Annotated in this window: 64 protein-coding genes, 1 tRNA gene and 1 pseudogene (1 of these 66 running past the window's edge); 34 read left to right on the top strand and 32 right to left on the bottom strand. The window is 61.2% G+C overall.

All coding sequences use genetic code 11. The annotated features are described in order from the left end of the window. The 3 genes from GIB19_RS12675 to GIB19_RS12665 all read left to right on the top strand — a co-directional run. Positions 1-78, top strand: partial view of an endonuclease NucS domain-containing protein gene (locus GIB19_RS12675; protein ID WP_274886278.1) — the 3' portion only. It extends 627 nt beyond the left edge of the window; 78 of the gene's 705 nt are visible here — the last part of the coding sequence; the start codon falls outside the window, past its left edge; it ends in the stop codon at positions 76-78. Positions 79-437: 359 nt separating this feature from the next. Then, complete coding sequence (locus tag GIB19_RS12670; RefSeq protein ID WP_274886277.1) at positions 438-680, top strand: hypothetical protein; 243 nt, start codon at positions 438-440, stop codon at positions 678-680. Between the two features lie 791 nt (positions 681-1,471). Then, a complete protein-coding gene (locus GIB19_RS12665; RefSeq protein ID WP_274886276.1) occupies positions 1,472-1,939 on the top strand; it encodes a hypothetical protein in 468 nt (155 codons plus the stop codon). Between the two features lie 60 nt (positions 1,940-1,999). On the opposite strand, the gene GIB19_RS12660 is transcribed toward GIB19_RS12665, so the two are convergent. Continuing rightward, positions 2,000-2,899 (bottom strand): hypothetical protein, encoded by a 900-nt coding sequence (locus tag GIB19_RS12660; protein WP_143491529.1) that lies wholly within the window; start codon positions 2,897-2,899, stop codon positions 2,000-2,002. 206 nt (positions 2,900-3,105) lie between these two features. Between GIB19_RS12660 and GIB19_RS12655 the strand changes: the two genes are divergently transcribed. Further along, complete coding sequence (locus GIB19_RS12655) at positions 3,106-3,405, top strand: hypothetical protein (protein WP_274886274.1); 300 nt, start codon at positions 3,106-3,108, stop codon at positions 3,403-3,405. Between the two features lie 177 nt (positions 3,406-3,582). Beyond that, positions 3,583-3,813, top strand: a complete 231-nt coding sequence (locus GIB19_RS12650; protein WP_274886273.1) for a hypothetical protein — start codon at positions 3,583-3,585, stop codon at positions 3,811-3,813. A gap of 450 nt (positions 3,814-4,263) precedes the next feature. Here the strand turns inward: GIB19_RS12650 and GIB19_RS12640 are convergent, their stop codons facing one another. Beyond that, positions 4,264-4,935, bottom strand: coding sequence for a hypothetical protein (locus GIB19_RS12640; RefSeq protein WP_274886272.1), 672 nt, complete (start codon positions 4,933-4,935; stop codon positions 4,264-4,266). Between the two features lie 244 nt (positions 4,936-5,179). On the opposite strand from GIB19_RS12640, the gene GIB19_RS12635 reads away from it, so the two are divergent. Next, positions 5,180-5,485, top strand: coding sequence for a hypothetical protein (locus GIB19_RS12635; RefSeq protein ID WP_274886271.1), 306 nt, complete (start codon positions 5,180-5,182; stop codon positions 5,483-5,485). On the opposite strand, the gene GIB19_RS12630 is transcribed toward GIB19_RS12635, so the two are convergent. Together GIB19_RS12630 and GIB19_RS12625 are read right to left on the bottom strand one after the other, a co-directional pair. Next, positions 5,476-5,811, bottom strand: coding sequence for a hypothetical protein (locus GIB19_RS12630; RefSeq protein WP_274886270.1), 336 nt, complete (start codon positions 5,809-5,811; stop codon positions 5,476-5,478). The two genes, GIB19_RS12635 and GIB19_RS12630, sit on opposite strands and share 10 nt — an antisense overlap. A 214-nt stretch (positions 5,812-6,025) precedes the next feature. Beyond that, complete coding sequence (locus GIB19_RS12625) at positions 6,026-6,304, bottom strand: hypothetical protein (protein ID WP_274886269.1); 279 nt, start codon at positions 6,302-6,304, stop codon at positions 6,026-6,028. A gap of 170 nt (positions 6,305-6,474) precedes the next feature. Here GIB19_RS12625 and GIB19_RS12620 point away from each other — a divergent pair, with 170 nt between their 5' ends. Both GIB19_RS12620 and GIB19_RS12615 read left to right on the top strand, forming a co-directional pair. Beyond that, positions 6,475-6,720 carry a hypothetical protein gene (locus GIB19_RS12620; RefSeq protein WP_274886268.1) on the top strand — a complete coding sequence of 82 codons (246 nt, stop codon included), beginning with the start codon at positions 6,475-6,477 and terminating at the stop codon, positions 6,718-6,720. Further along, positions 6,717-7,442: a hypothetical protein gene (locus GIB19_RS12615; RefSeq protein WP_274886267.1), complete on the top strand. Its 726-nt coding sequence runs from the start codon at positions 6,717-6,719 to the stop codon at positions 7,440-7,442. Before GIB19_RS12620 ends, GIB19_RS12615 begins: the two co-directional genes overlap by 4 nt. Before the next feature lie 48 nt (positions 7,443-7,490). Here the strand turns inward: GIB19_RS12615 and GIB19_RS12610 are convergent, their stop codons facing one another. Further along, on the bottom strand, positions 7,491-7,715 hold the full coding sequence (locus GIB19_RS12610) for a hypothetical protein (RefSeq protein ID WP_110160040.1): 225 nt from the start codon (positions 7,713-7,715) through the stop codon (positions 7,491-7,493). Positions 7,716-7,863: 148 nt separating this feature from the next. Beyond that, positions 7,864-8,121, bottom strand: a complete 258-nt coding sequence (locus tag GIB19_RS12605) for a hypothetical protein (protein ID WP_155412668.1) — start codon at positions 8,119-8,121, stop codon at positions 7,864-7,866. A 55-nt stretch (positions 8,122-8,176) separates the two neighbouring features. On the opposite strand from GIB19_RS12605, the pseudogene GIB19_RS12600 reads away from it, so the two are divergent. After that, positions 8,177-9,099: pseudogene (locus GIB19_RS12600) on the top strand (DNA cytosine methyltransferase). A 5-nt stretch (positions 9,100-9,104) separates the two neighbouring features. Here the strand turns inward: GIB19_RS12600 and GIB19_RS12595 are convergent. Further along, on the bottom strand, positions 9,105-9,491 hold the full coding sequence (locus GIB19_RS12595) for a hypothetical protein (RefSeq protein ID WP_274886266.1): 387 nt from the start codon (positions 9,489-9,491) through the stop codon (positions 9,105-9,107). Between the two features lie 52 nt (positions 9,492-9,543). Between GIB19_RS12595 and GIB19_RS12590 the strand changes: the two genes are divergently transcribed. The 9 genes from GIB19_RS12590 to GIB19_RS12550 all read left to right on the top strand — a co-directional run bounded on the left by GIB19_RS12590 (position 9,544) and on the right by GIB19_RS12550 (position 14,672). Further along, positions 9,544-10,854: a hypothetical protein gene (locus tag GIB19_RS12590; RefSeq protein WP_274886265.1), complete on the top strand. Its 1,311-nt coding sequence runs from the start codon at positions 9,544-9,546 to the stop codon at positions 10,852-10,854. After that, positions 10,851-11,102: a hypothetical protein gene (locus GIB19_RS12585; protein WP_274886263.1), complete on the top strand. Its 252-nt coding sequence runs from the start codon at positions 10,851-10,853 to the stop codon at positions 11,100-11,102. The genes GIB19_RS12590 and GIB19_RS12585 overlap by 4 nt, the downstream gene beginning before the upstream one ends. Positions 11,103-11,107: 5 nt before the next feature. After that, positions 11,108-11,479: a hypothetical protein gene (locus GIB19_RS12580; protein ID WP_274886262.1), complete on the top strand. Its 372-nt coding sequence runs from the start codon at positions 11,108-11,110 to the stop codon at positions 11,477-11,479. Beyond that, positions 11,476-11,718 carry a hypothetical protein gene (locus tag GIB19_RS12575; RefSeq protein ID WP_274886260.1) on the top strand — a complete coding sequence of 81 codons (243 nt, stop codon included), beginning with the start codon at positions 11,476-11,478 and terminating at the stop codon, positions 11,716-11,718. The genes GIB19_RS12580 and GIB19_RS12575 overlap by 4 nt, the downstream gene beginning before the upstream one ends. Next, positions 11,715-12,119 carry a phage protein NinX family protein gene (locus GIB19_RS12570; RefSeq protein WP_274886258.1) on the top strand — a complete coding sequence of 135 codons (405 nt, stop codon included), beginning with the start codon at positions 11,715-11,717 and terminating at the stop codon, positions 12,117-12,119. Before GIB19_RS12575 ends, GIB19_RS12570 begins: the two co-directional genes overlap by 4 nt. 537 nt (positions 12,120-12,656) lie before the next feature. Further along, complete coding sequence (locus tag GIB19_RS12565) at positions 12,657-12,971, top strand: hypothetical protein (protein ID WP_274886257.1); 315 nt, start codon at positions 12,657-12,659, stop codon at positions 12,969-12,971. A 38-nt stretch (positions 12,972-13,009) separates the two neighbouring features. After that, positions 13,010-13,186, top strand: coding sequence for a hypothetical protein (locus tag GIB19_RS12560; RefSeq protein ID WP_274886256.1), 177 nt, complete (start codon positions 13,010-13,012; stop codon positions 13,184-13,186). Positions 13,187-13,206: 20 nt separating this feature from the next. Next, complete coding sequence (locus GIB19_RS28405; RefSeq protein WP_274886255.1) at positions 13,207-13,623, top strand: hypothetical protein; 417 nt, start codon at positions 13,207-13,209, stop codon at positions 13,621-13,623. Next, positions 13,524-14,672 (top strand): tyrosine-type recombinase/integrase, encoded by a 1,149-nt coding sequence (locus tag GIB19_RS12550; RefSeq protein WP_274886400.1) that lies wholly within the window; start codon positions 13,524-13,526, stop codon positions 14,670-14,672. The genes GIB19_RS28405 and GIB19_RS12550 overlap by 100 nt, the downstream gene beginning before the upstream one ends. An 82-nt stretch (positions 14,673-14,754) precedes the next feature. On the opposite strand, the gene GIB19_RS12545 is transcribed toward GIB19_RS12550, so the two are convergent. The 9 genes from GIB19_RS12545 to thrS all read right to left on the bottom strand — a co-directional run bounded on the left by GIB19_RS12545 (position 14,755) and on the right by thrS (position 22,229). Beyond that, a tRNA-Pro gene (locus tag GIB19_RS12545) sits at positions 14,755-14,831 on the bottom strand. A gap of 99 nt (positions 14,832-14,930) precedes the next feature. Then, a complete protein-coding gene (locus GIB19_RS12540; protein ID WP_008100384.1) occupies positions 14,931-15,287 on the bottom strand; it encodes a MerR family transcriptional regulator in 357 nt (118 codons plus the stop codon). Further along, positions 15,268-15,570, bottom strand: coding sequence for an integration host factor subunit alpha (gene ihfA / locus GIB19_RS12535; RefSeq protein ID WP_003250679.1), 303 nt, complete (start codon positions 15,568-15,570; stop codon positions 15,268-15,270). Before ihfA ends, GIB19_RS12540 begins: the two co-directional genes overlap by 20 nt. Before the next feature lie 4 nt (positions 15,571-15,574). Beyond that, complete coding sequence (gene pheT / locus GIB19_RS12530) at positions 15,575-17,956, bottom strand: phenylalanine--tRNA ligase subunit beta (protein WP_085273105.1); 2,382 nt, start codon at positions 17,954-17,956, stop codon at positions 15,575-15,577. Between the two features lie 33 nt (positions 17,957-17,989). Continuing rightward, positions 17,990-19,006 (bottom strand): phenylalanine--tRNA ligase subunit alpha, encoded by a 1,017-nt coding sequence (gene pheS, locus GIB19_RS12525; RefSeq protein WP_027596148.1) that lies wholly within the window; start codon positions 19,004-19,006, stop codon positions 17,990-17,992. Positions 19,007-19,115: 109 nt separating this feature from the next. Continuing rightward, complete coding sequence (gene rplT / locus GIB19_RS12520) at positions 19,116-19,472, bottom strand: 50S ribosomal protein L20 (RefSeq protein ID WP_003250671.1); 357 nt, start codon at positions 19,470-19,472, stop codon at positions 19,116-19,118. A gap of 28 nt (positions 19,473-19,500) precedes the next feature. Continuing rightward, positions 19,501-19,695, bottom strand: a complete 195-nt coding sequence (gene rpmI, locus GIB19_RS12515) for a 50S ribosomal protein L35 (RefSeq protein WP_008100408.1) — start codon at positions 19,693-19,695, stop codon at positions 19,501-19,503. 60 nt (positions 19,696-19,755) lie between these two features. Continuing rightward, complete coding sequence (gene infC, locus GIB19_RS12510) at positions 19,756-20,307, bottom strand: translation initiation factor IF-3 (protein ID WP_016487884.1); 552 nt, start codon at positions 20,305-20,307, stop codon at positions 19,756-19,758. After that, positions 20,307-22,229 (bottom strand): threonine--tRNA ligase, encoded by a 1,923-nt coding sequence (gene thrS, locus GIB19_RS12505; RefSeq protein WP_027596147.1) that lies wholly within the window; start codon positions 22,227-22,229, stop codon positions 20,307-20,309. The genes infC and thrS overlap by 1 nt, the downstream gene beginning before the upstream one ends. 334 nt (positions 22,230-22,563) lie before the next feature. Here thrS and GIB19_RS12500 point away from each other — a divergent pair, with 334 nt between their 5' ends. Together GIB19_RS12500 and GIB19_RS12495 are read left to right on the top strand one after the other, a co-directional pair. Continuing rightward, on the top strand, positions 22,564-22,866 hold the full coding sequence (locus GIB19_RS12500) for a hypothetical protein (RefSeq protein WP_027596146.1): 303 nt from the start codon (positions 22,564-22,566) through the stop codon (positions 22,864-22,866). Between the two features lie 162 nt (positions 22,867-23,028). Then, positions 23,029-23,241, top strand: a complete 213-nt coding sequence (locus tag GIB19_RS12495) for a cold-shock protein (RefSeq protein ID WP_027596145.1) — start codon at positions 23,029-23,031, stop codon at positions 23,239-23,241. A gap of 61 nt (positions 23,242-23,302) precedes the next feature. Here the strand turns inward: GIB19_RS12495 and GIB19_RS12490 are convergent, their stop codons facing one another. Further along, positions 23,303-23,620 carry an I78 family peptidase inhibitor gene (locus GIB19_RS12490; protein WP_265967675.1) on the bottom strand — a complete coding sequence of 106 codons (318 nt, stop codon included), beginning with the start codon at positions 23,618-23,620 and terminating at the stop codon, positions 23,303-23,305. Positions 23,621-23,908: 288 nt separating this feature from the next. On the opposite strand from GIB19_RS12490, the gene GIB19_RS12485 reads away from it, so the two are divergent. Next, positions 23,909-24,121 (top strand): hypothetical protein, encoded by a 213-nt coding sequence (locus tag GIB19_RS12485; RefSeq protein ID WP_027596143.1) that lies wholly within the window; start codon positions 23,909-23,911, stop codon positions 24,119-24,121. On the opposite strand, the gene GIB19_RS12480 is transcribed toward GIB19_RS12485, so the two are convergent. From GIB19_RS12480 to GIB19_RS12450, 7 genes are all read right to left on the bottom strand, one after another. Continuing rightward, positions 24,093-25,100 carry a nucleoside hydrolase gene (locus tag GIB19_RS12480; protein ID WP_265967674.1) on the bottom strand — a complete coding sequence of 336 codons (1,008 nt, stop codon included), beginning with the start codon at positions 25,098-25,100 and terminating at the stop codon, positions 24,093-24,095. The genes GIB19_RS12485 and GIB19_RS12480 overlap by 29 nt on opposite strands. A gap of 200 nt (positions 25,101-25,300) precedes the next feature. After that, on the bottom strand, positions 25,301-25,699 hold the full coding sequence (gene rbsD, locus GIB19_RS12475; protein WP_099428883.1) for a D-ribose pyranase: 399 nt from the start codon (positions 25,697-25,699) through the stop codon (positions 25,301-25,303). Then, the gene (gene rbsK / locus GIB19_RS12470; RefSeq protein WP_274886204.1) at positions 25,696-26,604 is read right to left on the bottom strand and encodes a ribokinase; all 909 of its coding nucleotides are present in this window, start codon (positions 26,602-26,604) and stop codon (positions 25,696-25,698) included. Before rbsK ends, rbsD begins: the two co-directional genes overlap by 4 nt. Positions 26,605-26,613: 9 nt before the next feature. Beyond that, positions 26,614-27,636 carry a LacI family DNA-binding transcriptional regulator gene (locus GIB19_RS12465; RefSeq protein WP_265967672.1) on the bottom strand — a complete coding sequence of 341 codons (1,023 nt, stop codon included), beginning with the start codon at positions 27,634-27,636 and terminating at the stop codon, positions 26,614-26,616. 6 nt (positions 27,637-27,642) lie between these two features. Continuing rightward, positions 27,643-28,638, bottom strand: coding sequence for an ABC transporter permease (locus tag GIB19_RS12460; protein ID WP_027596138.1), 996 nt, complete (start codon positions 28,636-28,638; stop codon positions 27,643-27,645). Continuing rightward, a complete protein-coding gene (locus tag GIB19_RS12455; protein ID WP_274886203.1) occupies positions 28,635-30,188 on the bottom strand; it encodes a sugar ABC transporter ATP-binding protein in 1,554 nt (517 codons plus the stop codon). Before GIB19_RS12455 ends, GIB19_RS12460 begins: the two co-directional genes overlap by 4 nt. A gap of 21 nt (positions 30,189-30,209) precedes the next feature. Then, positions 30,210-31,166 carry a sugar ABC transporter substrate-binding protein gene (locus GIB19_RS12450; RefSeq protein ID WP_099428880.1) on the bottom strand — a complete coding sequence of 319 codons (957 nt, stop codon included), beginning with the start codon at positions 31,164-31,166 and terminating at the stop codon, positions 30,210-30,212. 345 nt (positions 31,167-31,511) lie between these two features. Between GIB19_RS12450 and GIB19_RS12445 the strand changes: the two genes are divergently transcribed. Continuing rightward, positions 31,512-32,600 (top strand): asparaginase, encoded by a 1,089-nt coding sequence (locus GIB19_RS12445; protein WP_274886201.1) that lies wholly within the window; start codon positions 31,512-31,514, stop codon positions 32,598-32,600. Positions 32,601-32,657: 57 nt separating this feature from the next. Here GIB19_RS12445 and hpaR (GIB19_RS12440) read toward each other — a convergent pair whose 3' ends face one another. Both hpaR (GIB19_RS12440) and hpaA read right to left on the bottom strand, forming a co-directional pair. After that, the gene (gene hpaR, locus GIB19_RS12440) at positions 32,658-33,080 is read right to left on the bottom strand and encodes a homoprotocatechuate degradation operon regulator HpaR (protein WP_238210920.1); all 423 of its coding nucleotides are present in this window, start codon (positions 33,078-33,080) and stop codon (positions 32,658-32,660) included. A gap of 175 nt (positions 33,081-33,255) precedes the next feature. Continuing rightward, positions 33,256-34,161 carry a 4-hydroxyphenylacetate catabolism regulatory protein HpaA gene (gene hpaA, locus GIB19_RS12435; protein WP_027596133.1) on the bottom strand — a complete coding sequence of 302 codons (906 nt, stop codon included), beginning with the start codon at positions 34,159-34,161 and terminating at the stop codon, positions 33,256-33,258. Between the two features lie 172 nt (positions 34,162-34,333). Here hpaA and GIB19_RS12430 point away from each other — a divergent pair, with 172 nt between their 5' ends. The 8 genes from GIB19_RS12430 to hpaI all read left to right on the top strand — a co-directional run bounded on the left by GIB19_RS12430 (position 34,334) and on the right by hpaI (position 41,753). Then, complete coding sequence (locus GIB19_RS12430; RefSeq protein WP_274886199.1) at positions 34,334-34,993, top strand: fumarylacetoacetate hydrolase family protein; 660 nt, start codon at positions 34,334-34,336, stop codon at positions 34,991-34,993. An 11-nt stretch (positions 34,994-35,004) separates the two neighbouring features. Then, positions 35,005-35,769 (top strand): fumarylacetoacetate hydrolase family protein, encoded by a 765-nt coding sequence (locus tag GIB19_RS12425; protein ID WP_027596131.1) that lies wholly within the window; start codon positions 35,005-35,007, stop codon positions 35,767-35,769. 5 nt (positions 35,770-35,774) lie between these two features. After that, positions 35,775-37,235, top strand: a complete 1,461-nt coding sequence (gene hpaE / locus GIB19_RS12420) for a 5-carboxymethyl-2-hydroxymuconate semialdehyde dehydrogenase (protein ID WP_027596130.1) — start codon at positions 35,775-35,777, stop codon at positions 37,233-37,235. Between the two features lie 130 nt (positions 37,236-37,365). Then, the gene (hpaD, locus tag GIB19_RS12415) at positions 37,366-38,289 is read left to right on the top strand and encodes a 3,4-dihydroxyphenylacetate 2,3-dioxygenase (protein WP_027596129.1); all 924 of its coding nucleotides are present in this window, start codon (positions 37,366-37,368) and stop codon (positions 38,287-38,289) included. Between the two features lie 59 nt (positions 38,290-38,348). Beyond that, positions 38,349-38,759 carry a 5-carboxymethyl-2-hydroxymuconate Delta-isomerase gene (locus GIB19_RS12410; RefSeq protein ID WP_027596128.1) on the top strand — a complete coding sequence of 137 codons (411 nt, stop codon included), beginning with the start codon at positions 38,349-38,351 and terminating at the stop codon, positions 38,757-38,759. Between the two features lie 51 nt (positions 38,760-38,810). Further along, the gene (locus GIB19_RS12405) at positions 38,811-40,118 is read left to right on the top strand and encodes an MFS transporter (RefSeq protein WP_099428878.1); all 1,308 of its coding nucleotides are present in this window, start codon (positions 38,811-38,813) and stop codon (positions 40,116-40,118) included. 17 nt (positions 40,119-40,135) lie between these two features. Further along, positions 40,136-40,939, top strand: coding sequence for a 2-oxo-hept-4-ene-1,7-dioate hydratase (gene hpaH, locus GIB19_RS12400; protein ID WP_274886198.1), 804 nt, complete (start codon positions 40,136-40,138; stop codon positions 40,937-40,939). A gap of 10 nt (positions 40,940-40,949) precedes the next feature. Next, positions 40,950-41,753 (top strand): 4-hydroxy-2-oxoheptanedioate aldolase, encoded by an 804-nt coding sequence (hpaI, locus tag GIB19_RS12395; protein WP_027596125.1) that lies wholly within the window; start codon positions 40,950-40,952, stop codon positions 41,751-41,753. A 107-nt stretch (positions 41,754-41,860) separates the two neighbouring features. Here the strand turns inward: hpaI and GIB19_RS12390 are convergent, their stop codons facing one another. The 3 genes from GIB19_RS12390 to hpaR (GIB19_RS12380) form a co-directional block, all read right to left on the bottom strand. Beyond that, positions 41,861-42,799, bottom strand: a complete 939-nt coding sequence (locus GIB19_RS12390; RefSeq protein ID WP_027596124.1) for a p-hydroxyphenylacetate 3-hydroxylase reductase component — start codon at positions 42,797-42,799, stop codon at positions 41,861-41,863. 75 nt (positions 42,800-42,874) lie between these two features. Beyond that, positions 42,875-44,044: a p-hydroxyphenylacetate 3-hydroxylase oxygenase component gene (locus GIB19_RS12385; protein WP_274886196.1), complete on the bottom strand. Its 1,170-nt coding sequence runs from the start codon at positions 44,042-44,044 to the stop codon at positions 42,875-42,877. Positions 44,045-44,247: 203 nt separating this feature from the next. Next, a complete protein-coding gene (gene hpaR, locus GIB19_RS12380) occupies positions 44,248-44,670 on the bottom strand; it encodes a homoprotocatechuate degradation operon regulator HpaR (RefSeq protein ID WP_085273095.1) in 423 nt (140 codons plus the stop codon). Between the two features lie 240 nt (positions 44,671-44,910). On the opposite strand from hpaR (GIB19_RS12380), the gene GIB19_RS12375 reads away from it, so the two are divergent. Both GIB19_RS12375 and GIB19_RS12370 read left to right on the top strand, forming a co-directional pair. After that, positions 44,911-46,209 carry an NAD(P)/FAD-dependent oxidoreductase gene (locus GIB19_RS12375; protein WP_274886195.1) on the top strand — a complete coding sequence of 433 codons (1,299 nt, stop codon included), beginning with the start codon at positions 44,911-44,913 and terminating at the stop codon, positions 46,207-46,209. Positions 46,210-46,239: 30 nt separating this feature from the next. Beyond that, positions 46,240-46,605: a cupin domain-containing protein gene (locus GIB19_RS12370; protein WP_027596120.1), complete on the top strand. Its 366-nt coding sequence runs from the start codon at positions 46,240-46,242 to the stop codon at positions 46,603-46,605. A 142-nt stretch (positions 46,606-46,747) separates the two neighbouring features. Here the strand turns inward: GIB19_RS12370 and feaR are convergent, their stop codons facing one another. From feaR to GIB19_RS12355, 3 genes are all read right to left on the bottom strand, one after another. Continuing rightward, positions 46,748-47,689: a transcriptional regulator FeaR gene (feaR, locus tag GIB19_RS12365; RefSeq protein WP_274886192.1), complete on the bottom strand. Its 942-nt coding sequence runs from the start codon at positions 47,687-47,689 to the stop codon at positions 46,748-46,750. A 114-nt stretch (positions 47,690-47,803) separates the two neighbouring features. Further along, positions 47,804-48,388 (bottom strand): DUF3156 family protein, encoded by a 585-nt coding sequence (locus GIB19_RS12360; protein WP_238210883.1) that lies wholly within the window; start codon positions 48,386-48,388, stop codon positions 47,804-47,806. Continuing rightward, positions 48,369-49,865 (bottom strand): APC family permease, encoded by a 1,497-nt coding sequence (locus GIB19_RS12355; RefSeq protein ID WP_027596117.1) that lies wholly within the window; start codon positions 49,863-49,865, stop codon positions 48,369-48,371. The genes GIB19_RS12360 and GIB19_RS12355 overlap by 20 nt, the downstream gene beginning before the upstream one ends. A gap of 277 nt (positions 49,866-50,142) precedes the next feature. On the opposite strand from GIB19_RS12355, the gene GIB19_RS12350 reads away from it, so the two are divergent. After that, complete coding sequence (locus tag GIB19_RS12350; protein ID WP_085273091.1) at positions 50,143-51,630, top strand: aldehyde dehydrogenase family protein; 1,488 nt, start codon at positions 50,143-50,145, stop codon at positions 51,628-51,630. A 188-nt stretch (positions 51,631-51,818) separates the two neighbouring features. Next, positions 51,819-53,129 (top strand): hypothetical protein, encoded by a 1,311-nt coding sequence (locus tag GIB19_RS12345; RefSeq protein ID WP_274886186.1) that lies wholly within the window; start codon positions 51,819-51,821, stop codon positions 53,127-53,129. The last annotated feature ends 129 nt before the right edge of the window (positions 53,130-53,258 follow it).

Genomic DNA, 53,258 nt, shown 5'->3' with positions numbered 1-53,258 from the left:
GCGGAAGCCATACCGGACTTGTCACTCGTCGAGTACAAGGTGCAATTCGCTTTCAATGCAGTTGCGGTGGAAGTTTGACGCCTCTTGGTGGAGCGAAGGACATCTGAACAACGACCACCAAAGCCACTAGAAGGTTTTGTCATGGCAAAAAAAAGCGTAGGCCCAGCGGTTAAACGGAATCTGTTAGAAGACATAAAGCGCCTGTACCCGCAATTTGCAGACAGGACACCACATTTAGAGTTTTCTAAAGTCGGAGATCTGTGCGAAGGAACCCTGACGTTTTTCGATCCAGGCGTTCGGGAATACCGAGCTCATTTTAGGTACCACCCAAGCAAATCTGAGCATCGACTAGACGTCTATAAATCTTGGTTAGACGACACGCAGCGATGAACTATGTGCATACACGGTCAGCCCTACGATAGCCACTGGAGCACAACGTGCCAGAGCCCACCCTCACCTTCAAATGCCTAGACGTGACTAGGCGAAACGACGGGTTGATCCAGAAATACCACCTGGAAGTGACCGATGACCAAAACGGTCACATCGAGGAAATTTCTGTGGATCCCAGAGTCTTCGCCTCAGCCAAGAGAATGAAGAAAATTCTGTTGGAGAAAGGAATGCTTTACGTGGCCACTAGGGAGGAACATGACCATGTGCTTCTTCAGGTGGTCCACTCCTGAAAATTACAGGTCTGACGTCGTAACCAGCGCTGGACTTTTTAGCCTCAACGATTCAGAGGGCGCCCTTATGCAGGTCACATGCTCAAAATTCGAAGCAGCGTCACGCCAGCTGGATGAGGCAATAGGCTTACTCCTAGTCGATCATGACCCACTGGCGGTTCGTACCTTAGCCGCGGCTGCTTTCGGCCTGTTTGCCGATCTCGTTGAGCATTCGAAGTCGGATGAGTCGTGACGGTCGCGCCTCATCCTAGACTCCGGCCTAGATAAAAAGCAGGCTCTGGCAGTGATACACAATGCTCAGAATTTCTTGAAACACGCGGACAGAGATCCTCACGCGCAACTCTCTTTCGACGAAAGCGAGAACGAAGAACTTCTCTTCATTGCCACCCTGGACTGCGGGGAACTGGGTGGCCCATTGACCACCGCGATGCAGGCGTTTCAGGTGTGGTACCTAGCGCTGAATCCAAGCAAGCTCGGTGAGGATCATGACTTTACACTGAGGGCGAGTTCGGCATTTCAGGATCTGCCAACCAAATCCCGCAAAGAACAGCTCTCTGCCGGTTGGGGTTTTCTCCACCTCATGTTTGAGAAACACGGTAGAGGGTCATTCAAGCCTCGAAATACTCAGCTGTAGCGGCTGATCAGCGCCATACGCAAAAAATCAGCGCAGGGCTAGCTCTACGCCGATAGCTCTAGGCCAGTCGAAATCGAAAAAGCTAGATACTCGGGCCGCAAGCAGCTTCCATTCACGCCTGGCAAATAGCCGACTTCAACAATACCGAGAAAAATAGATGAGCCACACCACAGATTTTTTTAGCGCACTAGGCTCTATGCTTTCGGGGCTAGGAGCCTTTGTAACTGCTGCCGGCGTCTGGTATGCACGTAACCAGTTAAAAACCAGCCGAGATATTGCACAACTTCAATTTGAAGATGACTTAGCAAAAGAATATCGAGAGCTAGCAGCTGAGCTACCCAAAAATGCGTTAATGGGCACAGAAATCTCAAATGGAGAATACGAGGAGTCTTTTGACGGACTGTACAGATACATCGACCTAACCAACGAACAGATATCACTACGTTCACGAGATCGAATTACAAAGGAAACATGGGAAAGCTGGCTAGAAGGGATCCAAGCCAATATGAAACTCCCGGCTTTCGCTCAAGCCTGGGCGGAGATCAAAAATAGCTCTTCGGGGTTCAAAGAGCTTCGTCGTCTCGAGCGCGAAATATACGAAAGCGACCCAAAGGACTGGTCGTAAGAGATCGCGCAGGCACGGATGTAAGGCGCAAAAAGCCCAGCCCGGTGCTGGGCTCTTAGATTACTCGACCAAGCCGGTAACCATTATTTTGACTGGAGTGAGCTTTTTAGCTTTGCCTTTGGGCTCATAGATGACGATCACGTCGGCCCTAAGCTTAAATTTTCCAGCCACATCCTTAGGGTCAATGTCTTCGGCAAGCTCGATAGGGATTCGACGGTCAACAACGCCTGGAATAAGGCCCCCCCATCCAGTGGTTTTGCTATCTAGGTTTGTAGCTCGAATGTGAAGGTCCACATCCGGAAGTCGGTCCTCAATCTGGTCCCTGACGACATCGACGCTTGAAGGCGCCACCTGAACCGTCTCCTTGGGGATGACGATCTGCTCGTTTCCATCGAAAACGACCTGAGATTCTTTGTCTGTACGGGCAGGTGCCATGAATCTCACGCTGTCCTTGGCAAGCGCTTTCTTATCCCGGATAGCTGCGTGAACAACTGCGGTGAATTGCTCCGGAGTCATGTTAACCTCGCCAGCACCGATGTTGATTACCACGTTGTTGTTAGCCTGAATCGTGGCGGCGGCTTCCGGGCTGTTTACGATCTTCGCTGCCGCGAATAGGCCGTACCCTACCATTCCCGCGATTACGGCGGTCAGAAGCGTGTTTCGCACCACGGGATGCTCCTTGAGTTTTTCCCTAATCGAGCCGAGAAATTTCTCCAGCTCCTCCTCATCCTTGAAAAACAGTTTGAGCAGATACTTCGCATCCAAGCTGCCAGAGTGCAACTCTTCGACGAAAACTTCAATGTGGTCAATTTCTGCGCCCGTGAGAGCGGAAAGGACCTGGGGGCTTTGCTTGATGATCCTCTCGAAGGCAAGCAACGAGGTAACCACATCAGCGATGGGAATCTCGTTCTTTGTTGAGAAGTAAATCTCGTGGCTTGCTTCAAGCACCAACCCAGTCATCAACCCAGCTCCATGGTAAAAGGCGGCAGCATGGTAAAGGGTTGCAGACGTCAATGCCACCATTCCGATGGCACCTGATGAGTTGATGCGGATGAATGGTCACCCTGTCCCCCATCCACCCTGGACGGAAAGGCAGTAGCACGCCCGCCCAGCATAGTAGTAGCGTTATGCCTTCAGATTGAAATTCGAGATATCCGGAGGTTCAAGTGAAGATATTCGAAAAAGCTATCCAATTAATTCGAAACGAAAACAAGCGGCCTTGGGCGGAAGTCAACAGCTGGGCACTTGTGCTCATCGGCGGTCCAAGTTTTGTGGTTGGAAGCTATTACGCCGCTGCGGCAGTTAATGTGACACCTGACCTCATACATGCGACGGATCAGGTTGGATTCACCGCTTTAGGGATTGCAGCTTACACCGTCACCGGATTGATGGCAGTAATTGGCTGGCATTTTTTGAGAGTCGCGCAACGTTGCTCCGAACTGCTTTACCAGCGGCATTACAGGTGACGTCTCGCTGCGGCCTGCTTTCTAGCCTACAAAAGCGGGCTGTCCACCCATCCAGCGTGGATGGAACACCAGTATCGCGCCAGCATTTCGCAGTAGTAGCTTTGCACCTCCAATGAACCGCCCCGGTCCGTTGCCGAAACGCCCATGGACTGGGGCACTCAAGACCTAGGAGGTCAGATGCAAACTATAGATCAACGTTTGGCGACGCTTGAGAGCGCAGTCAATACAACGTCAGCGGCGGCCCTCAATGCACTAGCAGCAGTCATCAACGCGGTCACCAAGCTGGATAACGTAGATCGTAAAGCGCTGTGGGAAGACTTGGAGTCTGCCAAGTCGGTCCAGGTGCAGGGCGGGCATCAAGGTAACTACTTAGAAATCCTTGCTATGCTGCAGTCGCGTATTTCCTGATGGTTTGGCTGGCGTAGGATTACTCTTCTGCGCCGGTTCACTTTGCGTCTCCAGTCCAAGTCCCGCCAATGCATTCAAACCATTGTTCAACACTACGGCCTCAAGCTCCATGCGCTTGCCACCTTTTGTATGGCAATTTTCGCGTCCCCGTTACACAAAACAAGGCGCGTCCGGTCGAGCCAGGGCCCGCCGAACACAATGATTTCTAATGGTCTGCCCTACTCCGAAATCTCATCGCCCTTAGCTAGCGCCAACTCGTCCAGAGCGAACATAACCTCGTCAACGAGCCGCCTTGGCAGTGGTAGTGGGTAAGCCTCAAGCCAGTCGGTGATCTCCCTGGCGGATAGACGCAGCGGCTGAACGACATCAGCGCCAACCAGGTAGCGCCGGCCGGGCGCCGCATTGCGGAACGTGTTCAGCAGGCTACCGGTTATGACGTCCAGTTCTGGCTCATCCGGTACGGCAAATGCGCAGTTTCTCGTAGATCAGGCTTCGCTTTTCGGTTCGCTGCCCCCCATTCGCATTCCCACCGGTATCGCTCAAGGGCTTTCCCTTGATCTCGTCTTGCTCCTTCTTTTGTCCGCCGCGATGGATGCGGCTCGTCTGATGCAAGAAAAAGTCGATGTCGCCACGGAGGGTGTCAGTGCAGGCGCGCTCACTTAAAGCCAATTGACTGCCTTTAACCGACCGGCCACTGCCCCAGCACAAGCACCCAGACCCAAGCAGAAGCCGGCCAAGCCTGCTGCGCGCAAGGCCGAAAGACAGCAGGTAACCAAAGCCAGGACCCGCGCAGCGAAGATCGCCGAGTTGGCCAAGACCATGAGTTGCGGTTAGGTTGCGGAGCTCCTTGGGGAAACCAAAGGCGCGCTGTGGGGCGTGGCTGCGCCGGAGGGCCTCAAGTTCTTCTCCCCGCCCAGAGCGGCCCGGCCAACGAAGTCCACGGCTGATCAGGAAAAGGAAGATCGAGCGCTCGCCGATCAGATCATCGCTCTCCGTGACGCCGGCGATTCTCGGACCCGGGTAACAGCGAAGCTGGGGATCGGGAATCGCAAGCTCGAGCGAATCCTGGTGGCATTCAAGATCAACTTCCCGCTTCAGCGGCACCGGGAATAGCCATGCCAAGAGTCAAGCCGGAAAAGATTCACCCTCTGCCCTACTACCACGGGCGTACCACTCGGGCTGCTGGCCGGTGTCGAGCCTACCAGCCTCACCCAGAAATGTCGGTCGATAGCGCCTGGTGGCTCGCGGGCTGGCATGACTGCGATATGGAGTTATCCCATGAACCGAAAAATCCGCCGATCGCTGCAGCTGCACAGGCGGCGTGAGCAGTTCAACCTACCGCCCAGCGGATTGAAGGAGGTGCCGTATGGCGATGACTCAGCAAGAGCGGGACGAGAAACGCCGCGCCAAGGCCGAGCGCCTGCAGGAAGAAGACCTGCGCTTGAAGGTTCGACCAGGGACTAAGCAGGCCCTGCTGGAACTGATGGAGTGGGCCGGGATCGAGGAACAGGGCGAGGCGATGACGCTGATGATTCATCACCTGCATGGCCTGGGCCCGGGCGGCGCGTTGCCGCTACTGGAACCTCCGCGCCACGAAATCACGGTGTCACCGGACGTGGCGCGGAAATTACAACATTTCTGCAATAGGCAGGCCCTTCTTACTCAGGAATGAGTAAGACCTTCGAGAAAGCTGGTATCTAGGCCAGTCCCATGCTCGATTACCCCATCCCATTCAAATTGACTGATGGTGTGAAGAGCGACAGTTTTCAGGATCCGGTCAACGTCATCGTAGCCAGGTACAGGTGGCTTTAACCTGATCCGGCAACAGCAGTCATTTGAGTCGTAAAAGAGGCTTTCAACACGGCGCTGCAGTCCAGCGCCCACTGCGACCACGCAGAAGTTGATCATCTCGGCAAGCTCGTATGCTTTTCCGTGGCGTGTATCTATGACGATCCCGAAGACCGTCATCGAGTCTACTGAAACTTCGCCTTCGTACATCCTTAGCACTCCGTATCGGCCCCATGCCGGTCACCCGTAATACCCCATCCCAACCCAAATTGCCACCATGCCGCCACCAGCACGGAGGGCGGCGCATGCATGGAGAAAGCTATGTTATCAACTGGGGAAGTCGAGCCTCCCCAGGTGAGCGCACAGAGAGAGATTACTTCCAAGCGATCGATGGAATGCAACGCTACGCGTTGCCATCTGGAAATCAGAGTGGTAAGGGCTTGACGCCGGATTTTATGAGCAATACATACGCGATGGGGAGCTGCCCGGTGGTGTTCTGGACCTTCATAAGGGCCAATGCATCGGCCTTTTCTGGCTTTTCAAACATTTCCGCCCATGCCTCCTGCACGATCCGCCAATCGGCTACCGTGACGCGCTCCTTGCCAAACATGCTAACCATTTCCCAGCGCTCGATCCTCGTGATCCCTTCGTGCCATAGCTGATCCAGCTTGTCTTTCAAACGATTCCGGTGACGCTGCTGCATTGCGAAGCCCCTTTATTTATTGGATTCGATCGCAATTATCGAGCTAAAACACCTAATACTCAATATGAACTTAATCTCGCTTATATTTATTTCAGCAGTTTCGGCCCTCCCCAGAAGCCATGCTCTAAAAAAAATCACAACAAATCACGCCTCCCCGGCGAGGATCGCCCATGAACATCTACCGCCACACCTTTACCGCCGCTTGCCCAAGCGATGCGGAGGTGATCGTCTACAACCTGGAGGTTCGCAGCCAGAAGATGATCCGCGTCGAGCACATCAAGACGGCTACCGCGCTGATCAAACAGGGCTGGCACGAGCAGATCGCGGATCATCTGGCCGAGCGCTTTGGCGGCGAACAGGGGATCAAGGCGGTGCACCAGGGCGTCGAGATCGAAACGGTGAGGCTGAGCGGATGATCCATTACCACGGCACGCCCATTGGCGGCACTCGTCAGGATGCAGCGCGGCTGCTGACCGGCCGGCACGCCTTGGTGCCGTTCCCGCGCCAAGACGACATGGGCATAGTCGCCGAGGCCTGTCAGTCTTTCGTCTTCGACAACGGCGCGTTCACCGTCTGGAAGAAAGGAGGCCAGGTCGATGTGCATGGGTACACCCGTTGGGTGGATGACTGGCACCGCCACCCCGGGTTCGACTGGGCCCTGATCCCTGACGTGATCGATGGGGACGAGGACGCCAACGATCGCTTGCTCGATCAATGGCCCGGCCATCTCCCAGGCGCTCCGGTCTGGCACATGCACGAGTCGATCGAGCGCCTACAGCGCTTGGCGCAGACCTGGCGAATGGTTGCCTTGGGAAGTTCCGGACAGTGGCGATCGCCTAGCACCGCAGCGTGGTGGAAGCGTATGGGCTCAGCGATGGATGCCATCTGTGACGACCAGGGCCGGCCTCAATGCCGCCTGCACGGCCTGCGCATGCTTGACCCGGCAATATTCCAGAGCTTGCCCCTGGCCTCAGCGGACAGCACCAACGCAGCGGTAAACGGCGGCAGTGTGAGCCGATTCGGCATGTACACCCCGCCATCGGCCGGGCAGCGCGCCAGCGTGATCGCAGACCGAATCGAGGCTCACAATAGCGCGCCGATCTGGCAGCGAAATTCACAGACGGAAATGGCGTTGTAACCGACGCCTCGCGGGCATTGGTTATTCCCGCATAGCGTCGTTAAGCACTCAACGGATGTCCATCGTGGTCTTCGCAACTACCACATCAGAATCGTCGAACCAGACAACGCACCACTTCGTCTGGTCCATGAAATAGAAGCTCTTTTGTCTTTCGGGCCTACCCATGAGTCCGCGCTTTCCCCAACCTCCAAGCGCTTCTTCGCCAACGATTTCCGTAACCTCATCAAGAGTCATGCCGACCTTGATCATGCTGTCACTCAAGTTGTAACGCACCAGTGTCTCCTTAATCCGGCTCCATGCCGTGCCACACGAATACCCCACTTCAACGAATCACGCTACCCCGCGCTGCCCGCCAGCGCCTCCCCCTATTCAACGATGACACCTCCCCGGAGAGGGCGGCGCCATCGTCGCGGCGATATAGCTATCGAAGCTGCATCCAAGAGGGGTTGTTCTGAAGCGCTTCGTTGCACTCTTCCCAGAATTGAAGAAGAACATCTTTTGCTTCTTCGGGTGTATCAAACAGGCCCGACGGGATCGCGACACCCTTCACCACATGATCAACCTCGATCGAGAACTGTTTTGCGCCAACCGCGCGAATCACGCGGCCTTGAGTCCCACGACCGACGTTGATGAACCCGTCAGCCTTCAGTTCTGCAATGACTTCAACTACATGGACCATCTCTAACCCTCCGTTGGTAAGTGGTGGCACTTTAGCATGCACTTGAGATTTTCCCATGCCCACCGCAATCGACCTGTTCGCCGGCCTCGGCGGATGGAGTACCGGCGCGCGCGCCGCAGGCGTCCAGGTTCTCTGGGCGGCAAACCACTGGCCGGTGGCAGTTAAATGGCACAGCGCTAACCACCCCGATACTCAGCACGTCTGCCAGGACCTGCACCAGGCGCGCTGGGAGCAGGTACCGGCGCACGACATCCTGCTCGCCTCCCCCTGCTGCCAGGGCCACGCCAAGGCCCGCCGGAAGAAGTCGGGAAACCCTGAACACGACGCTTCGCGCTCGACGGCCTGGGCGCCGGTATCGGCCCTGGAGTTCCACCGGCCACAAGCGGCGGTGATCGAGAACGTTCCGGAGTTCACCGACTGGGTTCTCTACCCGGCCTGGCTGCAGGCCGTACAAGCGCTGGGATATCAGGCTGCGCCACACATCGTGGACTGCGCTGACCTCGGCGTGCCGCAGCACCGGGTGCGGCTGTTCATGGTGCTGACGCGCAGCAAGGCGCCACTGATGCTGCACCTGCCGCGCGATCACCACGTGCCGGCCGCCAGCTTTCTCGACTTCGACGGCGGGCGGTGGTCTCCCATCGAGAAGCCTGGACGGGCCCAGGCCACCCTCGACCGGGTGCGTAACGGTCGCCAGCGCTTCGGCGACCGTTTCATCATGCCATACTACGGCAAGGGCTCCGGCACCACCGGCCCGACATTAACCGGCCGATCGGCACTATCACCACGCTTGACCGTTGGGCCCTGGTCGATGGCGACAACATGCGGATGCTCAGCGCCAGCGAGGCCCTGGCCGCCATGTCGTTCCCAGCCGACACCCTGCGGCCGGACAACCACCGGCTGACCATGCACATGGCTGGCAACGCCGTGCCGCCGCTAGCTGGTCAGCGGGTGATCGAAGCCCTGATGAAAGCCGCCTGAGCCCTTCACATCGCCAGCAGGTTGTTGATGATCACGTCCCCATACCCCCACACAATCGTGCCGACAACGATGAGCACGAAGGACATTTTATTGGCCACATCTAGACGAACCTTGAACTGATCCAGGACTGCGCATCCATCATCGTCACCCCAAGTACCCGGGACATGCAGCCTGGCCACGAGAACCTTGATAAGGGCTGCGGCGAACATTGAGAACACGGTTGTGATGGCGCCGCTGCGCTGGAACCAGACGCCCAGTGGCTCACCGATTGGACGGGCAGCCTCGAGGAAAGACAGGGCAGGTACCGCTACAGCGATCAGCAGCAAAGCTGTCACCCCGGTGTAGTCGAGCCATGCCTGCTTTCGAAATTTTGCTTGTCGCTGCAGATCCATTTTCCCTCTCCCATCAACCGTCAGCAGAGCATAGCTTTGCAGTGGTATTCCTATGCCCACAGAAAACCGATCCAGCAACAACGACCCGCGCGACCTGTTCATCAGCCACAACCCGCTCGGCCTGGGCGAAAAGGAACTGGCCAAGGACAGAACTGGCTTCGCCGACCCGCGCACCCACAGCGACTACCTGACGTTCCTCGCTGGATACGAAGAAGCCCAGGCCGGATCATTTGCGCAGCGCCACGAAAATGATCAGCTCGAACAGCCACAGGGCGAGCCGGTCTGGTACATGACAGAGGGCCGATTAAGCGTCATGCACGCAAAGGCCAAGACCATGAGCGACCAGCAAGGTTTGGACACCAGCGCCTACAGTGTCCCGCTCTACACCCACGCCGATACTGGCGATGCGAGCAAATGGCGCAATGAGGCGCATCGATTCAATCTTGAGGTTGAGCGTCTAACCCGCAAGTGCCAGAACGCTGATTTGGCGCTGAAGGCTCAGACGCAGAACTGCGACACCCTGCGCGCCCAGCTGGCCGAGCGGGATGCGCTGCTGACTGACATCGAGAAGCGCCACTGGTCTGGCGTCGATTTCGATTTGCCTGCCGATCTCGTTACCCGGATCAAAGCGCTATCCGCCAGCGCAGAGTCGAGGGCGCCGACCTGGTCATGCCAGCCATGCCAGCTGGAGCAGCCAACTGACCGTCAGTGTGATGTCTGTGGCGCCCCAACCGAGCTGATCGTCGCAAAATCCTTACAGGAGCACATCTGTACTCCGCCCAGCTGTAACCCCTCTCCCCTCTATTCACTGCCGCGATATGGCGGCCAAGGAATCTCCGTGCCCGAAACAATTGAGTTGGACCTTGATGCGATCGAGGCAGCGGCCAAGGCTGCCACCCCGCAAAACTTCGACAGCGCCCAGGTCGCCGACACCGAAGGAGGCTGGATCGAGTGTCAGACCTGCGGCGGCGAGGGCTCCGTCGAGCTGACAGCCGACTACCTGAACTACGACGGCCAGGCCCTGGGCGTCCAGTTCTATGGGATCCGCGAGCCGCACGTCCATGCGGAGGCCTACTATCGCGCCGCCCGGCCCGCAGTGGTGCTGGCCATGGTTGAAGAGATCCGCAGCCTGCGCCAGCAGTTGGAGCAACAGAAGGACATCAGCCGCACCATCACCCTCTCCGGCTGCGAGTTCACAGAAGACGATCTACTCCGCACTGCGGTGCGCATGGTGCGGGGCACCACCAGAATGAAGCAGCCACGCTGGGTGCTCATGAAGGACGCCTTCTGCTGCGGATCAGGCGTTGCGCACGCTCTGTGCCGGCGATACGGGTTCGACCCGGACGAGGGCCTGCGCAAATGACCCGCCTCGCCCTCTGCCTCCTGCTGCTGGCCACCGGCGCCAGCGCAACCGAGAACGTCATCGACGGACAGCACGACAGCCAGCGCGGCGTCACCTGCTACCTGCTCAATGGGGTCGGCATCAGCTGCATCCCTGACAGCCAGCTGCAGGCCGGCAACCAGCGCCAGCTCTCCCCGCACGAAACCCAGCCCGAACCTACACCCACTCTGGCGCCTGGGCGCTGGACTCAATTGAGGTATTCGATGTGAGTGAAATGGCTGAAGTCAGAGCCAGGGAATTGACCGGGCATGCGCTCGACTACTGCACCCTGGTGGCGAACGGTAAACAGGCTCGGATGACTGAATCCGGGGTTCGACTGGCAATTGGCGGAAGCGTTTTCAAGCGCTTTAGCCCCACATCGGACAGCCGATTGGCCAGCGAGCAAATACTCACCCACAGAGTGCGCTTCGATGAACTGCTTCCCGGATATGCGTTCTCGGCAAGAGTCGGTGACGTGGTCTGCGGAGGCGCAACAATCGACATAGCCGCCTGCCGCGCAATCGTCGTTGCATCGCTTGGTGAGGCATTCGCTTTGCCTCGCCATGTGGCGCCTGGACGCTGGATTGATGAGAGGTATCAGCTGTGAGCGCAGTTACTGAACAAGACGTTGAGTTCGCGCAGGCCGTGGTCGCCCTAGCGCGCCAGCACGGCATGACCGGGATCACCATGGAGTTCCGGCAGAACTTTGACCTGTCCCAAGTGACAGGCTGCTATTGCGGCAAGCGGATCACCTGGTCGGAAGGTCGCCACGGCGACGGCGCGCAGATCGAGTTTCGCACCGAGGCCAAAGCATCTTTCCCCGAGCGGGCGGAGGCAAAACCATGACTGGCCTGATCGAAGTGAGGGTATCCAACCTTTCCGGTGAGGCGCTGGGCTGGGCAGTTGGCAAAGCCGAAGGTCTGGATGTGTACTTGGAACCGCCCGGCTACAACGGCATTCCTTGGCGGGTGTTCGCCCGGTACCAAGGTCAGGCCATCGAGCACACCAAGCGCTTCAACCCTTGGGGAGACTGGGCGGTAGGCGGCCCGATGATCGATAAGCACAATGGCAGCGCACAGCACATCCCCGGCCTTCCTCAGGATATTCGCTGCGCTGGTGGGCCTGCCGACGCCGGATGGTGCTACGGCCCAACAGCTCTTGCCGCGTTCTGCCGAGGCTATGTCCGATTCAAGCTCGGCGATACCGTCCAGGTGCCGAAGGAACTGGTCGCGTCCGCAACCCATTAATGCGGACGCCCAAGCTCGAACTACCTTACTTTCTTCAGAGGATTCTGAAGAAGAGCGGCATCAAGCATTGCTTGAACTTCGTCCCTCTCGTTCTTCCTGTACTGGACCTGCTCCCTATCCAAAGCCGGCCCCTTTTTTTTGCTACTAGGATCGGAATCGTCGTATTCCGGAAAATCCTCGAAAAAGTCCACCCAATCATTCACTTCAAGATCCCTCTAGTTATGGTGAGGGGTGGATTAAAAGCGCTATTGCAGCCAAAAGCAAAGCCGCATCCCCTAAAACTCAAGCCCGCCGACGCACCGCCAAGAAGTGCGTCGCAGCCAGCAACACCCCCGGTATAGCCAAGCCAAGGCCGCTGTATATGAATGCAGGCTGTTTTGACAGCAGACCGCCCATTACAGACCCGATACCAGTTGGTATCAGTGTGACCGCTACATAGCCGAACGGCTTTCTAGTTTCCTTGGCCATATCGTTCCTCCTATTGAACCCCGATTAAATCACATGAGCCCGCCGACATGCGCGGGCATGGAGAGACTCATGCTCAATTTCTTGACCCGCCTGTTCAAGCGCAAGAAGAAGCCGGCACAACGCGCTGCGCTCGGACCGACCGGGTATGCCCGTGGCCACAGCCCGGCATCCGGCCGGCAAGACCCGATGCTCGACCCGCTCAACCCCATGAGCCCGATCAGCCCCATGCATCCCATACATCTGGCGGACAGCTACGAGCAGACTCGCTCGAGCAGTTCGTGCGCCAGTCGTGACTACAGCAGCTACGACAGCAGCAGCAGCTACTCGTCGAGCGACAACAGCAGCTCCAGCGATAGCAGCTCCAGCTCCAGCAGCTGCGACTGACCACCAACCTGCCGCCACCGGCGGCGTGGAGACCATCCATGAACCTGATCGACTACTACGTCACGAAGATCCTCGGCGATCCGTACCGAAAGTTCGGCGCCTGGTGGGTCGACGTTGAGTACAACAGCTGGGGCAGCATCAGCACCACCCGGCTCATGTTCCGCACCGAGGAAGCCGCTCGCGCGGCGCAGGTCGGGCACAAATTCACGGCCTGATCTGGCCGCAGGAGAAACGTATGGCAAACGCCACTGCAGCTGCTCCAACAGCATTGCAGCCTAGATTCCTGAGCGCGAAAGATGCGCCCGGCTACCTAGGCATGTGCAAGGACGAATTCAAGACGACCGTAAGGCCTCACGTTCGGGAATGCCCCATCGGGAAACAGGGGGTCGGGTTCGACCGCCTGGAGCTGGATGCCTGGGCAGACGCCTACATCGAGGCCATGGCCGTTGAAAAGGCGAGCAATCAGGACAACAATCGACCCCGCAGCGTAAGCGGGGTCATGGAATCCAAGGAGACTCCATGGCCAAAAAGGCAATCACAGGGCTCCAGAAAATGCCCAGCGGCATCTGGAAAATCGACAAGGTCTACAGGGGAGAACGAATTCAAGAAAGCACTGGCACTTGTGACCGGCAAGAGGCCGAGCAGTACCTGATCCACCTGCTGGAGAAAATGCGGCAGCGGAAAGTGTACGGCGTCCGGGAGATCAAGACGTTCGCCACGGCAGCGGCGAAGTACCTGGTCGAGAACAAAGAGCAGCCCTCCATTAGGCTCACAGCGCTTTATCTGGATCAGGTGGTCGAGTACATCGGCCACCTTCCATTGACGCACATTGATGACGAGGCGCTGGCGGACTACATCCGTGATCGCAAGGCTGATTCAGTGATGCCGGATGGGAAGGTGAAGAAAGGCGTCAGCAACAGGACGGTCAACATCGCGATCGAGCGAGTCATTCGCGTCCTGCAGTTGGCGTGCCGAAAGTGGCGGGATGAAGAGCGCAGGCCCTGGCTGGACAGCGTGCCGCTGCTCACCAAGCTGGATGAGAAGAAGTCGAGCCGACAGCCCTACCCGATGTCATGGGAGGAGCAATCGATTCTCTTCGGTGAGTTGCCAGACCATCTGCAGCGAATGGCCCTGTTCAAGGTTAACACGGGCTGTCGCGAACAGGAGGTCTGCAAGTTGAGGTGGGATTGGGAGATCTTCGTGCCGGAACTGGACGCCAGTGTGTTTCTGATACCTGCCGAGTTCGGCGGCAGGCATGAGAACTCTGGAGTCAAAAACCGGGAGGAGCGCCTGGCCGTGCTGAACAACGTCGCCAAGTCGATCATCGATGGGCAGCGCGGCATCAGTCGGGAGTGGGTTTTCCCATACAACGGCACCGCGATGCACCGGATGAACGACTCGGCCTGGAAGAAAGCGCGGGTGCGTGCGGCAAAGCTCTGGCAGGAGCAACATTTGCGACCGGCGCACCCTGGGTTCGCTTCCATCAGGGTTCACGACCTGAAGCATACATTCGGACGAAGACTGAAAGCAGCAGCCGTCAGCTTGGAAGATCGCAAGTCGTTACTTGGCCACAAAAGCGGAAGCGTGACCAGTCACTACTCCGGCGCGGAGATTGGTCAGATGATAGATGCGGCAAACAAGGTATCAGCCACCGACTCGCGTGGACCAGTGCTGACAATTTTGAAGAGGAGGATCGGATGAGGAAAAAGGCGAAGTCACTCGAAAAGTCACTAGCCCTAGAAATGAAAAAGCCACCCGTAGGTGGCTAAGTCATTGGGATTATTGGTCGGGACGGAGTGATTCGAACACTCGACCCCTTGCACCCCATGCAAGTGCGCTACCGGGCTGCGCTACGCCCCGACTCTATTCTCGATACCGCTGAGAACGTTGAAGAATCTACCCTAACCTTTTGATAAATGAAAGCTTTTTCTCAAAAAAATTTCCATTCGTCGGAGCAAATCACTTCTTCAACACCACCAACACATCCTCCAACTCAACAATCATCTGCCGAATCAGCTGTTTGTACTGGCTTGACTCATCCTTCACCTCATCACTGGAGAGCCGCAACCGCGCCCCGCCAATGGTGAACCCCTGGTCATACAGCAGCGCTCGAATCTGGCGGATCATCAGCACGTCCTGGCGCTGGTAATACCGCCGATTCCCCCGCCGCTTCACGGGGTTCAACTGAGGGAACTCCTGCTCCCAATACCGCAGCACGTGCGGCTTTACCGCGCAAAGCTCGCTGACTTCACCAATGGTGAAGTAGCGTTTGCCCGGTATGGGGGGCAGTTCGTCGTTATGGCTTGGTTCCAGCATAGGCCTCAACCCGGGCCTTCAACTTCTGCCCTGGACGAAAGGTGACGACGCGGCGAGCGGTGATCGGGATCTCTTCCCCTGTCTTGGGGTTGCGGCCCGGCCGCTGGCGTTTGTCGCGAAGGTCGAAGTTGCCGAAACCGGACAGCTTGACCTGCTCGTTCTCTTCAAGTGCGTGCCGAATTTCTTCGAAAAACAGCTCGACCAACTCCTTGGCCTCACGCTTGTTAAGCCCCAGCTCCTCGTACAGCCTTTCGGCCATCTCAGCTTTCGTCAGAGCACCCATGCCGTTATTTCCTTAACGTGGTGTTCAACCTTTGTTCGAGCGAGGTGAGGATATTTTGCAGGGTAACGTTCACCTCATCGTCGTTAAGAGTGCGCGATGGATGCTGCCAGGTCAAGCCGACGGCCAGGCTTTTTCTATCAGGATCAATGCCTTTACCTTGGTAGACATCAAACAGCCTGAGGTCTGTGAGCCATTCGCCTGCATTGTCACGAATTAATTCAAGCACCGCGTTAGAAGCTACATCACGTCCTGCAATCAACGCCAGGTCACGACGGGTTTCTGGGAACTTGGACAGTTCGCTGAACTTCGGCAGGCGGCCTTCGACCACGTCACCCAATACCAGCTCGAACAGGAACACCGGGCGGTCCAGGCCCAGGGCTTTGGCAAGCTCGGGGTGAATGGCGCCGAGGTGGCCGACGGGCTTGCCGTCGCGCTCGATGAGGGCGGTTTGGCCTGGGTGCAGGGCGGGGTGTTTGCCGGCGCTGAAGGTGAAGTCGCTCAGCGCGCCGGAGTAACCCAGCAGGGCTTCCACGTCGGCTTTGACGTCGAAGAAGTCGATGCCGTCGCGGCCGTTGGCCCAGCCTTCCGGCAGGCGGCTGCCGGTGACGACGCCGGCGATCATCGGTTGCTGCTCGAGGTTACCGAGCTGGCCGACGAAGCGCAGGCCGCTTTCGAACAGGCGTACGCGGTCTTGCTGGCGGTTGAGGTTGTGCTGCAGCGCCTTGACCAGGCCCGGCCACAGGGACGCGCGCATGGCGGCCATGTCGCTGGAGATGGGGTTGGCCAGCAGCAGGGGCTCGACGCCAGGGGTGAACAGCTCGAACAACTTCGGGTCGATGAAGCTGTAGGTGATGGCTTCCTGGTAGCCGCGGGCGACCAGCAGGCGGCGCAGGTTCGGCAGGTCACCGCGGGTTTCCGGCTTGCCCTGGGGCGCGAGGCGCGCCTGCGGGTAGCGGACCGGCAGGTTGTTGTAGCCGTACAGCCGGGCCAGCTCTTCGATCAGGTCGACTTCCAGGCTGATGTCGAAGCGGTGGCTTGGGACGTTGACGGTCCACTGCCCTGCCCCGTTCGCCGTGGTGGTCAGCTCCAGGGCGTTGAGCAGTTGCTCGACCTGGGCGGCTTCCAGCTCCATGCCAAGCATCTGGGTGATGCGTTCGGCGCGCAGGGTTACCGGGGCGACGTTGGGCAGGTGCTGTTCGCTGACGGCTTCGACGATCGGGCCGGCTTCGCCGCCGACGATTTCCAGGATCAGCGCGGTGGCGCGTTCCATGGCTTCGCGGGCCAGCTGCGAGTCGACGCCGCGCTCGTAGCGGTGCGAGGCATCGGTGTGCAGGCCGTAGGAACGGGCCTTGCCAGCGACGGAGATCGGCTCGAAGAAGGCGCTTTCGAGGAACAGGTCGCGGGTTTTTTCGGTGTTGACGCCGCTGTGCTCGCCACCCATGACGCCGGCAATGGCCAGGGCGCGGGTGTGGTCGGCGATGACCAGGGTATCGGCACGCAGGGCGACTTCCTGGCCGTCGAGCAGGACGAGTTTTTCGCCCTCTTCAGCCATGCGGACGCGGATGCCGCCGTTGATTTCGGCAAGGTCGAAGGCGTGCATCGGCTGGCCGAGTTCGAGCATCACGTAGTTGGTGATGTCGACGGCGGCGTCGATGCTGCGCACGTCACTGCGGCGCAGGCGTTCGACCATCCACAGCGGAGTCGGCTTGGACAGGTCGACGTTGCGGATGACGCGGCCCAGGTAGCGTGGGCAGGCAGCCGGGGCAGTCACTTCGACCGGGCGCACTTCGTCGTGGGCAGCCGGTACAGCCGGGACGACTGGGCGGGTGACCGGGACGTTGTACAGGGCGCTGACATCGCGGGCCAGGCCGGCCAGGGACAGGCAGTCGCCGCGGTTCGGGGTCAGGCCGATTTCGATGCTGGCGTCGTCCAGGCTCAGGTACTGGCGAATGTCTTCGCCAACCGGGGCGTCAGCCGCCAGTTCCAGCAGGCCGTCGTTTTCTTCGCTGATCTGCAGCTCGGCCGCCGAGCACAGCATGCCGAACGACTCGACGCCGCGCAGCTTGGCCTTCTTGATCTTGAAGTCGCCTGGCAGTTCGGCACCGATCATGGCGAACGGGATCTTGATGCCCGGGCGCGCATTGGGGGCGCCGCAGACGACCTGGAAGGTTTCCTGGCCATTGCTGACCTGGCAGACGCGCAGCTTGTCGGCGTCCGGGTGTTGCTCGGTGGCGAGGATTTCGCCCACGACGATGCCGCTGAACTGGCCGGCGGCGGGGGTCACGCTGTCGACTTCGAGGCCGGCCATGGACAGGCGGGCGACCAGTTCGTCACGGGAGACTTGCGGGTTTACCCAACCGCGCAGCCACTGTTCACTGAATTTCATGCTGTTCTCCTGAAAGTTGCGTCGGGCATTGACCTAGCGGAATTGCGCGAGGAAGCGCAGGTCGTTGTCGAAGAACAGACGCAAATCGTTGACGCCGTAGCGCAGCATGGCCAGGCGCTCGGCGCCCATGCCGAAGGCGAAGCCCTGGAATTCTTCAGGGTCGATGCCGGACATGCGCAGCACGTTCGGGTGGACCATGCCGCAGCCCATGACTTCGAGCCAGCCGGTCTGCTTGCAGACGCGGCAGCCTTTGCCAGAACACATCACGCACTGGATATCGACTTCAGCGGACGGCTCGGTGAAGGGGAAGAACGACGGGCGGAAGCGCACAGCCAGTTCTTTTTCGAAGAAGACGCGCAGGAATTCTTCGATGGTGCCCTTGAGGTCGGCGAAGTTGATATCGCGATCGATCAGCAGGCCTTCGACCTGGTGGAACATCGGCGAGTGGGTGATATCCGAGTCGCAGCGGTAGACGCGGCCCGGGCAGACAATGCGAATGGGCGGCTGGCTGGACTCCATGGTCCGCACCTGCACCGGCGAGGTGTGGGTGCGCAGCAGCATGTTGGCATTGAAATAGAAGGTGTCGTGCATCGCCCGCGCCGGGTGGTGGCCGGGGATGTTGAGCGCTTCGAAGTTGTGGTAGTCGTCTTCGACCTCTGGGCCTTCGGCAATGCCGTAGCCGATGTGGGTGAAGAACTGCTCGATGCGCTCGAGTGTACGGGTAATCGGGTGCAGGCCACCGGTGGTCTGGCCACGGCCTGGCAGGGTGACGTCAATGCATTCGGCAGCCAGGCGAGCGCTGAGCTCGGCTTCTTCATAGGCGGCCTTGCGTGCGTTGAGCACCTCGGTGACGCGTTCCTTGGCATCGTTGATCAGCGCGCCGACTTTCGGCCGCTCTTCGGCTGGCAGGTTGCCCAGGGTCTTCATCACCTGGGTCAGCTCGCCTTTCTTGCCGAGATATTGAACCCGGATCTGTTCCAGGGCATTGATGTCTTCAGCGCGCTCTACGGCCTCAAGGGCTTGGGAGACCAGCGCATCCAGGTTTTCCATGTACAGACTCCAGATACGAAAATAGGGGAAGAGCTTTGAAGGCTCTTCCCCTATCGATGACGTTCAATGCCCGGCGACGCTAGCGCCGCCGGGTGATTGTCGCGGGTACTTAAGCCAGAACGGCTTTAGCTTTCTCGACAATCGCAGCAAACGCCGCTTTTTCGTTCACTGCCAGATCGGCCAGAACCTTACGGTCGATTTCGATCGACGCCTTTTTCAGGCCAGCAATCAGACGGCTGTAAGACAGACCGTTGGTGCGGGCACCGGCGTTGATACGAGCGATCCACAGTGCGCGGAACTGACGCTTCTTCTGGCGACGGTCACGGTAGGCGTATTGACCGGCCTTGATGACAGCCTGCTTGGCTACGCGGAATACGCGCGAGCGTGCACCGTAGTAACCTTTTGCCAGTTTCAGAATTTTTTTGTGACGCTTACGAGCGATAACGCCGCGCTTTACACGAGCCATGAGTAACTTCCTCTATCTTTGACCAGAATTAACGAACGCGCAGCATGCGCGCGACTTTCGCGACGTCAGACGGGTGCAGCAAGCTGCTACCACGCAGTTGACGCTTACGCTTGGTCGACATTTTGGTCAGGATGTGGCTCTTGAAAGCGTGCTTGTGCTTGAAGCCCGAAGCTGTTTTCAGGAAACGCTTCGCAGCACCGCTCTTGGTTTTCATTTTTGGCATGTTGGAACTCCGCATTCGATAAAATTACACATAATCATCAGGCCTGCCGTGCCCGGGAGATTACTTCTTTTTCTTGGGGGCGATGACCATCATAAGCTGGCGTCCTTCCATCTTAGGATGCTGCTCAACGGTGCCGTATTCAAGCAGGTCATTTTCAACCCGCTTCAACAGCTCCATGCCCAGCTCCTGGTGGGCCATCTCACGACCACGGAATCTCAGAGAGATCTTGGCCTTGTCCCCATCGGTAAGGAAACGTACCAGGTTGCGTAGTTTTACCTGGTAATCCCCATCCTCCGTCCCTGGACGAAACTTGATTTCTTTAATCTGGATCTGCTTCTGGTTTTTCTTGGCTTCGTTAGCCTGCTTCTTCTTTTCGAAGAGGTGCTTGCCGTAGTCCATGACCTTGCAGACCGGCGGTACCGCGTCTGCAGAGATTTCCACCAGATCCAGCTTCGCTTCATCAGCGATACGCAGCGCTTCATCAATCGAGACGATGCCAACCTGCTCGCCGTCTGCGCCAATTAACCGAACCTCGCGGGCCGAGATATTCTCGTTGATCGGGGCCTTCGGTACAGCACGTTTATCGTTTCTCATTTCACGCTTAATAGTCATTACTCCGATTCTTGGCGACCACGCCGGGAAACCGCTTGTGTCAGAAGCTCAGCGAATTGCGCGACGGGCATGGAGCCCAGGTCTGCGCCTTCGCGAGTACGCACAGCGACGGTTTGCGTTTCGACTTCGCGGTCCCCTATAACCAAAAGGTACGGGACCTTGAGCAAAGTATGCTCGCGGATTTTAAAGCCGATCTTCTCATTTCTCAAGTCCGACTTGGCACGGAAACCGCTACCGTTCAGAGATTTCTCAACTTCAAGGGCGAAATCGGCCTGTTTGTCGGTGATATTCATGACCACTGCCTGGGTCGGCGCCAGCCATGCCGGGAACACACCCGCGTAATGCTCGATGAGCATGCCGATGAAGCGTTCGAACGAACCGAGGATGGCGCGGTGCAGCATTACCGGGCGCTTGCGGCTGTTGTCTTCGGCGATGTAGCTGGCGTCCAGACGCTCTGGCAGGTTCGGATCGTACTGCAGGGTACCACACTGCCAGTTACGGCCGAGGCAGTCGCGCAGGGTAAATTCGATCTTCGGACCGTAGAACGCACCCTCGCCCGGCTGGTATTCCCACTCCAGGCCAGACTCGTTCAGGGCATCGGCCAGGGCGCCTTCGGCGCGGTCCCACAGCTCTTCAGAGCCCACGCGCTTGGCTGGGCGGGTCGAGAGCTTCATGGCGATGTCGCTGAAACCGAAGTCCTTGTAGACGTCCAGGGTCAGCTTGATGAAGTCGGCGGCTTCTTTCTTCACCTGATCTTCGGTGCAGAAGATGTGCGCGTCGTCCTGGGTGAAGCCACGTACACGCATGATGCCGTGCAGGGCGCCGGACGGCTCGTTACGGTGGCAAGCACCGAACTCGGCCAGGCGCATCGGCAGGTCGCGGTACGACTTCAGGCCCTGGTTGAACACCTGCACGTGGCACGGGCAGTTCATCGGCTTGACCGCGTAGTCACGGTTTTCCGACGACGTGGTGAACATGTTCTCGGCGTAGTTGGACCAGTGGCCGGAACGCTCCCACAGAATACGGTCAACAACCTGCGGGGTCTTGATTTCTAGGTAGTTGTTGTCGCGCTGAACCTTGCGCATGTACTGCTCGAGCACCTGATAGACGGTCCAGCCGTCCGGGTGCCAGAACACCATGCCTGGGGCTTCTTCCTGCAGGTGGAAGAGGTCGAGCTGCTTGCCGATCTTGCGGTGGTCGCGTTTTTCGGCTTCTTCGATGCGCTGGATATAGGCGGCCAGCTGCTTCTTGTCGGCCCAGGCGGTGCCGTAGACGCGTTGCAGCTGCTCGTTCTTGGCATCGCCGCGCCAGTAGGCGCCGGACAGCTTGGTCAGCTTGAATGCCTTGAGGAAGCGCGTGTTTGGCACGTGCGGGCCACGGCACATGTCGACGTATTCTTCGTGGTAGTACAGGCCCATTGCCTGTTCATCCGGCATGTCTTCGACCAGGCGCAGCTTGTAGTCTTCACCACGGGCCTTGAACACGTCGATGACTTCGGCGCGCGGGGTCATCTTCTTGACGACGTCGTAATCCTTCTCGATCAGCTGCAGCATGCGCTTTTCGATGGCGGCCATGTCTTCTGGGGTGAAGGGGCGCTCATAGGCGATGTCGTAATAGAAGCCTTCGTCGATCACCGGGCCGATCACCATCTTGGCGGTCGGGTACAGCTGTTTCACCGCGTGGCCGATCAAGTGGGCGCACGAGTGACGGATGATCTCCAGTCCCTCTTCATCTTTAGGGGTGATGATCTGCAGGGTGGCGTCGTGGGTGATCAGGTCGCAGGCGTCGACCAGCTTGCCGTCGACTTTGCCGGCCAGGGTGGCCTTGGCCAGGCCAGCACCAATGGAGGCGGCGACGTCGGCTACGGATACGGCGTGATCAAACGAACGTTGACTGCCATCGGGAAGAGTAATAGTGGGCATGGCGCCTCCTCTCCTAGTGGTGACCCCTACCAAAGGTCACGTGGGTTGGGATGAGCCAGTACAAGATCCGCGCTGTCTTTCTCGAGAGAAAGCCTGCCTCACAGTGGCAGAAGCCTTTCGGCTTACCAGGGGCGAACCAGAGTGACTGGAAGGTAAAAAACAGGTGAGCTGCACGTTGTCAGCTACAAGCCGAGCATGCTAGCACGCGGGGTTGGGCACGATGCAGAAATATTTGGAAATTACACAACCGGGGTGAACTTACGCGGAAAAATTCCTATCAGACTTTGGGAAGCATCCTACTCTTGATGAGACCTAAACCAAGGAGTGTCTGGTTATGAGATTTCCGTCTCTTCTGGCCCTGAGCGTTGCTGGCGCCCTGCTGCTGCCGGTTGCGGCCAACGCGGGTTCGTTCCCGGCTGGCGCGAAGCAAAACTACATGTCCCAGTGCATCGAGGCCGCCACCGCCCAGGGCCTGGACGCCAAGGCGGCGCAGCAGCACTGCAGCTGTGGCGCAACGGCTATTGAAAAGAACTTCAGCGATGAGCAGATCAAGGACCTAGACAGCAAGGATGGCGTTGACGCCAAGCTGATGCAGAAAGCTCAAACGGTTGTGCAGCAAGCATGCATGAAGGGCTGAAACCATAAAGCCGCGATTCGACACCCATTGTTTGCGCTGGATCAACATCTGGCGAACGTAAAAGGCGCTAGATGCGCAGAATTAGACTATGATGTTGCCGGTGCTTCGGAGCCTCGGCAACATCGCACCACTGAAAAAATCAAATGTCTGGAGATTCACCCCATGTCCAATCGCCAAAACGGCACCGTCAAATGGTTCAATGATGAAAAAGGCTACGGCTTCATCACCCCACAAAGCGGCGGCGACGACCTCTTCGTACACTTCAAGGCCATCGAATCTGACGGCTTCAAGAGCCTGAAAGAAGGCCAGGCTGTTTCCTTCGTGGCCGAAAAAGGCCAGAAAGGCATGCAGGCTGCACAGGTTCGTCCGGAGTAATTCGGACAGCTGTAAAAAAACCCGCCCAAGTGGCGGGTTTTTTTATGGGGTTCGCAACGGCTTAGCCGCAGTTGACGCGGGTTACCACACCTTGCTCATCCACATTCAGGTTAAGGCGCTCGGAGCGGTACTCCAGGGTCACCACATCGTGCGGCTTGAGCATACGCGCCATCTGCGAGCCACTGGCCTTGCGGGCCTGCTCCAGCAGGTCTGGGCTGCCCGGCTTGCCGATGGCAAAATCGGCACCGCTGGCTTCGCAGCGACCGTCGTTGCCTGCCGGTACGGCAGGCGCACTGCCAGCAGAATTGCCACCTGTACTGCAACCAGCCAGCACAGCAGCCACCGCCAGGGTCGCCAGGTAAGCACGGGTACGGAACATGAATCCTCCTAAAATCGATCTGGGCACTGTCTGATCCGACAGCTGCGCGCATTGTTTGTTGCAAAACCGCACAAGTCTGCCTGAACATGCCGGTGGAGGCGAAATGCAATCGTGACTGGATTTTGCACAATACGCTTGGTTTGCCGTGCAAAGCTTTTTATTCTTATGTCGCAGAGTCATTGACGCAAAGGCATGATTTACTGCAAGAAGTGGAGCGCGCCGTGCCTCCCTCGAACATCAGGATCCGGTGTTCGCCCCTTCGTCCCAGGCCCCCAGTGAGAGCCTTTCATGAGCAGCCACAGCATCGACGCCGATATCAAGGTCAAATGGGCGGAGGGCCAGAGCGCCTACAGCCCCAGCACGCCGGAGGAGTTGCTACTGATTGCCATCGACCTGCTGGTGCGCGACCGCGGCAGCGAAGCGGCGCGCAGCTTTATGGACCAAGCGTTCGAGCGCTTCGCCAGGCATTCCCCTATTGCAATCGAGCCAGGCGCGCGCTGAGCAGGTCGAAAAAGCCCTGAGCATCCCCCTCCTCTACCCACATGACGTTGGCGGGCTGTTTCAGCACGCCATACCAGTCGGCGATGGTCTGGCCAAAGGTCGGGCCCTCGCGGCTGTCGATGGCCATGTGAACGCGTCGGCCACTGAACAGCTCGGGTTTTAGCAGGTAGGCAATGACACTGGCGTCGTGCACCGGGCCGCCAGGCATGCCGTACAGGTCCATGTCGTGGGTGATGTAGGCATTGAGAATATCCACGACCCGCTTGCTGGCCTGGTTGTTGACCGCCGCGAGTTGCTTGAGGCGTGCTTCGCTGGTCAGCAGCTTGTGGGTGACGTCCAGCGGCAGGTAAGTCAGTTGTACGCCACTGGCCAGCACCACCTCGGCGGCATGCGGGTCGGCGTAGAGGTTGAATTCGGCTGCAGGGGTGATGTTGCCGCCGTTGAAATGGGCGCCGCCCATGACCACGACTTCTTTGATGCCTTGGGCGATCTCCGGGCGCTGGATGAGTGCCAGGGCCAGGTTGGTCTGTGGGCCGAGCATGGCCAGGGTGATGCTGTGGGGTTGTGCGCTGCCGAGGGTGTCGACCAGGTATTGCACGGCATTGCCTTGGGCCAGCGGCTTTTGCGGCGCGTGGACTTGCACACCGGTCAGGCCTTCTTCGCCATGCACTTCGGCGGCGTAGATGGGCGTGCGCACCAGCGGGCGGCCGGCCCCGGCGTACACGGGGATGTCTTCACGGCCAGCCCATTCGCGGGCCAGGCGGGCGTTGCGCGAGGTTTTATCGAGGCGCACGTTGCCGGCCACGGTGGTGATGGCGCGGATGTTCAGCTCATCGGGCGAGGCCATGGCCAGGAACAGCGCAACCACGTCGTCGGCACCGGGGTCGGTGTCGATGATCAGGTCGCGCGGGGCGGCCTGGAGGGTAGTGGTGGTGGCTGCGGCCATGAGGGTGAGTCCTTGTAGCAGGGGTTTGAGCATAGGGCACTCCTGTTGCCTTGGGTGAGGTGCAGGTTTTGCAGCGTTACTCGCAGGCCACACGATCTCCTGTAGGAGCGGCCTTGCGTCGCGAAAGGGCCGCATGGCGGTCCCCTGCGGTATATGCGGCGCTGCTAAAACCTGGGGCCGCTACGCGACCCTTTCGCGACGCAAGGCCGCTCCTACAAGGGATCGCGTCAGGGTTAGAAAGTCACGCCGGATACGAGTGCAATGTTGCTGTACGGCTGGCACTCCCCCGTGCGCACCACGGCACGCGCACTGCGTGACAGCACTTTGAATTCCTCATGGCTCATCCACTCCCGCTTGCCCAGCTTACCGCGCAAGCGCTCAATCTCGACCAGCCCGGGCGGCACCACTTTCTGCATCTCCTCGGCCAGCACATGCCGCTCTACCTGCATCTCGCTCAACACCACCCGTAGCACACTGGCAAAGTCCGGTATGCCCGGCGTCAGCGCCAGGTCGATCAGCTCGACGCCAGGCGGCACCGGCAGCCCGGCATCGCCAATCACCAGAATGTCGCCATGCCCCAAGCCGGCAATGGTCCGTGACAGGGCGATATTGAGCAGCGCGGTCTTTTTCATGGCTGCAGCTCCGAGAGGTAGGGAATCGATGGTTGCGCCCCCACGCGGGTGACCGACAATGCCGCGGCGCGCTGGCCGAAGGCGATTGCTTCGCCCTCCTCCAGGCCCCGCACCAAAGCTGCGGCAAAACCACCCACGAAGGTGTCGCCAGCGGCCGTGGTGTCCACCGGCTGCACCACCGGCGCGGGGAAGTGCTGATGGCCCTGCGCGGTCACCAACAGGGCGCCTTGGGCGCCGAGGGTGATGATCACTTTGCCAGCGCCCAGTTGCAGCAATCGCTCACCGGCGCGCAGGGCGCTGCCCTGGTCGGTGACGGTGATACCGGTCAGTGCTTCGGCCTCGCTTTCGTTTGGGGTCAGGTAGTCGATATGGCCAAACCAGGTTGAGGGCAGCGGGCCTGTAGCAGGCGCCGGATTGAGGATGACACGCTTGCCCAGTTCGTGCCCCCTGGCCAAGGCCCAGGCCACGGTTTCGGTCGGCACTTCCAACTGACAGATGATGACGTCGGCTGCCTGCAGCAACTTATCGAAGCCCTGCACCGACTGCGGCGTCAGCAGGCCATTGCCGCCAGGGATGATGACGATGCAGTTCTGGCTGGCGGCGTCGACGGTGATCAGCGCCACACCGCTGGAAACCCCTTCGCACACGCTCACCGCCTGGCAATCAACGCCTTCGCGCTCCAGCGCCTTGCGCAGTTGCTGGCCATAGGCGTCATCACCGACGTTGCCGACCATCGCCACACTGCCACCCAACCGTGCCACCGCCACCGCCTGGTTGGCGCCCTTGCCGCCGGGCGCCGTGAAAAACGCCTCGCCAGGCAAGGTTTCGCCCGCCCGTGGCAAACGCTGAGCGCGGGCGACCAAGTCCATGTTGAGGCTACCGACCACCACTACCTTGGCATGCATAAGCGCTCCTTAGCGGTAATCATTGAATAGGTCCGGGCGTGGCCCGGTGGACTCGCGCTGTACGATGCGCGGGGCGACGATGCGCTGCTCTGCCGAACCCTGCCGAGGCGTGGCGATGCGCGAGAGCAGCAACGCGGCGGCGTTTTCGCCCAGCTCGCGGATCGACTGGCCCACGGTGGTCAGCGGCGGGTAAACGTAACGGCTGAGCTCGATGTCATCGAAGCCAATCACCGACAGTTCACCCGGTACGTTGATGTTGCGCTCGGCGGCGGCGCGCAGCACGCCAAAGCCGATCATGTCGTTACCGGCGAAGATCGCCGTCGGCCGGTTGCCGTCCAGCAACTGTGCGGCCGCGCCGTGGCCGCCTGGGCTGGTGAAATCGCAATGCAGCACGCGGCTGGGCTCCGCCTCTACCCCTGCCTCTTGCAGGGCGCGACGGAAACCGGCCAGGCGCAGTTGGCTGACACCGGTTTCGGCCGGGCCGCCGATGTAGGCGATGTCGCGATGGCCAAGCTCCAGCAGGTGCCGAGTGGCCAGGTAAGCGCCGTGCTCGTGGTCGATGCGCACCAGGTCGGCGTCGACGCCGTCCAGCTCGCGGTCGACGATGACCATGGGCGTGCGCACGCAGGCCAGGCTTTGCAACAGGTCGCTGTCTTCACCCACAGACGCTACAACCAGGCCATCGATGCGTTTTTCCAGCAGCACACGCAGGTAGCTGCGCTGCTTTTGCGGGTTGTCGTCGGAGTTGCACAGGATCACGCAGTAACCGTTGCGCTCGCAGGCGTCTTCGATCCCTCGCGCCAGTTCGGCGAAGTACGGGTTGACGCTGTTGGGCACCAACAAACCGATGGTGGCGGTGCTGCGCGCCTTGAGCGAGCGCGCCACCGCGCTGGGTACATAGTCGAGCTCGACGATGGCGGCCTCGACCTTGAGCCGCACCTGTTCACTGACAGGGCGGGTCTTGTTCAACACATGGGACACGGTGGTGTAGGAAATACCCGCCAGTGCTGCGACGTCTTTGATGGTTGCCATGTTTTTTCAGTTCCGCCGGCCTGCACGCCGGCTACGGTAAGTGTCGAGCACCACGGCGATGACGATGACCGCCCCGGTGATGATGCGTTTTGTGGGTTCCGATGCGCCGATCTGCGCCAGCCCTGCGGCCAGCACTGAAATGATCAGCACGCCAAAGAAGGTACTGATGACCGAACCGCGGCCACCCATCAAGCTGGTGCCACCAATCACCACGGCGGCAATCACCTGCAGTTCAAGGCCGGACCCGGCGTTGGGGTCGGCGGCCTCAAGGCGCGAAATCTGGAACAGCGCCGCCAGGCCGGCGAGCAGCCCCATCAGGGCGAACACCAGCACTTTGTAGGGGCGCGGGTCGATGCCTGCCAGGCGCACGGCCTCTTCGTTGGTGCCGATGCCGATCAGGTAGCGGCCGAATACCGTACGGGTCAGCACCAGTTGGGCCAACACGATCACCAGCAAGGCGATGAGGAATGCCGGCGAAATACCGAACGCGATCGGGTTGGAGAACCAGGCGTAGGCGTCGCCGATATAAGCGGTGCGCGAGTCGGTGAACTGGTAGGCCAGGCCGCGGGCCATCTCCAGCACACCGAGCGAAACGATGAACGAGGGGATGCGCCAGGCCACGGTAACGCCGCCGGTGATGCTACCGGCCAGGGCTGCCACGGCCATGCCGAGCAGCGCCGAGGGCAGCACGCCCCAGCCCCAGCCGAGAATGGCCACGCTGACTGTCGAGGCCGCCAGCGCCAGCACCGAGCCGACCGACAAGTCGATGCCGCCGATGATCAGCACGAAGGTCATGCCGACCGCCAGCACCATCAGGTCGGGGATCTGGTTGGCCAGGGTGCTGAAGGTGGCATAGGACCAGAAGTGGCTACTGAGGAACGAGAACAGCACGATCATCGCCAGCAGCGCGCCGGCCAGGCCCAGGTAAGTGCCCAGGCCGAAGTACGTGCCACTGCGGCGCACGGGGGCGGCGTTTTGGCTGTCGAGGGGAGTGGTTTTCATGCATCCATCCTGGGTGCTGCGTCATGCAGCAGTGCGTCACGTGTCTGATAGCCGGCAAAGGCTGCGGCAAGCAGCTGGTCCTGGCTCCAATGGTCGCGCTCGAAGGTGTCGATCAGGCGGCCAGCCGAGAGCACGGCAATGCGGTCGCAGATCAGCATCAGTTCGCGCAGGTCGCTGGACACCACCACCAGGGCCTTGCCTTGGCGCGCCAGTTCGACCAGCAAACCGTAGATGTCGAACTTGGCGCCAACGTCGATGCCTCGGGTTGGCTCATCGAACAACAGCACCTGGCAATCACGCTCCAGCCAACGGCCGATCACCACCTTCTGCTGGTTGCCACCGGACAGTTCGCCCACGGCCTGGTGCGGGCCGGCGCTGCGGATGCGCATGGCCTGGATCTGGCGTTCGGCCAGGGCCATTTCAGCCTCGCTGTCGAGCACACCGGCGCGCGATACCGCGCCAAGGTTGCCCAAGGCGATATTGGCGCTGATCGACTGGGTCAACAGCAGGCCTTCGCCTTTGCGGTCTTCGGTAATCAGGGCGATACCGGCTTTGACGGCGGCTTTGGGTGAGTCGATGGTCACTGCCTGTGGCGGCTGGCCCAGGGCGATGCTGCCACTGTCGGCGCGGTCGGCACCGTAGATCAGGCGCAGCAGCTCGGTGCGGCCGGCGCCGATCAGGCCAGAGATACCGAAGATCTCCCCTGCCCTGACCTCGAACGACACCTCACGCACCTTGTCGCCCCGGCTAAGCCGGTCGACCTTCAGCAACGGCGCGCCAATCTCGCGGCGGCCCAGGTCGATGTGTTCGCCCAGCTCACGGCCGACCATCAGGTTGACCAGCTCGGCGCTGCTGTAGCGCTGGATCGGCTCGTCGCACACCAGCTTGCCGTCACGCAGCACGACGATGCGCTGGGCCACGCGCTGCAGTTCTTCGAGGCGATGGGAGATATAAACGATGGCCACGCCGCGTTGGCGCAGGCGTTCGATCTGGGTGAACAGCAGCTCCACTTCACGCGCAGTGAGCATGGCGGTGGGTTCGTCGAAGATCAACACACGGCAATCGCCGATCAGGTTGCGGGCGATTTCGACCATCTGCTGATGGCCGATGCCCAGCTCGCCGACCGGGGTGTCCGGGTCGATGGCGTCCAGCCCGACCTGGGCCATGGCAGCGGTGGCCAGTTGGCGCAGGCGCTTGTGGCTGATCCAGCCGAAGCGGCTGGGCAGGTTGTCGAGGAACAGGTTTTCGGCCACGGTCAGGGTCGGCAGCAGGTTGAGTTCCTGCATGACCATGCGCACACCGAGGCGCTCGGCCTCGCTGCGGCTGCCGGGCGCGTAGGGCTGGCCGCGGTAGGTCATGTGCCCGGTGGTGGGCACCTCGAGGCCACTGATAAGCTTGGACAACGTGCTCTTGCCAGCACCGTTCTCGCCCGTCAGGGCCAGTACTTCACCGGCGCGCAGGCTCAGGCCGACGTCACCGAGCACCGGCTGGGCGTAGGTCTTGCCCAGCCCGCTGGCGGCGAGCACCACTTCATTGGCCGTTGCAGGCATGGCCCTCTCTCCTGGCGGGTATCAGGGCTGGGTGATGAGCGTGACGGGGGTCTGGATGACATTGTCGGCATCCACGCCCGGCTTCTCACCGTTGATCATCTTCAGCGCCGCCTGGATACCGAACACCGCCTGCTGGCTGGCGGCCTGATCAAGCGTGGCGAGTACGCGGCCGTCCTTGAGCATGGGTTTGATGGCATTGATGTTGTCGTAACCGACCACTTGCACCTGGCCGGCCTTCCCTGCGGCGCGCACGGCCGACACGGCGCCCAAGGCCATGCTGTCGTTACCGGCCAGCAGGGCCTTGAGCTCGGGGTATTCGTTGAGCATGGAGGCGGCAACGGCGTTGCCTTTGTCGATTTCCCAGTTGCCGGACTGCACCGAAACGATCTTCATCTGCGCGGCTTCCATCGCCTCCTTGAAGCCAGCGGTGCGCTGCTGGGCGTTGGTGGTGGTCGGCACGCCTTCGATGATGCCGACCTGGTCACCGGCCTTGAGCTTCTGCTGGGCCAGGTAGTCGCCCACCAGGCGGGCGCCTTTGCGGTTATCGGGGCCTACGAAGGGTACGCTGATGCCTTTGCTTTTGAGCAGTTCGGGGTCTAGGCGGTTGTCGATGTTGATCACCACCACGCCTTGGTCCATGGCTTTTTTAACGGCTGAAACCAGGGCTTTGGAGTCCGCTGGCGCAATTACCAGGGCTTTGGCCCCTGCGTTGACCATCTGCTCGACGATGCGGATCTGCTCGCCGGTGTCGGTTTCGTTCTTGATGCCGTTGGCGATCAGGTCGAAATCATTGGCGTGGCTTTTTTGATAATCCTTGGCGCCGTCTTCCATGGTGCGGAAGAATTCGTTGGCGAGAGACTTCATCACCAAGGCGACTTTGGGCTTTTCTTCGGCGTGTGCAGCACTGAGCGGCAAGGCCAGGGAAAGTGACGAGACGACAGCGAGGGCCAGCAGACGACCGGGGAACGGCAGTTTCATGGACGATGACTCCGAATCTTGTGTTTTTTATCGGATCGCAAACGTTTGCGTTGACTCACTATGGAAACAGGACCTGGTTTTGTCAAATCCGTTTGGCTGTTAAGGGCGAGTCACGCCTGGCGCAGATTATCCGGAATTTTTCCGAAAAACCGAACAGGTTTTCCTATGCTTGTTCGGGATTCCGAATGAATAGGGCCGCTGCGAGCCCCATCGCGGGCAAGCCCGCTCCCACAGGTGCAGGGTTGCGCAGGCAAATACGGGCTCTTGCCAGGAATGGTACGAAACATGCGTTGTTTCTTGTGCGATACAGCAATCGCCTCAATAGGAAGAGAGAGAACAATAACTATGAATGCTGCACTTAAATCCTTCACCCCCAGCGCACTCGCGTTGCTGCTGATCCTGCCGACCGCCGTTTCCGCCAAAGAAGCCGAAACCCAACAGAAGCTGGCCAACGTGGTCATCCTCGCCACCGGCGGCACCATTGCCGGTGCGGGCGCCAGCGCGGCCAACAGCGCCACCTACCAAGCGGCCAAACTGGGCGTCGACAAGCTCATCGCCGGTGTGCCCGAGCTGGCCGACCTGGCCAACGTGCGCGGTGAACAGGTGATGCAGATCGCCTCCGAAAGCATCACCAACGAAGACCTGCTGAAACTGGGCAAGCGCGTCGCCGAACTGGCCGACAGCAACGACGTCGACGGCATCGTCATCACCCACGGCACCGACACCCTGGAAGAGACCGCCTTCTTCCTTAACCTGGTGGAAAAAACCGACAAGCCAATCGTGGTGGTCGGCTCGATGCGCCCTGGCACCGCCATGTCGGCAGACGGCATGCTCAACCTGTACAACGCCGTGGCCGTGGCCAGCGACAAGCAGTCGCGTGGCAAGGGCGTGCTGGTGACCATGAACGATGAGATCCAGTCTGGCCGCGATGTCAGCAAGTCGGTCAACATCAAGACCGAAGCGTTCAAGAGCGCCTGGGGCCCGATGGGCATGGTCGTTGAAGGTAAATCCTACTGGTTCCGCCTGCCGGCCAAGCGTCATACCGTCAATTCGGAATTCGACATCAAGCAGATCAGCAGCCTGCCGGCCGTGGACATCGCCTACGGCTATGGCAACGTGACCGACACCGCCTACAAGGCACTGGCGCAGAACGGCGCCAAGGCGATCATCCATGCCGGTACCGGCAATGGCTCGGTGTCGTCGCGGGTAGTACCGGCGCTGCAAGAACTGCGCAAGAACGGCGTGCAGATCATCCGTTCGTCCCACGTCAACCAAGGCGGTTTCGTGCTGCGTAACGCCGAGCAGCCGGACGACAAGAACGATTGGGTCGTGGCCCATGACCTGAACCCACAAAAAGCCCGCATCCTGGCCATGGTCGCAATGACCAAGACCCAGGACAGCAAAGAGCTGCAGCGGATTTTCTGGGAATACTGAGTGCTGTAATGCCAAGGCCGGTGCACGGGTTGCACCGGCCCTCCCCCGCAGCCCGGCCTACGGCTCGATGCGTTTGAGCTCGTTCAACAACCCCATCAGTTGCGCCAACTTGTCTTCGCCGAACTGCGCCTGGATCTTGCGGTAGTTGGCCTCCATGCCCTCGCGCATCGACTCGAAACAGGCCTCGCCGCGTTCGGTGAGGCTCACGAACACTCGCCGCGCGTCCTGCGCGGCCTTCTGCCGGCGCACCAGGCCATCGCGCTCCAAACGGCTCAACACCCCGGTCATGCTCGGTTTGAGGATGCACGCCAGGTGGGCGAGCTGGTAGCTCTCCAACTCACCTTGCTGGCTAAGAATACGAATGACTCGCCACTGTTGCTCGGTCAGGTCGTGTTCGTTCAGCAACGGCCTGAAAAATGCCATTGCGGCTTCCCGGGCCTGCAGCAGGCTCAATGTCAGCGAGGGTTGCGTCTTGGTCATGTGGGCGCCTGTGTTTGGGGTACGACTGGCAAGATTAGGGGCATAGGCAAAAAGGGACAAGACGCCTGGAAAGTGCAAGCTCTTCCATGGAAAACCCATTCAAGGCCGCCCGCCAAGCTGCGACCATCCGGATCAAACAACAACGACGCGATCCGGGCGGTACGCCATGGCCCTCTCACAACAACTCCGCTTGCCGCTGGCGGTATTCGCCGGGCGTGAGCTTGGCGTAACGGTTGAAGAACCGGCTGAAATAGGCCGGGTCCTTGAAGCCCAGCTGGTAGCAGATTTCGTTTGCCGTGCTGCCGGAGAACAACAGCAGGCGCTTGGCTTCCTGCATCACGCGTTCAAGCACCAGGCGCTTGGACGGCAAGTCGGCAATGCGCCGGCACACATCGTTCAGCCTCGCCTCGGTCACGCCGATCTGCTGCGCGTAGCGCGCAAGGGGCCAATGCTCAAGGTAATGCGCTTCGATCAGTGCGTTGAAGCGGTGGAAGATTTTCAGGTCTTCGTGCCTGGCCGGCGTGGCCTCGCGCGAGTTGGGGCACAGCCGCAGCAAGCTGATCATGATCAGCCGGGTCAGCGACTGCAGCGCCGCATCGCGCCCCGGATGAGGCGTGGCAACTTCGTCGCTGAGCGCTTCCAGCCAGCGTTCGAGCCTGCGCGCCTCGGCCTTGTACGCAGCCGGCACCTTGGCCAAGGCAACGCAGGCAGGCCGCACCTGCACCCCGGCCGGCAACAGGCTGGCGTCGGCTTCGATCAGTTGCCAGACCAGTTGCTGACGCACCGTCAGCACATGGCCGTCGCTGTCTGGCTCGGTGACGAAGGCATGCGCCACCGTCGGCGGCGTCAGGAAGAACATCGGCCCGGCCTCGATGTACTGCTGATCATCCAGGTACACCCGCACCGTACCGGACTTCACGTAATGCACCTGGAAAAACCGGTCGTGCCGGTGCACGGGCATGTTGCGCCCGAAAAACCCGGCAAGGTTGCCCAGCCGGTCGTAGTGCACCTCGCTGTCGCTGTAGCGCTGGTCATAGACCTGGCCGATGTTGATGTTCGGAATGGGATGCCGATCACTCATGACTGCTTACCCGCAAAGCGCTTGCCCGTATTGACGATCACCCATGGTGCCCCGGCTGCTTGGCAGATGCCACTGGGTGAAGCCTTGACCTTCGTTAACATATTAACTATAACATTAACACATTAACAATCTCGGCAGGACGACCCTCGCCCTGCACCGCCTGGAGAAAAGCATGAGCCATGCCCTGCATGACGTTGCGACCGGCACCCTGTTCGGCGTTGCGCTGAACTACCAGGGTCTGCTGCAGCAGCACGAAGCGGCGTTTCACGAAGCGCCCTACAAACAACCGCCCGTCAAGCCGGTGCTGTTCGTCAAGACGCCCAACACCCGCAACCACCATGAAGGCAACGTGGTGTTTCCGGCCGGTGTCGAGCGCCTGCAACCGGGCCCTGCCCTGGGCGTGGTGATTGGCAAGGACGCCAGCCGGGTCAGCGCCGAAGACGCGCTGGGCTACGTGGCGGGCTACACCATCGTCAACGAAGTCAGCCTGCCTGAGACCAGCTACTACCGCCCTGCGGTCAAGGCCAAGTGCCGCGATGGCTTCTGCCCGGTCGGCCCCACCCTGGTACCGGCTGCACAGGTGGCCAACCCCGACGCCCTGGGCCTGCGCCTGCGGGTCAACGGTGAAGTGCGCCAGCAGAACACCACCGCCAACTGCGTGCGCACGGTTGCCCAGCTGATCGCCGAGATCACCGAATTCATGACCCTGCATGCGGGCGACATCCTCATTACCGGCACCCCCGAGGGGCGCGTCGATGTGCAGCCAGGCGACCGCGTCGATGTCGAGATCGATGGCCTGGGCACGCTCACCAACCACATCGTCGCCGAATGAGGATTGCTCCTGTGAAACACGCCCGTATCCAGTTCGACGGCCAGGTCCATAACGTCACCGTCGAAGACGACCACCTGCGCCTGGCCGACGGCCGCCTGGTGCATGAAGACCAGGTGACCTGGCTGCCACCGGCCACCGGCAGCATGTTCGCCCTTGGCCTGAACTACGCCGACCACGCTGCGGAACTCGCCTTCACGCCGCCCACCGAGCCGCTGGCGTTCATCAAGTCGCCGGGCACCTACACCGGCCACAAGCAGGTCACCTGGCGCCCGGACAACGTCGCCTACATGCACTACGAGTGCGAGCTGGTGGCGGTGATCGGCAAGCAGGCACGTAACGTCAAGCGCGAAGACGCCCTGCAGTACCTGGCCGGCTACACCGTGTGCAACGACTACGCCATCCGCGACTACCTGGAAAACTACTACCGCCCCAACCTGCGGGTGAAAAACCGCGACGCCACCACCCCGGTCGGCCCGTGGATCGTCGATGCGGCCGACGTGCCAGACCCGTCCAACCTGAAGCTGCGCACCTGGATCAACGGTGAGCTGAAACAGGAAGGCAGCACCTCGGACATGATTTTCGACATCCCTTACCTGATCGAATATTTCTCCAGCTTCATGACCCTGCAACCGGGCGACATGATCGCCACCGGCACCCCAGAAGGCCTGGCCGACGTAGTGCCAGGCGATGAAGTGGTGGTGGAAGTGGAAGGCGTCGGTCGCCTGGTCAACCGCATCGTCAGCGAAGCTGACTTCTTCAAGAACAACAAGGCATGAGCAGCATGATCAAGCACTGGATCAACGGCCGTGAGGTCGAGAGCAAAGACACCTTCGTCAACTACAACCCAGCCACCGGTGACGCGATTTGCGAAGTCGCCAGCGGCGGTGCCGAAGAGGTCGCGCAGGCGGTTGCGGCGGCCAAGGAAGCCTTCCCGAAATGGGCCAACACCCCAGCCAAGGAACGTGCCCGTCTGATGCGCAAGCTGGGCGAACTGATCGACCAGAACGTGCCGAAACTGGCCGAGCTGGAAACCCTCGATACCGGCCTGCCGATCCACCAGACCAAGAACGTGCTGATCCCGCGTGCCTCGCACAACTTCGACTTCTTCGCCGAAGTGTGCACCCGCATGGATGGCCACACCTACCCGGTCGACGACCAGATGCTCAACTACACCCTGTACCAGCCGGTGGGTGTGTGCGGCCTGGTAAGCCCCTGGAACGTGCCGTTCATGACGGCCACCTGGAAGACTGCGCCGTGCCTGGCCCTGGGCAACACCGCCGTCTTGAAAATGAGCGAATTGTCGCCTCTGACTGCCAACGAACTCGGCCGCCTGGCCGTTGAAGCCGGCATCCCCAACGGCGTGCTGAACGTGATCCAAGGCTACGGTGCCACCGCTGGCGATGCGCTGGTGCGTCACCCCGATGTGCGTGCGATTTCCTTTACCGGCGGCACCGCCACCGGCAAGAAGATCATGCAGACCGCCGGCCTTAAAAAATACTCGATGGAGCTGGGTGGCAAGTCGCCGGTGGTGATCTTCGAAGACGCCGACCTGGAACGCGCCCTGGATGCAGCGCTGTTCACCATCTTCTCGCTCAATGGCGAGCGCTGCACGGCCGGCAGCCGCATTTTCATCCAGGAAAGCGTTTACCCGCAGTTCGTCGCCGAGTTCGCCGCCCGCGCCAAGCGCCTGATCGTGGGTGACCCGACCGACCCGAAAACGCAAGTAGGCTCGATGATCACCCAGCAGCACTATGACAAGGTCACCGGGTACATCCGCATCGGCATCGAAGAAGGCGCACGCCTGGTTGCCGGGGGCCTGGAGCGCCCGGCCAACCTACCGGCGCACTTGGCCAAGGGGCAGTTCATCCAGCCCACCGTGTTCGCCGACGTGAACAACAGCATGCGCATCGCCCAGGAAGAAATCTTCGGCCCAGTGGTGTGCCTGATCCCGTTCAAGGACGAGGCCGAAGCGCTGCAACTGGCCAACGACACCGAGTACGGCCTGGCCTCGTACATCTGGACCCAGGACATCGGCAAGGCGCACCGCCTGGCGCGTGGCATCGAAGCTGGCATGGTCTTCATCAACAGCCAGAACGTGCGCGACCTGCGCCAGCCGTTCGGCGGCGTGAAAGGCTCCGGCACCGGGCGTGAAGGTGGGCAATACAGCTTCGAAGTGTTCGCCGAGATCAAGAACGTGTGCATTTCCATGGGCAGCCACCACATCCCGCGCTGGGGTGTATAAAACCGTCTCGATCAAGCGGGTAACCCTGTGGGAGCCCACGGTGCATGGCACGGGCTGCGCCCGTGTTCGCGGGCAAGCCCGCTCTCACAGGCTTCTACACCCTAACAACATCCTCTTACCGGAGATTTCCATGGGCAAACTCGCTCTCGCTGCCAAGATTACCCATGTACCGTCCATGTACCTGTCCGAGCTGCCTGGCCCGCGTCAGGGCTTTCGGCAAGCCGCCATCGACGGGCACTACGAGATCAGCCGACGCTGCCGTGAGCTCGGGGTCGACACGATTGTCGTGTTCGACACCCACTGGTTGGTCAATGCCAATTACCACGTGCTCTGCGGCCCGCATTTCAAGGGCGTCTACACCAGCAACGAACTGCCGCACTTCATCAGCAACATGGAATACGAGTTCCCGGGCAACACTGCACTCGGCCAACTGCTGGCAGCCGAATGCAACCGCTTCAACGTCGAGACCATGGCCCACCACGCCACCACCCTGGGCCCTGAGTACGGCACCCTGGTGCCGATGCGCTACATGAACCAAGACCAGCACTTCAAGGTGGTTTCGGTCTCGGCGCTGTGCACCTCCCACTACCTGGCCGACAGCGCCCGCCTCGGCTGGGCCATGCGCAAGGCCGTGGAAGAGCACTACGACGGCACCGTGGCGTTCCTGGCCAGTGGCTCGCTGTCACACCGCTTTGCGCAGAACGGCCAGGCGCCGGATTTCGCCACCAAGGTGTGGAGCCCGTTCCTGGAAACCCTGGACCACCGCGTGGTGAAGATGTGGGAGAACGCTGAATGGGAAGAATTCTGCGGCATGCTCCCCGAATACGCCGCCAAGGGCCACGGTGAAGGGTTCATGCATGACACCGCGATGCTGCTCGGTGCCCTGGGCTGGTCGAAGTACGACGGCAAGGCCGACGTGGTAACGCCCTACTTCGGCTCGTCGGGCACCGGCCAGATCAACGCGATCTTCCCGGTCACCCCGCAGGATGGTGCTGCCATCCCCGCCGCGCAGGCCGCCAACCCGGCCGCGGTGGTGTCCACCAGCCGCCTGTAGTTCCGCTACCTGGCCGCTCTGCCGGGCGGCCAGGCGTTTCTGCCAAGAGGATGCCCTTCATGCCACACCTGGTTCTGCTCTACACCCCCGACCTGGAAACAGACGCCGACATCCCGGGCCTGTGCCGTGCCCTGGCCAACACCATGCTCGAACAGCGCGATGCCGCCGGCAAGGCCGTGTTCCCCACCGGCGGTACCCGCGTGTTGGCCTACCCCGCCGCGCACTGCGCAGTGGCGGATGGCAACGGCGACTATGGCTTTTTGTACGCCAACCTGCGGATGGCCAACGGGCGCTCCGCGGAGGTTCACAAAGCGGTCGGCGACAGCCTGTTGCACGTGCTCAAGCAGCACCTGGACGCGCTGCTCCAGCAGCGCCCCATCGGCATCACCCTGCAGATCGACGAGAGCAACGCGCAGGTCTACGACGCCAAGCACAGCACCCTGCACCCGCTGTTCAACAAACCGGCCTGAGCCAACGGCCGACACCTTTCACCGTCTCATCACACAACAAGTACAACAAATATGAGCACACTCGAGCACGCCTCGCGCAGCACGGCGCAAGCCACACTCATGGACAGTACACACCGGGCCGTCACCTGGCGGCTGATGCCGTTGCTGCTGGTGTGTTACCTGTTCGCCCACCTGGACCGCATCAACATCGGCTTCGCCAAGATGCAGATGAGCCAGGACCTGCACCTGTCCGACACGGTCTACGGGCTGGGCGCCGGGCTGTTTTTCATCGCCTATGCGTTGTTTGGCGTACCCAGCAACCTGATGCTCGACCGCGTCGGCCCGCGCCGCTGGATCGCCAGCCTGATGGTGGTGTGGGGCACACTGTCGACCTGCATGCTGCTGATCGAGAGCAGCAGCGCGTTCTACCTGCTGCGGTTTGCCCTGGGCGCGGCGGAAGCCGGGTTTTTCCCAGGCATTCTGGTGTACCTCAACCGCTGGTACCCCGCGGGCCGCCGTGCCCAGGTCACGGCATTGTTCGCCATTGCCGTGCCGCTGGCAGGCGTGGTCGGCGGGCCGCTGTCGGGCAGCATTTTGGCGTTCATGCATGACGCTGCGGGCCTGCGTGGCTGGCAGTGGATGTTCCTGATCGAAGGCGCCCCGGTGATCCTGCTCGGCCTGGTTGTGCTGGCGGTCCTGCCCGAGCGTTTCGAGCAGGTGGCCTGGCTCGACGCCCAGCAAAAAGCCGCCCTGCGCGCCCAGTTCGGCCAGGAAGAACAACGCAAGCCGGTCACCTCGTTCGCCGGCATCCTCGCCAGCCCTGCTGTATGGCTGCTTGTGGCGGTGTACTGCGCAGTCATGCTGGCGGTGAACACGCTGGCGTTCTGGATGCCCAGCCTGATCCACACCGCCGGCATCGGCAGCGACGCCAGTGTCGGCCTGCTCAGCGCCGTGCCGTACCTGGCCGGCTGCGTGTTCATGCTGGCCTGCGGACGCTCGTCCGACCGCCACCGCGAGCGCCGTTGGCACCTGTCCATCCCCTTGCTGATGGCCGCGGCCGGTATCGCGATCGCTGCCCTCGCGCCCAACCAGGCACTGCCCGTATTGGCCGGCCTGGTGCTGGCAGGCATGGGGGCGAGCGCCGCCCTGCCGATGTTCTGGCAACTGCCTGCGGCGTTTCTCAATGACCGCACCCAGGCTGCCGGCATCGCTCTGATCAGCTCGCTGGGCAGCATCGCCTCGTTCGCCACGCCCTATTTCATCGGCTGGGTCCGCGACACCACGCAAAGCGCCAGCCTCGCGCTGTATGTGCTGGCTGCGTTCATCACCCTCGGCGGCCTGCTGGTGCTGCGTACCCGCGCCGCCATCGTCAACCCTTGAACCTTGAGACTTCAACCATGCTCGATAACGCATTCATCCAACAGGCCGCCGAGCGGCTCGACCAGGCCGAGCGCTCGCGCGAACAGGTGCGCCAGTTCTCGCTCGACCAGCCTGCCATCACTATCGAAGATGCCTACGCCATCCAGCGTGCCTGGGTGGCCAAGAAGCTCGCCGCCGGGCGCAAGCTGGTCGGCCACAAGATCGGCCTGACCTCACGCGCCATGCAGGTCTCGTCGAACATTACCGAGCCTGACTACGGCGCGCTGCTGGACGACATGCTGTTCGATGAAGGCAGCGACATTCTGTTTGAGCGTTTCATCGTGCCGCGCGTCGAGGTCGAGCTGGCCTTCATTCTCGGCAAGCCGCTCAAGGGCCCGAATGTGACGGTGTTCGACGTGCTGGACGCCACCGAGTGGGTCATCCCGGCGCTGGAAATCATCGACGCGCGCATTCAACAGGTCGACCCGCAGACCCAGGCCACGCGCAAAGTGTTCGACACCATCTCCGACAACGCCGCCAACGCCGGCGTGGTCATGGGCGGGCGCGCGGTACGCCCCACCGAGATCGACCTGCGCAAGGTGCCGGCCGTGCTTTACCGCAACGGTGTGATCGAAGAGTCCGGCGTCAGCGCCGCGGTGCTCAACCACCCGGCCAAGGGTGTCGCGTGGCTGGCCAACAAGCTGGCCGCGTACGACGTCACCCTGCAGCCGGGCCAGATCATCCTCGGTGGCTCCTTCACTCGCCCAGTAGCCGCACGGCCTGGCGACACCTTCCACGTCGACTATGACCTGCTCGGCTCGATTGCCTGCCGTTTCGTTTGAGGACTTGCCTATGGACATGCCCGTCAACCGCTTCAAACAACGCCTGCGCAGTGGCGAGCCGCAGATTGGCCTGTGGCTCGGCCTGGCCGATGCATACTGCGCGGAGCTGGCGGCCAATGCCGGCTTCGACTGGTTGCTGATTGACGGCGAGCACGCGCCGAACGACCTGCGCGGCATGCTCGCGCAGTTGCAGGCGGTGGCGCCCTACCCGAGCCAGGCGGTAATTCGCCCGGTCATTGGTGACACAGCGTTGATCAAGCAAGTGCTGGATATCGGCGCGCAGACCCTGCTGGTACCCATGGTAGAAACCGCCGCGCAAGCACGCCAGCTGGTGCAGGCCATGCAGTACCCGCCCAAGGGTATACGCGGCGTGGGCAGCGCACTGGCGCGGGCGTCGCGCTGGAACAGCATCCCGGGTTACCTCGACCAAGCCGACGCGCAGATGTGCTTGCTGGTGCAGATCGAGAACAAACAAGGGCTGGCCAACCTGGATGAGATCGTTGCGGTCGAGGGCGTCGATGGCGTGTTCATCGGCCCGGCCGACCTGAGCGCCGCCATGGGCCACCGCGGCAACCCTGGGCACCCTGAGGTGCAGGCAGCCATCGAGGACGCGATCGTGCGCATCGGCAAGGCAGGCAAAGCGGCGGGTATTCTCAGTGCGGACGAGACGCTGGCGCGGCGCTACATCGCCTTGGGCGCGGCGTTTGTGGCGGTGGGGGTGGATACCACGGTGCTGATGCGTGGGCTGCAGGATCTGGCGGGGAAGTTCAAAGGTACGTCGGCGTCGGTGAGTGACGGGGGCGGGGTTTACTGAACAGCAATGGGGCTGCTTTGCAGCCCTTTCGCGAGCAAGCTCGCTCCTACAGGGACCGCGTGATCCCTGGGGCGATGGGCCGCAAAGCGGCCCCGGTTATCAAAGGCTCACATCTGAATGATCGCCTTCAACACCGTCTTGAAGGTATCCAGCTGCTCTTCACTGAACTGCCCAAACACTTTGTCCTGCTGCTCCCTGGCAATGGTCCACAGCGCCTCGGTCTCATCCACACCTTTCACCGAAAGCCGCACCCGCCCCTCATCGTCAGCAATCAGGCCCTTACGCTTGAGGTTGGCAACCGCTTCCTCGATCTCACGCGCAGGCATCGCCACTTCGCGTTGCAGGTCGTTGAGGCTGAGCCCGGCATCGTTCTCCAGCACCATCAACATGCGCGCCTCACTGGTACGCAACCCGGTGCTCAGTTGACGTGGCTGGTAATCACCCTGATAGGCACGCAACGCCTGGGTCATCAGGTAGTACAGGTTGTGCTGCAGGCGGCCCTGGAAGTGGCTGCTCGGCGCCTGGCCCTCTGCACGCTGGGTCATGCGCGTGTGGGGTAGCACCATCGAATAGGCGCCTTGGTGGTACAGCAACGGCGAGCGGCCGAAGTCATCGAACGCCACCACCTTGCCCACCAGAATCCAGTGGTCGCCGCCGTCCAATTGCTGAAACTTCTCACACTGGAAGCGTGCCGAGCAGTCAGCCAACAGCGGTGCGCCCCCCGCCCCTTGCTGGTAATCGATGCCTGCGAACCGATCGTCCTTGGGCCGCGCGAAGTTGTTGGACAGCTCGATCTGGTCCGCCGCCAGAATGTTCACGGCGAAGTGCGACGCTTCTTCGAATACTTCATGGCTGGTGGAGCGTTTGTCGATGCTCCACAAGATCAACGCAGGCTCCAGCGAGACCGAGTTGAAGCTGTTGGCGGTGACGCCAACCTTACGCCCGCTGGCGCCAGCGGCGGTGACTACGGTGACGCCGGTGGCGAAGTTGCCCAGCGCGCGGCGGAAGGCTCGGCTATCGAAGGCCGTGGTGTTTTCAGTGGACATGCAAGACTCCCGGGCAGGCCAAGGGCCCGCCCTGTTTGTTGTTGTGGTTGTAAGGGGAATTGACCCGCGCGCGGGTCAGACCATCGCCGGATCAGGCTCCAGGCCCATCAGCTCGCGGCCGAGGATCTGCGCGCAAACGTCATAGTCGGTGTAGGCGTGGGCACCGGTCAGGTGCGCATCACGGAACAGCCGCTGCATCTCGTTGCTTTCAAACCAGGCGCCGCCGCCGGACGCTTCCATCAGCCGGTCTACCGCCTGGATACACATCTTCACGGCATAACCCTGGTTGGTCCGCCAGAACGCCAGCGTGGCGCGTGTGGGGTATTCGTGGCGCTCGCTGTACTCGGCGATTTCATCCCAGCTTTTTTCCAGCAGGGCACGGGCGGCGGCCACTTGATGGGTGGACTCGGCCAGGCGCATCAGCGCAGGGGTTGCAGCCCCCACTGCGGCGCCGGTGTAGGCACGTACGCGGTTGCGGGTTTTCTCGCGGAACACCTCCAGCATGCGCTCGGCGACACCGAGGCTGACGGTGGAAAAACCACTGGCGAAATACGGGCGGTACGGGGCGAAGAAGATCTTGCTGTCTGGGTACAGACCAAAGCCTGCCGACTTGCCTTCCATCATGTCCTTGGCCTTCTGGATGCGGTGCTCCGGCACGAAGGCGTCACGCACGATCAAGGTCTTGCTGCCGCTGCCGCGCATGCCCACGGCATACCAGTCATCACGGATTTCGTAGTCGCTGCGCGGCAGAACGGCAAAGCAGTAGTCCTGCGTACCTTCGGCATTCTTGCGGCGGAACCCCATGATCGCCCACTCGGCATGGTCACAACCGGAACTCCAGCCCATTTCGCCGCTGAAGGTCACGCCGCCTTCGACTTCCTCGGTACGGCCAAAGGGCGCGATGCTGCTGCTGGCCGTGGCATCCGGGTCGGTTTGCCAGACCTCCTGCTGCAGCGTGGACGAGAACATCGCCATCTGATGGCTGTGGGTGCACAGCAGGCTCATGGCCCACGCGGTGCTGGCGCAGGCGCCTGCCAGCAAGGCGATGCACTGGGCAAACTGCGGCAGCGAGATTTCCATGCCGCCATAGTGTTTAGGCAAAAAGGCACGGTGCATGCCGATGCTCTTGAGCAGCGCGATATTCTCTGCCGGGACACTGCGATCTTGCTCTGCACGCACCGCATTCGCAGCAATTGTTGGCAGGATCGACTTAAGGTCTTCCAGCAGGGGATTTGGCTTTTTCATGAACGGTCTCTTTATTATTGGAGAGTCAGCTGCGGCTGCGCACGCCCTGTGGCGCAGGCGTTACGGTGCTGTGGCACAGCCGGCAAGTCGGTAAAGACGCGTTCAGTATGTGAGGTGCGTGTGCGCCTCGAAATGCACGTTACGGCGGGAAAATTGCACTTTCCATGGTGTTGATCAACCGAGGTGCGGTGGGCTCTGGCGGGTCACGGTTTGATCTTTTTCATTTCGTTGAGCAGCTGCATCAGTTGCTGCAGTTTGTCTTCGCCGAACTGGCTGAGGATCCGTTCATAGTTGCGGGCCATTTCCTCGCTCATGGCCATGAACGCCTGCTGCCCCTTGTCGGTCAGGCTGATGAACACCCGGCGCTGATCTTCTGGCGACTTGCGCCGGGCGACTACCCCATCGCGCTCGAGCCGCTTGAGCACACCGCTCATGCTGGGCTTGAGGATGCAGGCAAGCTCGGCAAGCTGATGGCTTTCCAGCTCGCCTTGCTGGTGCAGGATACGAATCACCCGCCACTGCTGTTCGGTCAGGTCATGGGCATTCAATGCCGGCCGAAAGAACGCCATCGTGGCTTCGCGAGCCTGCAGCAGGGTAAGGGTCAGAGAGGGTCTTGGTGTGGTCATGCGTGCCCGAGCATCATGGAAAGTGGCGAGCAGGCCAGTATGCCAGCACGGGCTCATTAATACATTAACCAATCAGCCGCTGGCAGCCCTGTGCAACCGCTGCCAGTGGCACTGGCAGGCTGGTTACACTCGCTGGCAGGCAAGGACAAGACACCCGCCGGTGGTCAGGCGCTCAATGGCCTCATGTGCCAGAGCGCTTGCCAAACGGCCCTATCACACTTCTATTCAGCAGGCGGCGTCATGATCACCCTCGAGAGCCCGACCTATTACTCCGCGACCAAAAAGTACAACCTGAACTTCCCCACGCTGGAACGTGACATCGACGCCGATGTCGTGGTCATCGGGGGCGGCTTTTCCGGCATCAACACCGCGCTGGAGCTGGCGGAAAAAGGCGTGACCAACATCGTCGTGCTCGAAGCGCGCTACCTGGGTTACGGCGGCACCGGGCGCAACGGCGGGCAGATCATGGCGGGCATCGGCCATGACCTTGAGAAGATCCGGCGCAGTGTCGGCGACAAGGGCCTGCAGGAGATCTTCGCGATCAGCGAACTGGGCGCCGGCATCATCAAGGCACGCATCGCCCGCTACGACATCGACGCCGACTTCTGCCACGGCTATGGCTACATGGGCTTCAACAGCCGGCAGGAAAAGACCCTGCGCGCCTGGGAAAAGCAATTCAAGGTCATCAACCCACATGACGAAATCCGTTTTCTGGGCGGCTCGGAAGTGCGGCAGATCATCGGCAGCGACGCCTACAGCAGCGCCCTGCTGCACATGGGCGGTGGCCACGTGCATTCGCTCAACCTGCTGCTCGGCGAAGCCCAGGCCCTGGTCGGCCACGGTGCACGCATTTTCGAGCACAGCCCGGCGCTGGAAGTGACCTACGGTGAGCGCATCAAAGTGCGTACCGGGCGCGGCTCGGTGCGCGCCAGCAAGCTGCTGTGGGCCTGCGACAGCTTCCTCAACAAGCTGGAGCCCGAACTGCACAGCCGCACCATCAACACCTACGCCTTCCAGATGATGACCGAGCCGCTGCCGGAGGCGCTGATCGACCGCATCAGCCCGATCCGCGGTGCCTACAGCGATATCCGCCCGGTGATCGACTACTACCGGGTCACCCGCGATAACCGCCTGCTGTTCGGCGCTGCCACGTCCTGCATCGAGCATATCCCGCTGGACCTCAAGGCGTGGAACCGTGCACTGATGCTGAAGATCTTTCCGTACCTCAAGGACGTGCGCATCGACCTGGCCTGGGGCGGCCCGATGGCCACCAGCGCCAACCTGTTCCCGCAGATCGGCACGCTGAGCAACCGCCCCAATGCGTTCTATGTGCAGGGCTATTCAGGCTTTGGCGTGACGCCTAGCCACATCATTTGCAAGATCCTCGCCGAAGGCATGCACGAAGGGTCCGCACGCTATGGCCTGCTCAGCTCGGTCAAGCATGCGCGAATCCTCGGCAAGGACCATTTCCGCCCGCTGCTGCTCACCGCCGGCAAGGCCGCGCACCAGCTGTCGGGCTATTTCAACGGCCGCCGTTGAACCTTTCCCTCTCATCACTGGAGCACTGCCATGACCCTCACCGCCGCCAAACAAGGCGTCCAACTGTCCGAACTCGACCCGTGGGGCAGCGTTGCTGACTTGGGCTCGGAGATTCTCGAAGGCGACGTCAACGCCTTCGGCAAGATGACCCACGGCGCGCCGACTGACCCAGTCAGCAGCGCCTACTTCGGCACCACGCGTGGCAAGTTCCGCATGGTCTACCCGTTCGACGAGCAGGCGGTGATCGTCACCGGCGAAATCCAGCTGACCGATGAATCCACGGGGCAAGTCACCCGCTTCAAGGCCGGTGATGCCTGGTTCGTCAGCAAAGGTACGCCGGTGCTGTGGGAGGTGCTGAGCGAATCGTTCGTCAAGCATTACCTGGCAGTGGCCTGAGGCTTGCCCCCGGATTGACACGACCCGGGTAGGAGCAGCCTTGTGCTGCGAAGAGGCCGGTGAAAACACAGTGAATCTTCACTGCTGTCGCCGGCCTCTTCGCAGCACAAGGCTGCTCCTACCTGGGTCGCTGAAGCGCGTGTCAGGCCATGGCCTGGGCGCGGAAGTCCTTGGGCGATTGCTCGAACTGCTTTTTGAACGAGCGGCTGAAATGCGCCGAGTCGGTAAAGCCCCACTTGTAGGCGATCGAGGTGATCGACTCGCGCTTGAAGAACGGGTTGGCCAGGTCGTCCGCGCTGCGCTTCAGGCGCGCACGCTGGATGTAGCGGCAGACGCTGTCACCCTCCTCCTCGAACAGGCGGTACAAATGCCGAACCGAAATGTTCAGCCGGCCGGCCAGGTTGGCCGGTGTCAGCCCGGGCTGTGACAAGGACTCGTCAATCACCTGCTGCACATAGCTGCGCAGGTTGGCCCCACTGAGCGGGCCAAGGGTGTGCGGCGAGTCGCCATTGCGCTCGAAACCGGGCTCCAGCAACGCAATGAATGCCGTCTGCAACGCATCGCCTTGCGCACCATCGCCACTGGCATGGTCGTCCTTGCACAGTTGGTCCATCAAAACATGCAGCATGCGCCCGCAGGCATTGGATGAGGAAATCTTGCCGAACATCGCACCGCTGCCTTGCACATGCTTGCGCACCTGCTCGCGGGAAAGGGCCAGCGAAACATGCTCGATCAACCCACTGGGGGTGATCTCGCAACGCCCGACAGAGTCCATCAGCAGCAACTCGCCCGGCGCCAGGCTGACCTGCATGCCGCCCTGCGCCACCGTCGAATAGCCCATGCGCTGGCTGACCAGAAAGCAATGCTGGTCATCGTCGAAGGTCGGGTTTTCGCCCAAGCGGCGGATGTTGCCGGCATTGGTGCGCAGATTGGCCAGTGGTAACCCCGCACGGGAAAACGTCGACACTTCGCCGATGAACAACGCCGGGTTGGAGGCCAGCTCGGTCTCGAAACGGCCGCAGATCTGCTGCATGTCCGTGGTCCAGCGTTCCAGACCCTGACGGTTGGGTTGTTGAGTGTGCATGGATGCCCTCGACGCAGAATTTGTTGTTATGCAGCCATTGTTAACATGTTATCAATGACCGCACAACTGTGATCTCTCGTCTGAAGCTTGAGCAAGGCACGTGCCAAAAAAGGCTTAGAGACGCGGCAGCGATTGCCCGAACAGGCCGAGGCAGGCCATCAGGTGCGCGCGTTGCGGCGGGCTGATCTGAATGTAGCGACGAAACGCTGGCATGCGGTTGACCACTTCGCTGCCGCCCATGTGTTCCAAGGTCAGCCACCAGTGGCCATCGCGGCATTCCAGGGTCAGGCGCTTGAAATCCAGCGGCATCAGGGCGGCGGTCAGTTGCGCATTGTTCAGCAGTTGCTCACGTACCTGGGTGAAACGCGCCTTGTCGCCGCTGCGGTACACGCACGCCAGGCCGGTACGACGGATTGCACCCGCATGACGCATTTCAAGCATTACCCCGCCCCCTTGCAGGGCAGGCAGGCACAGGCGGAATTCGCAGGTGACCACATGCATCAGCAAGTGCGCCTCGACACACTCACGTACCTCAGCACGCCAGCCCAGCGCCGGGTTGTCGATCACCCCGCGGGCGGGTTCCAGCAACTGCATGTGCACCTGCCCCAGGTTACGCGACAGCAGCCCCAGCGTGGCCCCGGGCCGGTAGCCGGCCGGGGCACGCGGCGCCAGCAGGCGATCACGCAAACGTCTGATCATGGTGCAGGTGCTCCACTGCATGGCCCGGCTCTGCCGCAAATTCTTTTTCCAGCACATCCTCGACCCGCGCCGGCTTGAATGGGTTGACCTTCTGCACGCACAGCGTCCAGAACAGCGCATAGGTGGCGGTGCCGGCCAGCATGATGGCGAACGGCACATAGATGTCGGCCGGGTTCATGCCTGGTGGGGTGATGAACGCCATGCCAATGACGATACCGCCACTGGAAATGATCTGCGGCAGCGGGAACAATGGCGAGCGGTAGGCCCGTGGCAGGTCGGGCCGGCGGATGCGCAGGATCACCACCGACAGCGTCACCAGCAGGTATGCCGTGCTCCAGGCACACACTGCCGCCAGCACCAGGTGCAGGATGTTGTCCGGGTTGCCGCCCAGGTACCAGGCGTGCAGGCAAGGGATCAGGGCAACCACGAGAATGCACAGCAAGGGCGTCTTGAACCGCGGGTGAAGGTAGGCGAAAGCCTTGGGCAGCGCGCCGTCCACCGCCATGCCGTACAGGATGCGAGGCACCCCGGCCATCAAGGTGTTGATGGTGGCGGCGCCGGCAAACAAAAAGCCGATACCCAGCCACACCGGGCCGATATCGCCCATCACCTGTTCAGCGAAACGCGGGATAGCCATGGGCGTGTCGAGCAAGTGCACGCCGCTGGCGGCATCGAGCACGACGTTTTCCACCTGGCGCTTCATGGCTGCGCCATAGATGAACATGCAGCTGGCCACGCCAAACAGGCCCAAGGCCATGGCCCGCGGCAACACCCAGGCCGAACGGCGCAGCTCCGGCGCCAGCGGCGTGACGAACTCACAACCGACGAACATGAACATGGCCATGCCGATCAGCGAGAGGATGGTCATCAGGTCGGTGCCGACCAGCGACGCCCCGAACGGCCCTTCCAGCTCCACCGCCGGTGCGGCGATCAGGCCCAGCACGCCGAACACCATCAGCGTGGTCCACATGCCGAAGGTGAGGATCACTTCGGCCCGGCTGAACGCACTGACCCCGAAGGCATTGAGCACGGCGAACGCCAACACGAAGCAGACACCCAGCAGCCACGAACCGCCCGCCGACTCAGCCAGGGTGTTGAGGTGCTCGAAGTTCACCAGCGCCATGACCCCCGACAGGATGGTTTCGGCAGTACCGGCGAACACGTGCACGATCAGGTAGGCCGACAACGTGCCCGTGATGGCGAAGAAGCGGCCCATGCCGCAGTTGATGTAGTCGTAGACCGACCCTGTGGTTGGCAAGATCGAGGCCGCTTCGGCAAAGGTGGTCGACTGCGCCAGCATCATCAATGCCGCGATGACCATGGCCAAGGCGAAGGCACTGCCGCCAATGCCAAACCCCATGGTCGCGGTGAGGATCACCGGGCTGGCCATGATCAGCCCGACGGTGCTGGCCAGCGCCGTAGGAAAACCGACACTGCCCCGGTTGAGATGCTCGGTGAGCTTATTGTTGAGTGACATCGTTATGCCCCGGCTTGTTTTTGTGGCGTTGAACGCGGCAAGTGAACCTGCACGCACGGCTGTTGTTTGCCTCCCTGCGTCATCACTGTGCGCCGCAGCCGGCGGGGCGTCTTGCCCATGGCTGCCGTGGCCCTTGTTGCTGCCTGCCAGCACCTGCATGCCTGGCAGGCAGCGTCATGCCGCCGTCAGGGAGATGCAAGATCAGCACCGGGCCCGTTCACTATGCTCGACGCTTTGGCGGCCGGTCAGGCCGCGTTCCTCTGCCTCAGGAGCCAGCATGAGCGACATTACCCTTCTTCCCGCGGTCACGGCATTCTTGGCCCGCCAACATGGCGTGTTCATTCATGGCCACTCCATCGCCAGCCAATCCGCCTCGACCCTTGCCGTGGTCAACCCGGCCAATGGCGAAACCCTCGCGCGCATCGCCGATGCCAACCAGGCCGACATTGACCATGCCGTGAGCTCGGCGCGCCAAGGCTTCAGCACCTGGTCGCGCACCAGCCCGGCCGCCCGCGCCGGCGTGCTGTTCAAGCTGGCCGACCTACTGGAAGCCAACCGCGAAGAATTGGCCCAGCTAGAGACCTTGCAGTCGGGCAAGCTGATCGGCATCGCGCGCGCGTTCGAGGTAGAGCAGGCCGCGCATTTCTTGCGCTACTACGCAGGCTGGGCCACCAAGATCACCGGCCAAACCATCACCCCGTCCCTGCCCTCGTTCGCCGGTGAGCGCTACAGCGCCTTCACCCTGCGCGAACCGATCGGCGTGGTGGTGGGCATCGTGCCGTGGAACTTCGCCACCATGATCGCCATCTGGAAGCTGGCCTCGGCGCTGACCACCGGCTGCAGCATCATTCTCAAACCCAGCGAGTTCACGCCCCTGACGCTGCTGCGCATCGCCGAACTGGCCAGCGAGGCCGGCCTGCCACCGGGCGCCCTCAACGTACTGACCGGCGGCGGCCTGGTGGGCAAGGCGTTGGTCGAGCACCCCGGTACCGACAAGGTCTCGTTCACCGGCTCCGTGCCCACCGGCATCGCCGTCGGCCAGGCCGCCATGGGTGCCAAGCTGACCCGTGCGACACTGGAACTGGGCGGCAAGAACTCGGTAGCGTTCCTGCCCGATGTAGCGCTCGACAAAGCCGTCGACGGCATCATTGAAGCTGGCTTTCTGCATTCCGGGCAGATCTGCGCCGCCGGTGAGCGCTTCTTCGTCCACCGCTCGCGCATCGACCCACTGCTTGACGCACTGTGCCAGCGCCTGGGCCAGCTGAAGGTCGGTTCGCCGCTGGATGAGTCGACCCAGTTCGGCCCGGTAGCCAACAAGCCACACCAGCAGAAGCTGGCCGAATTGTTCGCCACCGCACGCGCCGAAGGCAGCCAGATCATTCATGGTGGGCACATTGGCGATGGCCCAGGCTGCTTTGTCGAGCCGACGGTGATTCTCGCCAAGGGCGCCAGCGACACCCTGCTCAACCAGGAAACCTTCGGCCCGGTGGCGACCTTCTTGCCGTACGACGACGAAGACGAACTGTTGCACCTGATGAACGCAACGCCCTACGGCCTCAGCGCCAGCCTGTGGACCAACGACCTGGGCAAAGCCATGCGGATGGTCCCGCAAATCCAGGCCGGTACGCTGTGGGTCAACATGCACACCCTGCTCGACCCCGCCGTGCCTTTCGGCGGTATCAAGGCGTCCGGCATCGGCCGCGAGTTCGGCTCGGCGTTCATCGATGACTTCACCGAGCTCAAGTCGGTGATGATCCGTTACTGAAGCGCCCTGCTGCATGCACCTGGCCAAGGCGGGCAAGCGCCTTGGCAGCCACGAACAAGACCCCACCCAGCCATCCACGCACTAATAGGCCGTCGCAGCCAACCGCGACGGCGCCTCGCCTCCACGAGGCTGCCCCCGAACAACAAAGGCCGCCTTGCGAGGTGCCGAGAACAATCGAGGGAAGTGCAATGTTCAAACCGCAACGGCTGTCCACCCTGGCCCTGGCCACGCTGCTGGCCAGCCAGGCCGCGCCGGCCTACGAACTCTACGCCGACGACGACAGCCACGTGAATGCCGACATGCTCGCGGTGTGGGGCATGTTCAACAGCCGCAAGAATTATGACGGTACGGCCGGTGGCTCGACCTGGCGCGAGGGCTTCATCAAGTATGGCCTGAGCGGTGACCAGGGCCTGGCAGGCAACGGCAGCCTCTATGGCGCCTTGAACTGGGTGAGCTCCGCCACCTGGGGCGATGGCGATGCCGCCGGCAACACCGATGGCTCCGAGCGCACCACCAAGATCGAGGACGCCTACCTGGGCTGGCGTTCAGGCGACCTGCTGCCCTGGCTGGGCAAGGATGGCGTAGACCTTTCTGCAGGGCGGCAGGTGGTCCGCCTGGGCAGCGGCTTCCTGATCAACGACGACGGCCCGAACCTGGGCAACGGCGTGGCCGACGGCCACCTGGACCGCGGCGGCGCCTACTACCTGGCGGCGCGTCACGCCTTCGACCGCACTGCAGTACTGCGCCTGGGCGGGCAGGATGGCCTGCATGGCAGCCTGCTGTGGCTGAAGTCCGATAACCGCGCGCAGGCCGAAACCGAACTGGCCGCCGGCACCCTGGACTACACCCATGCTCTGGGCACCTTGGGGCTGACCTGGGTGCACGGTATCGACGTCACCGACCAATGGGCCAGCGCGTTTCAGAAAGCGCGTGAGGGCATGGACGTCTACAGCCTGCGTGGCGAAGGCAACGCAGGCATCGACAATGCCAGTTTCGCCTTCGAATACGCGTGGCAAGACAAGCAAGGCGGCCCGGAAAAAGCCTGGTACCTGCAGGCCGGCCATACCTTCGCCGACCTGCCTTGGGCACCCCAGTTGACCTACCGCTACACCCGCTACTCGGCAGGCTGGGACGCGCTGTTCAGTGGCCTGTCCAGTGGCTATGGCACCTGGTTCCAGGGTGAGGTTGCCGCCAACTACGCCGGGCCCTTCAACAGCAACACCGGCATCCACCATGTCGGCGTGAAGGCGACCCCGCTGGAAAACCTCACGGTCGGTGCGCTGTATTTCGACTTCGACACGGTGCGTACCCGCGACAGCCTCAACCTCGATGCCCGGGAGCTCGACCTTTACCTGGAATGGGCGGTCAACGACCACCTGATCATTAGCCCGCTGATGGGCCTGTATCAGCCCCGCAAGGACGAGCGCAACGGCGGCAATCAGGTGGGCGGCAACGGCACCAACGTCTACAGCCAGCTGACAGTCGCGGTGCCGTTCTAGATCAGCACATGAGCCACTGTAGGAGCAGCCTTGTGCTGCGAAGAGGCCGGTGAAAACACAGTAGATCTCCGCTGCCTTCACCGGCCTCTTCGCAGCACAAGGCTGCTCCTACACGAAGCTCAGCCGTGG

Origin of the sequence: Pseudomonas sp. ITEM 17296 (assembly GCF_028895205.1) — a bacterium.
GTDB lineage: Bacteria > Pseudomonadota > Gammaproteobacteria > Pseudomonadales > Pseudomonadaceae > Aquipseudomonas > Aquipseudomonas kermanshahensis.
Note: the sequence above shows the minus strand (reverse complement) of the source record. Positions and strands in the feature narration are given on the sequence as shown.

Bases quoted from the DNA above. Each gene is read 5' to 3' on its own strand.
- pheT (WP_085273105.1), bottom strand. From the start codon at position 17,956: ATGAAATTCAGTGAACAGTGGCTGCGCGGTTGGGTAAACCCGCAAGTC.
- GIB19_RS12565 (WP_274886257.1), top strand. From the start codon at position 12,657: ATGCTCAATTTCTTGACCCGCCTGTTCAAGCGCAAGAAGAAGCCGGCA.
- GIB19_RS12540 (WP_008100384.1), bottom strand. From the start codon at position 15,287: ATGCTGGAACCAAGCCATAACGACGAACTGCCCCCCATACCGGGCAAA.
- GIB19_RS12660 (WP_143491529.1), bottom strand. From the start codon at position 2,899: ATGACTGGGTTGGTGCTTGAAGCAAGCCACGAGATTTACTTCTCAACA.
- infC (WP_016487884.1), bottom strand. From the start codon at position 20,307: ATGACTATTAAGCGTGAAATGAGAAACGATAAACGTGCTGTACCGAAG.
- GIB19_RS12560 (WP_274886256.1), top strand. From the start codon at position 13,010: ATGAACCTGATCGACTACTACGTCACGAAGATCCTCGGCGATCCGTAC.
- GIB19_RS12375 (WP_274886195.1), top strand. From the start codon at position 44,911: ATGATCACCCTCGAGAGCCCGACCTATTACTCCGCGACCAAAAAGTAC.
- hpaD (WP_027596129.1), top strand. From the start codon at position 37,366: ATGGGCAAACTCGCTCTCGCTGCCAAGATTACCCATGTACCGTCCATG.
- GIB19_RS12625 (WP_274886269.1), bottom strand. From the start codon at position 6,304: ATGCAGCAGCGTCACCGGAATCGTTTGAAAGACAAGCTGGATCAGCTA.
- GIB19_RS12410 (WP_027596128.1), top strand. From the start codon at position 38,349: ATGCCACACCTGGTTCTGCTCTACACCCCCGACCTGGAAACAGACGCC.
- thrS (WP_027596147.1), bottom strand. From the start codon at position 22,229: ATGCCCACTATTACTCTTCCCGATGGCAGTCAACGTTCGTTTGATCAC.
- hpaI (WP_027596125.1), top strand. From the start codon at position 40,950: ATGGACATGCCCGTCAACCGCTTCAAACAACGCCTGCGCAGTGGCGAG.
- rpmI (WP_008100408.1), bottom strand. From the start codon at position 19,695: ATGCCAAAAATGAAAACCAAGAGCGGTGCTGCGAAGCGTTTCCTGAAA.
- GIB19_RS12550 (WP_274886400.1), top strand. From the start codon at position 13,524: ATGCCCAGCGGCATCTGGAAAATCGACAAGGTCTACAGGGGAGAACGA.
- ihfA (WP_003250679.1), bottom strand. From the start codon at position 15,570: ATGGGTGCTCTGACGAAAGCTGAGATGGCCGAAAGGCTGTACGAGGAG.
- GIB19_RS12485 (WP_027596143.1), top strand. From the start codon at position 23,909: ATGAGCAGCCACAGCATCGACGCCGATATCAAGGTCAAATGGGCGGAG.
- GIB19_RS12490 (WP_265967675.1), bottom strand. From the start codon at position 23,620: ATGTTCCGTACCCGTGCTTACCTGGCGACCCTGGCGGTGGCTGCTGTG.
- GIB19_RS12355 (WP_027596117.1), bottom strand. From the start codon at position 49,865: ATGTCACTCAACAATAAGCTCACCGAGCATCTCAACCGGGGCAGTGTC.
- GIB19_RS12595 (WP_274886266.1), bottom strand. From the start codon at position 9,491: ATGGATCTGCAGCGACAAGCAAAATTTCGAAAGCAGGCATGGCTCGAC.
- hpaH (WP_274886198.1), top strand. From the start codon at position 40,136: ATGCTCGATAACGCATTCATCCAACAGGCCGCCGAGCGGCTCGACCAG.
- GIB19_RS12405 (WP_099428878.1), top strand. From the start codon at position 38,811: ATGAGCACACTCGAGCACGCCTCGCGCAGCACGGCGCAAGCCACACTC.
- GIB19_RS12455 (WP_274886203.1), bottom strand. From the start codon at position 30,188: ATGCCTGCAACGGCCAATGAAGTGGTGCTCGCCGCCAGCGGGCTGGGC.
- GIB19_RS12445 (WP_274886201.1), top strand. From the start codon at position 31,512: ATGAATGCTGCACTTAAATCCTTCACCCCCAGCGCACTCGCGTTGCTG.
- GIB19_RS12570 (WP_274886258.1), top strand. From the start codon at position 11,715: ATGACTGGCCTGATCGAAGTGAGGGTATCCAACCTTTCCGGTGAGGCG.
- GIB19_RS12605 (WP_155412668.1), bottom strand. From the start codon at position 8,121: ATGGTCCATGTAGTTGAAGTCATTGCAGAACTGAAGGCTGACGGGTTC.
- GIB19_RS12500 (WP_027596146.1), top strand. From the start codon at position 22,564: ATGAGATTTCCGTCTCTTCTGGCCCTGAGCGTTGCTGGCGCCCTGCTG.
- rplT (WP_003250671.1), bottom strand. From the start codon at position 19,472: ATGGCTCGTGTAAAGCGCGGCGTTATCGCTCGTAAGCGTCACAAAAAA.
- rbsK (WP_274886204.1), bottom strand. From the start codon at position 26,604: ATGCATGCCAAGGTAGTGGTGGTCGGTAGCCTCAACATGGACTTGGTC.
- GIB19_RS12580 (WP_274886262.1), top strand. From the start codon at position 11,108: ATGGCTGAAGTCAGAGCCAGGGAATTGACCGGGCATGCGCTCGACTAC.
- GIB19_RS12630 (WP_274886270.1), bottom strand. From the start codon at position 5,811: ATGTACGAAGGCGAAGTTTCAGTAGACTCGATGACGGTCTTCGGGATC.
- feaR (WP_274886192.1), bottom strand. From the start codon at position 47,689: ATGCACACTCAACAACCCAACCGTCAGGGTCTGGAACGCTGGACCACG.
- GIB19_RS12390 (WP_027596124.1), bottom strand. From the start codon at position 42,799: ATGTCCACTGAAAACACCACGGCCTTCGATAGCCGAGCCTTCCGCCGC.
- pheS (WP_027596148.1), bottom strand. From the start codon at position 19,006: ATGGAAAACCTGGATGCGCTGGTCTCCCAAGCCCTTGAGGCCGTAGAG.
- GIB19_RS12635 (WP_274886271.1), top strand. From the start codon at position 5,180: ATGGCGATGACTCAGCAAGAGCGGGACGAGAAACGCCGCGCCAAGGCC.
- GIB19_RS12465 (WP_265967672.1), bottom strand. From the start codon at position 27,636: ATGGCAACCATCAAAGACGTCGCAGCACTGGCGGGTATTTCCTACACC.
- GIB19_RS12460 (WP_027596138.1), bottom strand. From the start codon at position 28,638: ATGAAAACCACTCCCCTCGACAGCCAAAACGCCGCCCCCGTGCGCCGC.
- hpaA (WP_027596133.1), bottom strand. From the start codon at position 34,161: ATGAGTGATCGGCATCCCATTCCGAACATCAACATCGGCCAGGTCTAT.
- hpaR (WP_238210920.1), bottom strand. From the start codon at position 33,080: ATGACCAAGACGCAACCCTCGCTGACATTGAGCCTGCTGCAGGCCCGG.
- GIB19_RS12385 (WP_274886196.1), bottom strand. From the start codon at position 44,044: ATGAAAAAGCCAAATCCCCTGCTGGAAGACCTTAAGTCGATCCTGCCA.
- GIB19_RS12585 (WP_274886263.1), top strand. From the start codon at position 10,851: ATGACCCGCCTCGCCCTCTGCCTCCTGCTGCTGGCCACCGGCGCCAGC.
- GIB19_RS12615 (WP_274886267.1), top strand. From the start codon at position 6,717: ATGATCCATTACCACGGCACGCCCATTGGCGGCACTCGTCAGGATGCA.
- GIB19_RS12450 (WP_099428880.1), bottom strand. From the start codon at position 31,166: ATGAAACTGCCGTTCCCCGGTCGTCTGCTGGCCCTCGCTGTCGTCTCG.
- GIB19_RS12350 (WP_085273091.1), top strand. From the start codon at position 50,143: ATGAGCGACATTACCCTTCTTCCCGCGGTCACGGCATTCTTGGCCCGC.
- hpaE (WP_027596130.1), top strand. From the start codon at position 35,775: ATGATCAAGCACTGGATCAACGGCCGTGAGGTCGAGAGCAAAGACACC.
- GIB19_RS12665 (WP_274886276.1), top strand. From the start codon at position 1,472: ATGAGCCACACCACAGATTTTTTTAGCGCACTAGGCTCTATGCTTTCG.
- GIB19_RS12345 (WP_274886186.1), top strand. From the start codon at position 51,819: ATGTTCAAACCGCAACGGCTGTCCACCCTGGCCCTGGCCACGCTGCTG.
- GIB19_RS28405 (WP_274886255.1), top strand. From the start codon at position 13,207: ATGGCAAACGCCACTGCAGCTGCTCCAACAGCATTGCAGCCTAGATTC.
- GIB19_RS12370 (WP_027596120.1), top strand. From the start codon at position 46,240: ATGACCCTCACCGCCGCCAAACAAGGCGTCCAACTGTCCGAACTCGAC.
- GIB19_RS12495 (WP_027596145.1), top strand. From the start codon at position 23,029: ATGTCCAATCGCCAAAACGGCACCGTCAAATGGTTCAATGATGAAAAA.
- GIB19_RS12650 (WP_274886273.1), top strand. From the start codon at position 3,583: ATGCAAACTATAGATCAACGTTTGGCGACGCTTGAGAGCGCAGTCAAT.
- rbsD (WP_099428883.1), bottom strand. From the start codon at position 25,699: ATGAAAAAGACCGCGCTGCTCAATATCGCCCTGTCACGGACCATTGCC.
- GIB19_RS12360 (WP_238210883.1), bottom strand. From the start codon at position 48,388: ATGATCAGACGTTTGCGTGATCGCCTGCTGGCGCCGCGTGCCCCGGCC.
- GIB19_RS12620 (WP_274886268.1), top strand. From the start codon at position 6,475: ATGAACATCTACCGCCACACCTTTACCGCCGCTTGCCCAAGCGATGCG.
- hpaR (WP_085273095.1), bottom strand. From the start codon at position 44,670: ATGACCACACCAAGACCCTCTCTGACCCTTACCCTGCTGCAGGCTCGC.
- GIB19_RS12430 (WP_274886199.1), top strand. From the start codon at position 34,334: ATGAGCCATGCCCTGCATGACGTTGCGACCGGCACCCTGTTCGGCGTT.
- GIB19_RS12590 (WP_274886265.1), top strand. From the start codon at position 9,544: ATGCCCACAGAAAACCGATCCAGCAACAACGACCCGCGCGACCTGTTC.
- GIB19_RS12480 (WP_265967674.1), bottom strand. From the start codon at position 25,100: ATGCTCAAACCCCTGCTACAAGGACTCACCCTCATGGCCGCAGCCACC.